The organism is Paenibacillus sp. UNC451MF (assembly GCF_000686845.1).
Taxonomy (GTDB): Bacteria; Bacillota; Bacilli; order Paenibacillales; family NBRC-103111; genus Paenibacillus_S.
Genome location: NZ_JMLS01000013.1, coordinates 115,343 through 173,013 on the forward strand (window position 1 = coordinate 115,343; position 57,671 = coordinate 173,013).

The 57,671-nt window shown below is 46.4% G+C and carries 50 protein-coding genes (1 of these 50 cut by a window edge); 27 read left to right on the forward strand and 23 right to left on the reverse strand.

Features of this window, described 5'->3' with window-relative positions:
• Window positions 1–1,121, forward strand: the 3' portion of a protein-coding gene (locus BP97_RS0115735; RefSeq protein ID WP_028549959.1) for a M16 family metallopeptidase. Its footprint begins 136 nt before the window's first position; only the last 1,121 of its 1,257 coding nucleotides appear in the window; its start codon lies off the left edge, out of view; the stop codon is at window positions 1,119–1,121.
• 62 nt (window positions 1,122–1,183) lie between these two features.
• Here the strand turns inward: BP97_RS0115735 and BP97_RS0115740 are convergent, their stop codons facing one another.
• On the reverse strand, window positions 1,184–3,223 hold the full coding sequence (locus BP97_RS0115740) for a peptidoglycan D,D-transpeptidase FtsI family protein (RefSeq protein ID WP_028549960.1): 2,040 nt from the start codon (window positions 3,221–3,223) through the stop codon (window positions 1,184–1,186).
• 34 nt (window positions 3,224–3,257) lie between these two features.
• Window positions 3,258–3,389, reverse strand: coding sequence for a hypothetical protein (locus BP97_RS41420; protein WP_269321912.1), 132 nt, complete (start codon window positions 3,387–3,389; stop codon window positions 3,258–3,260).
• 213 nt (window positions 3,390–3,602) lie between these two features.
• Here BP97_RS41420 and BP97_RS0115750 point away from each other — a divergent pair, with 213 nt between their 5' ends.
• The 6 genes from BP97_RS0115750 to BP97_RS0115775 all read left to right on the forward strand — a co-directional run bounded on the left by BP97_RS0115750 (window position 3,603) and on the right by BP97_RS0115775 (window position 12,311).
• Complete coding sequence (locus BP97_RS0115750; RefSeq protein ID WP_036745970.1) at window positions 3,603–4,178, forward strand: RNA polymerase sigma factor; 576 nt, start codon at window positions 3,603–3,605, stop codon at window positions 4,176–4,178.
• Window positions 4,175–5,719, forward strand: a complete 1,545-nt coding sequence (locus BP97_RS0115755) for an ABC transporter substrate-binding protein (RefSeq protein ID WP_028549962.1) — start codon at window positions 4,175–4,177, stop codon at window positions 5,717–5,719. The genes BP97_RS0115750 and BP97_RS0115755 overlap by 4 nt, the downstream gene beginning before the upstream one ends.
• A gap of 23 nt (window positions 5,720–5,742) precedes the next feature.
• Window positions 5,743–7,143: an ABC transporter substrate-binding protein gene (locus BP97_RS0115760; RefSeq protein ID WP_028549963.1), complete on the forward strand. Its 1,401-nt coding sequence runs from the start codon at window positions 5,743–5,745 to the stop codon at window positions 7,141–7,143.
• 103 nt (window positions 7,144–7,246) lie between these two features.
• A complete protein-coding gene (locus BP97_RS0115765) occupies window positions 7,247–9,163 on the forward strand; it encodes an FAD-dependent oxidoreductase (protein ID WP_028549964.1) in 1,917 nt (638 codons plus the stop codon).
• 473 nt (window positions 9,164–9,636) lie between these two features.
• Entirely contained in the window at window positions 9,637–11,331 is a 1,695-nt protein-coding gene (locus BP97_RS0115770; protein WP_028549965.1) for a glutamine--tRNA ligase/YqeY domain fusion protein, read from the forward strand.
• Window positions 11,332–11,552: 221 nt separating this feature from the next.
• Window positions 11,553–12,311, forward strand: a complete 759-nt coding sequence (locus tag BP97_RS0115775) for a hypothetical protein (RefSeq protein WP_028549966.1) — start codon at window positions 11,553–11,555, stop codon at window positions 12,309–12,311.
• Window positions 12,312–12,603: 292 nt separating this feature from the next.
• Here BP97_RS0115775 and BP97_RS36450 read toward each other — a convergent pair whose 3' ends face one another.
• Both BP97_RS36450 and BP97_RS0115785 read right to left on the reverse strand, forming a co-directional pair.
• Window positions 12,604–13,392 (reverse strand): phytanoyl-CoA dioxygenase family protein, encoded by a 789-nt coding sequence (locus BP97_RS36450; RefSeq protein ID WP_051620630.1) that lies wholly within the window; start codon window positions 13,390–13,392, stop codon window positions 12,604–12,606.
• Complete coding sequence (locus BP97_RS0115785) at window positions 13,385–13,675, reverse strand: hypothetical protein (RefSeq protein WP_036745972.1); 291 nt, start codon at window positions 13,673–13,675, stop codon at window positions 13,385–13,387. The genes BP97_RS36450 and BP97_RS0115785 overlap by 8 nt, the downstream gene beginning before the upstream one ends.
• A gap of 133 nt (window positions 13,676–13,808) precedes the next feature.
• Here BP97_RS0115785 and BP97_RS36455 point away from each other — a divergent pair, with 133 nt between their 5' ends.
• The 7 genes from BP97_RS36455 (at window position 13,809) to BP97_RS0115825 (ending at window position 22,681) form a co-directional block, all read left to right on the forward strand.
• Window positions 13,809–14,675, forward strand: a complete 867-nt coding sequence (locus tag BP97_RS36455) for a helix-turn-helix domain-containing protein (RefSeq protein ID WP_051620650.1) — start codon at window positions 13,809–13,811, stop codon at window positions 14,673–14,675.
• Window positions 14,676–14,748: 73 nt separating this feature from the next.
• Window positions 14,749–17,064, forward strand: coding sequence for a helix-turn-helix domain-containing protein (locus tag BP97_RS0115795; protein WP_028549968.1), 2,316 nt, complete (start codon window positions 14,749–14,751; stop codon window positions 17,062–17,064).
• Window positions 17,065–17,219: 155 nt separating this feature from the next.
• Entirely contained in the window at window positions 17,220–18,170 is a 951-nt protein-coding gene (locus tag BP97_RS0115800) for an ABC transporter permease (RefSeq protein ID WP_028549969.1), read from the forward strand.
• A gap of 174 nt (window positions 18,171–18,344) precedes the next feature.
• A complete protein-coding gene (locus BP97_RS0115810) occupies window positions 18,345–19,211 on the forward strand; it encodes a carbohydrate ABC transporter permease (protein WP_028549970.1) in 867 nt (288 codons plus the stop codon).
• Window positions 19,212–19,268: 57 nt separating this feature from the next.
• Window positions 19,269–20,801 (forward strand): extracellular solute-binding protein, encoded by a 1,533-nt coding sequence (locus BP97_RS36460; protein ID WP_051620631.1) that lies wholly within the window; start codon window positions 19,269–19,271, stop codon window positions 20,799–20,801.
• Between the two features lie 69 nt (window positions 20,802–20,870).
• Complete coding sequence (locus BP97_RS0115820; protein WP_028549971.1) at window positions 20,871–22,277, forward strand: sulfatase family protein; 1,407 nt, start codon at window positions 20,871–20,873, stop codon at window positions 22,275–22,277.
• Window positions 22,278–22,438: 161 nt separating this feature from the next.
• On the forward strand, window positions 22,439–22,681 hold the full coding sequence (locus BP97_RS0115825) for a hypothetical protein (protein ID WP_028549972.1): 243 nt from the start codon (window positions 22,439–22,441) through the stop codon (window positions 22,679–22,681).
• 185 nt (window positions 22,682–22,866) lie between these two features.
• On the opposite strand, the gene BP97_RS0115830 is transcribed toward BP97_RS0115825, so the two are convergent.
• A complete protein-coding gene (locus BP97_RS0115830) occupies window positions 22,867–23,724 on the reverse strand; it encodes an AraC family transcriptional regulator (protein ID WP_028549973.1) in 858 nt (285 codons plus the stop codon).
• Window positions 23,725–24,014: 290 nt separating this feature from the next.
• Here BP97_RS0115830 and BP97_RS0115835 point away from each other — a divergent pair, with 290 nt between their 5' ends.
• Together BP97_RS0115835 and BP97_RS0115840 are read left to right on the forward strand one after the other, a co-directional pair.
• Window positions 24,015–26,492: a glycoside hydrolase family 2 TIM barrel-domain containing protein gene (locus BP97_RS0115835; protein ID WP_028549974.1), complete on the forward strand. Its 2,478-nt coding sequence runs from the start codon at window positions 24,015–24,017 to the stop codon at window positions 26,490–26,492.
• 95 nt (window positions 26,493–26,587) lie between these two features.
• Window positions 26,588–27,742, forward strand: coding sequence for a glycoside hydrolase family 88 protein (locus BP97_RS0115840; RefSeq protein WP_028549975.1), 1,155 nt, complete (start codon window positions 26,588–26,590; stop codon window positions 27,740–27,742).
• A 79-nt stretch (window positions 27,743–27,821) separates the two neighbouring features.
• On the opposite strand, the gene BP97_RS38860 is transcribed toward BP97_RS0115840, so the two are convergent.
• A complete protein-coding gene (locus tag BP97_RS38860; RefSeq protein ID WP_051620632.1) occupies window positions 27,822–28,574 on the reverse strand; it encodes a helix-turn-helix transcriptional regulator in 753 nt (250 codons plus the stop codon).
• Between the two features lie 154 nt (window positions 28,575–28,728).
• Here BP97_RS38860 and BP97_RS0115850 point away from each other — a divergent pair, with 154 nt between their 5' ends.
• Genes BP97_RS0115850 through BP97_RS36470 form a run of 4 tightly spaced genes read left to right on the forward strand, consistent with a single transcriptional unit; the run spans window position 28,729 to window position 33,185 of the window.
• Complete coding sequence (locus BP97_RS0115850; RefSeq protein ID WP_036745974.1) at window positions 28,729–29,712, forward strand: hydroxyacid dehydrogenase; 984 nt, start codon at window positions 28,729–28,731, stop codon at window positions 29,710–29,712.
• 18 nt (window positions 29,713–29,730) lie between these two features.
• Complete coding sequence (locus BP97_RS0115855) at window positions 29,731–30,576, forward strand: sugar phosphate isomerase/epimerase family protein (RefSeq protein ID WP_028549977.1); 846 nt, start codon at window positions 29,731–29,733, stop codon at window positions 30,574–30,576.
• Window positions 30,577–30,579: 3 nt separating this feature from the next.
• Window positions 30,580–31,977, forward strand: a complete 1,398-nt coding sequence (locus BP97_RS0115860; RefSeq protein ID WP_051620633.1) for an enolase C-terminal domain-like protein — start codon at window positions 30,580–30,582, stop codon at window positions 31,975–31,977.
• A gap of 23 nt (window positions 31,978–32,000) precedes the next feature.
• A complete protein-coding gene (locus BP97_RS36470; RefSeq protein ID WP_051620634.1) occupies window positions 32,001–33,185 on the forward strand; it encodes a Gfo/Idh/MocA family protein in 1,185 nt (394 codons plus the stop codon).
• Between the two features lie 277 nt (window positions 33,186–33,462).
• On the opposite strand, the gene BP97_RS0115870 is transcribed toward BP97_RS36470, so the two are convergent.
• Entirely contained in the window at window positions 33,463–35,496 is a 2,034-nt protein-coding gene (locus tag BP97_RS0115870) for a penicillin-binding transpeptidase domain-containing protein (RefSeq protein ID WP_028549979.1), read from the reverse strand.
• A gap of 456 nt (window positions 35,497–35,952) precedes the next feature.
• Entirely contained in the window at window positions 35,953–36,906 is a 954-nt protein-coding gene (locus tag BP97_RS0115880; protein ID WP_231506317.1) for a helix-turn-helix domain-containing protein, read from the reverse strand.
• A gap of 186 nt (window positions 36,907–37,092) precedes the next feature.
• On the opposite strand from BP97_RS0115880, the gene BP97_RS0115885 reads away from it, so the two are divergent.
• Entirely contained in the window at window positions 37,093–37,833 is a 741-nt protein-coding gene (locus BP97_RS0115885) for a ThuA domain-containing protein (protein WP_028549982.1), read from the forward strand.
• A gap of 331 nt (window positions 37,834–38,164) precedes the next feature.
• Here the strand turns inward: BP97_RS0115885 and BP97_RS38865 are convergent, their stop codons facing one another.
• On the reverse strand, window positions 38,165–38,629 hold the full coding sequence (locus tag BP97_RS38865; RefSeq protein WP_156043228.1) for an aminotransferase: 465 nt from the start codon (window positions 38,627–38,629) through the stop codon (window positions 38,165–38,167).
• 291 nt (window positions 38,630–38,920) lie between these two features.
• Here BP97_RS38865 and BP97_RS0115895 point away from each other — a divergent pair, with 291 nt between their 5' ends.
• The 4 genes from BP97_RS0115895 to rlmD all read left to right on the forward strand — a co-directional run bounded on the left by BP97_RS0115895 (window position 38,921) and on the right by rlmD (window position 43,004).
• A complete protein-coding gene (locus BP97_RS0115895; protein WP_028549983.1) occupies window positions 38,921–39,211 on the forward strand; it encodes a YerC/YecD family TrpR-related protein in 291 nt (96 codons plus the stop codon).
• A 419-nt stretch (window positions 39,212–39,630) separates the two neighbouring features.
• Window positions 39,631–40,395: a sirohydrochlorin chelatase gene (locus BP97_RS0115900; RefSeq protein ID WP_028549984.1), complete on the forward strand. Its 765-nt coding sequence runs from the start codon at window positions 39,631–39,633 to the stop codon at window positions 40,393–40,395.
• Window positions 40,396–40,432: 37 nt separating this feature from the next.
• Entirely contained in the window at window positions 40,433–41,416 is a 984-nt protein-coding gene (locus tag BP97_RS36480) for a diacylglycerol kinase (protein ID WP_036745975.1), read from the forward strand.
• Window positions 41,397–43,004, forward strand: a complete 1,608-nt coding sequence (gene rlmD / locus BP97_RS0115910; protein ID WP_081824214.1) for a 23S rRNA (uracil(1939)-C(5))-methyltransferase RlmD — start codon at window positions 41,397–41,399, stop codon at window positions 43,002–43,004. The genes BP97_RS36480 and rlmD overlap by 20 nt, the downstream gene beginning before the upstream one ends.
• A 257-nt stretch (window positions 43,005–43,261) precedes the next feature.
• On the opposite strand, the gene BP97_RS40230 is transcribed toward rlmD, so the two are convergent.
• Genes BP97_RS40230 through BP97_RS0115925 form a run of 3 tightly spaced genes read right to left on the reverse strand, consistent with a single transcriptional unit; the run spans window position 43,262 to window position 44,957 of the window.
• Window positions 43,262–43,435 (reverse strand): hypothetical protein, encoded by a 174-nt coding sequence (locus BP97_RS40230; RefSeq protein WP_156043229.1) that lies wholly within the window; start codon window positions 43,433–43,435, stop codon window positions 43,262–43,264.
• Window positions 43,428–44,468, reverse strand: coding sequence for a hypothetical protein (locus BP97_RS0115920; RefSeq protein ID WP_028549986.1), 1,041 nt, complete (start codon window positions 44,466–44,468; stop codon window positions 43,428–43,430). The genes BP97_RS40230 and BP97_RS0115920 overlap by 8 nt, the downstream gene beginning before the upstream one ends.
• Before the next feature lie 30 nt (window positions 44,469–44,498).
• Window positions 44,499–44,957: a hypothetical protein gene (locus tag BP97_RS0115925; protein ID WP_028549987.1), complete on the reverse strand. Its 459-nt coding sequence runs from the start codon at window positions 44,955–44,957 to the stop codon at window positions 44,499–44,501.
• A 96-nt stretch (window positions 44,958–45,053) separates the two neighbouring features.
• Between BP97_RS0115925 and BP97_RS0115930 the strand changes: the two genes are divergently transcribed.
• Window positions 45,054–45,491 (forward strand): helix-turn-helix domain-containing protein, encoded by a 438-nt coding sequence (locus tag BP97_RS0115930; RefSeq protein ID WP_028549988.1) that lies wholly within the window; start codon window positions 45,054–45,056, stop codon window positions 45,489–45,491.
• Window positions 45,492–45,731: 240 nt separating this feature from the next.
• Here BP97_RS0115930 and BP97_RS0115935 read toward each other — a convergent pair whose 3' ends face one another.
• The 8 genes from BP97_RS0115935 to BP97_RS0115970 form a co-directional block, all read right to left on the reverse strand.
• A complete protein-coding gene (locus tag BP97_RS0115935; protein WP_028549989.1) occupies window positions 45,732–46,955 on the reverse strand; it encodes a site-specific integrase in 1,224 nt (407 codons plus the stop codon).
• A gap of 386 nt (window positions 46,956–47,341) precedes the next feature.
• On the reverse strand, window positions 47,342–47,527 hold the full coding sequence (locus tag BP97_RS0115940; RefSeq protein WP_028549990.1) for a helix-turn-helix domain-containing protein: 186 nt from the start codon (window positions 47,525–47,527) through the stop codon (window positions 47,342–47,344).
• Between the two features lie 114 nt (window positions 47,528–47,641).
• Complete coding sequence (locus BP97_RS0115945; RefSeq protein WP_028549991.1) at window positions 47,642–47,932, reverse strand: hypothetical protein; 291 nt, start codon at window positions 47,930–47,932, stop codon at window positions 47,642–47,644.
• A gap of 79 nt (window positions 47,933–48,011) precedes the next feature.
• Window positions 48,012–48,509: a tetratricopeptide repeat protein gene (locus BP97_RS0115950; protein ID WP_028549992.1), complete on the reverse strand. Its 498-nt coding sequence runs from the start codon at window positions 48,507–48,509 to the stop codon at window positions 48,012–48,014.
• Window positions 48,510–48,642: 133 nt separating this feature from the next.
• On the reverse strand, window positions 48,643–50,511 hold the full coding sequence (locus BP97_RS0115955; protein WP_156043231.1) for a hypothetical protein: 1,869 nt from the start codon (window positions 50,509–50,511) through the stop codon (window positions 48,643–48,645).
• Window positions 50,512–50,799: 288 nt separating this feature from the next.
• Complete coding sequence (locus tag BP97_RS0115960) at window positions 50,800–52,263, reverse strand: hypothetical protein (protein WP_028549994.1); 1,464 nt, start codon at window positions 52,261–52,263, stop codon at window positions 50,800–50,802.
• Window positions 52,242–53,000, reverse strand: coding sequence for a hypothetical protein (locus BP97_RS0115965; protein WP_028549995.1), 759 nt, complete (start codon window positions 52,998–53,000; stop codon window positions 52,242–52,244). The genes BP97_RS0115960 and BP97_RS0115965 overlap by 22 nt, the downstream gene beginning before the upstream one ends.
• Before the next feature lie 22 nt (window positions 53,001–53,022).
• Entirely contained in the window at window positions 53,023–53,211 is a 189-nt protein-coding gene (locus BP97_RS0115970; protein ID WP_028549996.1) for a helix-turn-helix domain-containing protein, read from the reverse strand.
• A 364-nt stretch (window positions 53,212–53,575) separates the two neighbouring features.
• Between BP97_RS0115970 and BP97_RS0115975 the strand changes: the two genes are divergently transcribed.
• Complete coding sequence (locus tag BP97_RS0115975; protein WP_028549997.1) at window positions 53,576–54,745, forward strand: phage/plasmid replication protein; 1,170 nt, start codon at window positions 53,576–53,578, stop codon at window positions 54,743–54,745.
• 88 nt (window positions 54,746–54,833) lie between these two features.
• Here BP97_RS0115975 and BP97_RS38870 read toward each other — a convergent pair whose 3' ends face one another.
• From BP97_RS38870 to BP97_RS0115995, 3 genes are all read right to left on the reverse strand, one after another.
• Window positions 54,834–56,132 carry a copper amine oxidase N-terminal domain-containing protein gene (locus BP97_RS38870; protein WP_051620636.1) on the reverse strand — a complete coding sequence of 433 codons (1,299 nt, stop codon included), beginning with the start codon at window positions 56,130–56,132 and terminating at the stop codon, window positions 54,834–54,836.
• 238 nt (window positions 56,133–56,370) lie between these two features.
• A complete protein-coding gene (locus BP97_RS0115990) occupies window positions 56,371–56,952 on the reverse strand; it encodes a hypothetical protein (protein WP_028549998.1) in 582 nt (193 codons plus the stop codon).
• Between the two features lie 180 nt (window positions 56,953–57,132).
• Window positions 57,133–57,465: a helix-turn-helix domain-containing protein gene (locus BP97_RS0115995; protein ID WP_028549999.1), complete on the reverse strand. Its 333-nt coding sequence runs from the start codon at window positions 57,463–57,465 to the stop codon at window positions 57,133–57,135.
• Between the last annotated feature and the right edge of the window lie 206 nt (window positions 57,466–57,671).

The following is a 57,671-nucleotide window of genomic DNA, read 5'->3' on the forward strand; positions in this document are numbered from 1 at the left end:
TTTTGGAGCATATGCTGTTTAAAGGAACGAAGTACCGCACGAAAGAACAGATAACGAACGATATCGAGAACTATGGCGGCCGAATGAACGCAGCTACTAGTGTAGACCGGACACGGTACTATGCATATGTTCCTTTTGATAAGTGGAAGGAGGGGGTGGAGCTGCTGACCGATATGGTGTTCCATTCCGTATTTCCGGAAGAGGAGCTCCAGCTTGAGAAGAAAGTCGTCATCGAGGAAATCAAGCGTGCTCACGATAATCCACGTGATTATGGGAGCCGCACGCTAATGCGTATGTTGAGGGCGATGCATCCGGAACGGGCGGGAATTCTGGGGACGGAAGAAACGCTCACGGCAATGACGAGAGAGGATCTCGTGGAGTATCATAAGCACTATTACCAAGCTAGCAATATCGTGCTGGTCGCGACGGGAAATGTTCAGCATGATGAGCTGGTTGAATATGCAAGCTCTTTGGACATTCCTGCTGCGGAGCCTTTCTCAGAAACGTTGGATAAGCTGCAGCCTTATCAGCTCGGGGGTCGAGTTATTCACGAATCAAGAGATATCCGGCAAGCCCATCTTCATTGGGGAATGTACGGTCCGAGCGCATACGATAACGATAAATATGCAGGGTATGTTACCATGCACCTTCTTGGCGGCGGTCATGGCTCCAGACTGAAACGCCGCATTAGGGGAGAGATGGGGCTAGCCTATGAAGTATGGGCAGCACTTAGTCCCATGGTTAACGAAGGCTTCATTACAGGATATGTCGGCACCGACCCGCTTCGACTTGAGGATGCCAAAGCAGTCATATTCGAAGAGGTCGAGCGTATGCATCGTGAACGAATTACGGATGAGGAATTGGAAAGAACCCAAAATGCGATTATTGGCAGGCATATGATCTCGCAGGATCAGGCTGAGTCCGTGAACAGCAGGCTGGCATCCGAGCAGCTATATCAAATCAATCCGGACCCGCATCACTTCGCTGCACAAATCCGCAGCGTGACGGCGGAGGCTGTCATGGCTTTTGCTCAGACCTACCTGCAGAAGGATCAAATGCTGTTCGTTCAGGTTAGCCGCGAGCAAGTGGCTAAGCAGGATAAGGACAACAAAGCAATGTAATTAAAAGAGCCGGATCCCAGCGGGATTCCGGCTTTTTCGGTCTTTTTATAAGAAGCTGCTTATTACTTCTTGGCTTTGCTGCTGCTGAGCCCGCCGATATATTGATCGTACGCCTCATAGATTTTGGCTGCGATCGGGGCGGCGCCGTACCGTCCGAATTTTCCTTCCGGGACGACGACCGCTACGGCAAGAACCGGATTGTCCGCCGGAGCGAAGGAGATAAGCACCGCATTATCGACGGTTCCACCAGGTACGGCCTGTGTGGACGTACCGGTTTTGCGAGCTACCGGATATGGCAGATCCTCAATGCCTGCAGCGCCGCTCTTCATCCCTTTAATTACGGTATCCCAGTAATTTTTCGGGTAATTGACCTCGTTTAAAACGACGGATTCGTATCCTTTAACAAGCTCGCCATCCGTCGTTGTGATCTTCTCGACGAACTGTGGCTGCATCCTCTTACCACGGTTAGCCAGCGTTGCGGCATATTGTGCTAACTGGAGCGTGGTGTACTTCTCATTTTGACCCCACGATGCATAGACCATAGCAGACTGCATGCTGCTTGTCTTTGCGTTTTGGAAGAAATCGTTGGAGCCCGCAATTTCATTGGGCAAATTACTTCCGGTTTTTACGCCTAAGCCGAACTCCGCCAAATGCTCTGCCCATACATCGAGCACCTTGGATTTCTCACCGCCATATTTGTTCCAGAGCGGGATTCCAACCATAGCCGACATGTACGTATTGGATGAATTCAAAATCGCCGTTGTCGGATTCAGCGCACCGTAGGCATGGCCGTCTGAATTTCGGATTGTGGCATTATTTCCAACTCCGAAGGAGAACGATCCTGAGTCGCTGTAGGTGGAATAAGGGGTAATAACGCCTTCTCTCATTCCGATAAGGATCGTCAGGGGCTTGATGACGGAACCCATGAATACGAGTGAAGATGGATGCTTATTCCGCTCCTGGGCTGGAAAATCCGGGTATGACGTCGTAATGGTGCCATTATTGACGAATGGCATGATTTGATTGTAGACCTCGTTGCTGCTGATACCGCCGGTCCACAGATTCGTATCGTAGTCCGGCATGCTGGCCATGGCAATTACCTTACCGGTCTGAACCTCCATCGCTACTGCGTAGCCTGAGCGCGCATAAGGAGCATAGGCGAACTCTCCTGCTGCCGAACGGTTCCTAAGAAAGCTTAAATGATCGGTAATCGCCTTCTGCGTCGCGAGCTGGATGTCCTTGTCTAAGGTCAAATAAAGGTTATGGCCTTTTTCCGGGCTCACGATAGTGGCGGGGCCGATGATTTTTTCGGCTGCATTGACAGGGTAAGTCTTGCTGCCTTTTTTGCCGCGAAGCTCCTCCTGGTACATCAGCTCCAGACCATCGAAGCCGACGTCCTCCACGTCCAAATATTCATCGGTTTTGCTCCGATAATAGGCCAGACCGGATTGAGGATTTCTCGCAGCGTTGAACCGTTTCATATAGCCGACCAGTTGGGCGGCAATTCTCTGATTATCATAGAGGCGGATGCTGTCCTCCAATATTTCAATTCCTTTTAACTCATCCCGGTGTTCCAGCAGAAAGGCGATTTCATTGTTGGATAAATCGGCTTTGATCCGTCTTGGAATCGAGTAGTAGCTCGGTTCTTTCGTTTTGTTCTTATTCATGTCAAAGCCGACATCCATCAGCTTCAATATTTCGGCGGCAGGCAGCACCTTGGCATCCTGCTTACCGTAATCAGCGAATATCGTTTCCAGCTTTTTGGCCAGCTCGATGATCTCGTCCCTATCCGTTGCGCGGCCTTCCACTCGATAGTAGAGAGATTGCATAGACCGGGATTGGGCGATGGCATACCCCGCACGGTCGAATATGGAACCACGGATGGGAGCGATCGGGCTTTCGCTGTGGGAAATCATATTTTCGACTTCCTTGAAATATTTCCCCTCTACAAACTGCAAGATGGCTAAACGAATAATCAGAACGCTAAACAGGGAAAACGTTACAAAAAAGAATAAATTCAACCGAATCGAAAAGTGTCTCCGTTTCCGGATATCCTGCTTTTCGGTCTGATCGTCCGTATATCGAAAAAAACCGCTACCCACTAGTTTCCCACTCCCCAGACCAATATCCCGTAAATTAGCGCTGCATAATCCAAATGATTCCTATCCACAGCAGGATCGCCGCCAAAAAGCCTGTCATTACGTATACAGAGGCTAATCGCCAGTCGAATCGCTGACGTGATTTATCTTGTAACAGACGTATACTCATCTTGCATTCTCCTTTACTCAACCATAGTTTACCATGCCGATAGGCAGCTGTGTTGAGAGGTTTTCCACACAATTCAAATTTTTTCGAGCCTGTGAAGGCAAAAGGTAAAAGAGTTGAGTTCCACCTCCCAATAAGACGAATTAAACGAGGGAAAAGTTACGTGTTGTACCCATATGAAGAAAATATTTCCGGATAAAGGGAACCTTCCGGCAAATGGTTCGTCCAATTGTTGGTGAGGTGAACAGGGTGGCCTTTGAATATTTGAAATCACTTTCCGGCGGGATGGATAAAAACATTATTTTAGAAGAAATCATGCTCGCGCATGGAGAAGATGTATGGAACTATGCTTTTTTCATGACACGTAAAAAAGAGCTGGCTGATGATATCACACAAGAAGTGTTCGTAAAGGTGTATGAACGGTTGTATTCCTTCCGGGGAGAGGCGTCCGTGAAGACTTGGCTGCTTACCATTACGCGCAATATGGTAAAGGACCACTGGCGTTCCGCCTGGATCCGCAAGGTTATTCCCTTTGGCCTTCAGACCAAGGACAGCAGCAGTCCTTCAGCCGAGGCGGAAGCGCTGAGTATGCTGGTAGAGGAAGAAGTATGGCAGGTTGTGCTGGAGCTGCCCCGCAAGCTGCGGGAGGTGCTGCTGCTTCATGCGCATCATCAGTTAACCCATACGGAGATAGCCGGGTTATTGTCTTTATCGGAAGGAACGGTCAAATCCAGGCTGTTCCGGGCAAGAGCGAAAGTGAGCGGTTTGTTGAATAAGGAGGGCAAGCCATGAAACAGATGGAACCGGAGCAATGGGAGAAACGATTGGCAGGCTCACCCTTAAGGCTGGGCGAGGGGGGCTTTTCCAAAGATTTGATGAGGAAGATTAAGGAGCGTGTCGAGATGGAGGGGAATCCGAGAAGCCGGCGCTGGCTTAAGCTGAGTCCGGTACTTTTGGTGTGTGTGCTGTTGGCCTTTGCTATGACGAAGCAGGAGGAGCTCGGAGTCATGCTTGCACAGCTGTCGAAGCCGACTAACCCGATAGCACTAACACCAATGGATAAAGAGAAGGAAATGACACTGAAGGTCGCTTACTTTCATGAAAATACATTTTCCATGCGCTATGGCAAAGCTTACACCATCCGCTATCCCAACGTGGAAGTGAAGATCGTTCCTGTCGACACGAATTGGTGGAATCAAGGAGATTACAAAGAGAAAATGATTGAGCTGATGGATAAGGAAAATCCGGATGTCATATACATGTCCCCGGAGCTGTACGGCGAGTTCGCCAAGGAGGGCAGGCTGTACCCGCTTGATGCGGTCATGAAGCAGGATAACTACGATCTGCAGAACTTGTACGCTGGAGTAACAGATACGCTTCGTAAACTTGGAGACGGCAAGCTGTATGGACTTACCCCGGAATACGAGATGAATGGACTGTACTATAACAAAGATTTATTCGACAAATACGGCGTTCCGTACCCTAAGGAGAAAATGAGCTGGGAAGAGCTTCTGCAGCTGGCGGCACGTTTCCCGGCGGACGGCAAAGGAGAGGACCGTATCTACGGGCTTATGCCGTACTACTACAGTGATGCTTCTGAGCTGGCGATGCAAATCGGAAAGACGAACGGAATGAGCCTGATCGGTTCGGATGGCAAGCAGGCAACGGTGAACACGGAAGCCTGGAAGAAAGTATGGGGCATGGCAATTGACGGCTTTCAGAAAGGGTATGTCTACCAGAGGGAGCCTATGCCTCAACGCAGCATGATGATGGATGAGGTGTACAAAAGAAATCCGTTCATTACAGGCAAGGCAGCGATGGCGCTCTCGGGTTTCTCATTAAGCACGGATCTGAAGATGGCCTCCACCAAGTACAGCCTGCCTTTTTTCAAATGGGATATTGTAAGCGAGCCTGTCAATCCGGCCAGGCCGGACGAGACATCCTCTTTATTTATCGGGTCGGTGTACGCGATCAATGCAAAATCGGAGCATCTCCGACCTGCTTGGGAGATGGTGAAGCTGATCAACAGCTTGGAAATTGCCAAGAAGCTGGATAAGACGTTTAGTGGCGGTTTATCGGTAAGAGTGAAGGAATTGAAGCCTGCGGATGAACATAATTATGCACCATTTTATAGTATGAAGCCTGCAGAGCAGCCGGATTCCTCGGTGCATCCACGCTTGCTGCGCAAGTTCAACGAGGCATTTGGTCCGATTGCCGTTCAAAAAACGAGCTCCGTCGTTGAGGGCAGGACGAAGCTGGACGAAGTGCTTAGACAGCTGCAGGAAGACGCGCAAAAAGCATTGTTCAACGCGATGCTCGACAGCCGTAATTAATGGAGCGAAAGAGAGAGGATTGTATGAACATCCCCAATAGCGAACGAACGGTTACAGAATTTCGACGGAAGAAGTACGGGTTTTCATTGCTGGCTTTGGCTGCAGGATTGGTGCTTTTATTAAACGGATGCGATCAATCGGGGAGTGCCGCAGCCCCCCAACCTAAAGGCAGCCTTCGTATCGCTATGAGCAGCGAAGATTATTTCCAATACGAGTATGCGGACTATTTTACTGCCAAATTTCCCGAGCTGGATGTGCAGGTTGTGTCTACTCAAGATTTATATGGACCGGGTAAAAACTACATGAAGGAGTACATAAAGCTGATTGACGAGCAAAAGCCGGATCTGCTAATCACAAGCACGTTTGAGTACGACAAGCTGATTCAAGCGGGCAAGCTGTATGATCTGTCACCGCTTATCACGAAGGATCAGTTTGATTTGCACAATCTGCTTCCGGCGGCCGTTGATTACTTGCAGCTGAAAGGACAAGGGAAGCTGTACGGCTTGGCGCCAAGCTTCTCGAGCTCCGTCTTGTTTTATAACAAAGATGTATTCGATAAGCTCCATATCGCTTATCCGAAGGATCAGATGACTTGGGAAGAGCTGATCCGTCTGGCGCAGCGCTTTCAGGGAGAAGGAAGCAAGGATGAGCGGATTTACGGCTTCCATATGGGCTTTATGAAGTCTCCGCTGGATTTGGTCTCTTATATCGGGCAGGCGGAGGGTCTTGCGTTCATTGATCCTGCTGGAAAAAATCTTATGATGAATACGGACGCTTGGAAACGTATATACGGGCTTGTTATCGACGGCTACAAAAGCGGGGTACTTCAATGGACTTATACGCCCGATAAACGGCGTTACGATAAGGAGGATGTGGAGCGGGAGGATATGTTCGGTGCGGGCAGGGCCGCCATGACGATCGGGCATATAGGGCAGATCAACAGTCTCAAGCAGAGAGGGGCTTCATTTGCGTGGGATATGGTTGGCGCACCTTCGTCTAATCCTGGACGCAGCAGTAATCCGAACTTTTATATCCTTCCGATTTACAGCATTAACGCTCAAGCCGAGAATGTATCCTCTGCATGGGAGGTAGTTAAATATTTCAACGGCCGGGAGGCTGCCAAAATCGCATCGAAAACATCGATGGAATTGCCGGTACGTAAGGAATTCGCCAAAGAGATCGATGGGCATAGCCTGGAGCCGTTTTATAACGTGAAATACAATGAGAACGTGCAATCAGGATATAACGAGAACATTCCCCTCTCATTCACCGAGCAGCTTCAGGTGATTATGGAAAAACAGATGGAAGCGATGCTGCAGAGCGGAGTGTCTGTAGAAGCAGGGCTGCAGCAGATCCAGGAGCAGGGACAGCAGGCATTAGATAAAGCCTATGCGGAAGAGAGGGTGAAGTCAGGAGCTGACTAGTGAATAGAATTGTAGGATTTGAATGGTATTGAATTTATAAAAAGGTTCCTGTTACAATATATGGAATTGAACTCATTTCTTTAGGGTAACAGGAGTTGAAGTTGTGAAGCTAAAAAGGATGCGGGTAGGGTTAGGTGTCATTATTTTTATAGCTATGATGGGGGGGACATTAGGGTGGTTTGCATGGAAAAAGCATGATGCAGCAGGGACCAATCCACAGCAGCCATTAATGAAGGTGGAATCGGTTGCTCAGGTGAAGGAACGTTACGATGCGATAGTCATAGGAACGGATCCGGAAGGGATTACGGCCGCCGTTTCGGCAGCACGCAACGGGCTTAAGGTGCTTTTGGTAGATGGACGGGACCGTGAGATTCTCGGTGGACTTATGACCCTAGGCTGGTTAAATACATTGGATTTGAATTATGCTCCCCAGCAGCCTGCTATCCCGGGAAAGCATAACTTTTTGAACAAAGGAATTTTTCAGGAATGGTATGACCAGATAGAGGGAACCTCATTTGATACGCATACGGCTGCCAATGTGTTTTATAAGATGGTGCGCAGCGAGCCGAATATCGACCTTCTGATGAAGGCCAAAGAAATAAAACCCTTGGTTCAGGCCGGTAGGGCGGGGAATGAAATCGCTGGCGTGACTATCGTGAGCTCCAATAACACAAGCCACAGTGTGTATGCTAAGACTGTCATTGATGCCACGCAGGACGGGGATATTGCCGCCATGGCGGGAGCGCCGTTCACGACGGGGAGACAGGATATCGCTGATCCGGACTCTCAGATGGCTGTCACGCTGGTGTTCAAGCTGGGCGGGATTACGCCTAAGGTGTGGGAGTCGTTCGGCAAGCATCCGAATACCGGCAGTGACAAGATGAGTGCATGGGGCTTCCCCGAAATGAAAGAGTATGTGTCCACGAATAAAGAGCGGGTACGTATGAGAGGCCTTAATATAGGGAGGCAGAACGACAACACCATATTGATTAATGCGATGCAAATTTTCGGGGTGGACCCGCTGAATCCTGAATCCGTTCGAGAGGGCATAGAAATCGGCAAGAAAGAAGCGGAGCATGTCGTCTCCTACATGAAAAACAATTTCAGTGAGTTCAAACAGGTGGAGCTGCTAGGTACCGCACCCGAGCTATACGTCAGAGAAACGAGGCATATGCAAGGGGAATACCGTTTGTCGATGGCCGATTTAATGGAGAACAGGGATTATTGGGACGCCATAGCCTATGGTTCCTACGAAGTCGATATTCAGAGCACCCATTATAAAGATCCCGGCTCGGTTATGATGAAGCCGAAGCAATACGGGGTTCCTTTCCGCTCCCTTGTTCCGCTTAAGGTGGACGGATTGCTTGTCGTCGGAAGGGCCGCCAGTTTCGATTCTTTGCCTCATGGAAGCGCTCGCGTTATACCCCTCGGCATGGCAACCGGGGAAGCAGCTGGAGCAGCCGCCAAAATAGCAATAGACCAAGGGATGACATTCAGGCAGCTATCACAATCCAAAGACGGAATAGCTGCATTAAGGGACAAGCTGATTCAGCAAAAAGTGGAACTTATGTTGTATTCATTCGACAAGCCAGCATATACACTGCATAAGTCATACCGGGGGCTGAAAGCCGCAGTGAGCATGGCGGTCACGTTAGGGGGATATGATAATACAAATTGGGACTTGGAAGGCAAGTCCAATCCGCAGCGCTTTGTTTCCCACATGGCTAATGTGCGAAAGGTGCATCCGGCGCAATTCCAGGGCGAGGCGACCTTGGCTATCCGGCACATGCCAAATCCGGCTGCGCTGCCATTGACGCTCGATCAGGCTGCTTTAACCCTCGCAACGGCAACTGGTTTAAAGAGCACGAGGGAAGAGGCGGTGGCTGATCTGGTGCAGCGTGGATGGCTTAAGATGGATACAGTGAAGCAGATTTCCGATCCGGATCAGCTTACGAATGGTGAATCCTATATGTTAATTCGTGATGTGGTTGAGAATGCCGTCGGAGTGAAGTACGAATGAATTGGAATTGAAATGAATAGGCTGATATGAAGCATCAACCATTCCATATGCCATTTGACAAACCGGAATAGATGATGTAAATTGTTCAATAATTCAAAATAAACCGACTATGACGAGAAGAGTAAGTAAAACCATTCTTTTACAGAGAGCCCCGGCAGCTGAAAGGGGGCAAGGAATATTTTACCGAAACAAGCCTCTGAGTCTCATACCGATCCTTGCATGTATAAGCCATGTAAGCGGGAGGCTATGACAGGAGCTCCTGTTACAGAGCTAGGGTATCGCGATTCTCTTACAACAAGGATTGGCCGTACCTGATAAGATCAGCATGGCGACATGCTGATGAACTGGGGTGGCAACGCGAATCGTACTCTCGCCCCCAAGATGAATCATTCTTGGGGGTGGGAGTTTTTTGTTTTTCTAGAGTCACTAGCGTGAAGCGAGCTATTGCATGATAGATAGGGAGGTTGTAACCCATGGAGAATACGAAAATTTTAACTAATAAAGATAAACCGATGCATTTTTTGGAAGCTATGATTGCCCAGGAGCTTGCGCTGCAGGAGCCGGATCTGAGGGGGGTATGCACCCGATTTCCGCCTGAACCAAACGGTTATTTGCACATCGGCAATGCGTATGCCATTAATATTAATTACTCGATAGCCCGGAAATTCGGTGGAAAGTTTCACCTTCGTCTGGATGATACGAATCCTCTGAAGGAGGATATGGAATACGTAAATGCCATCATTGAGGATATGAAGTGGCTTCAATTTGATCCCGAGCACCTTGTTTTTTATGGCTCAGATTATTCCGACCAGCTGTATGATTATGCAGTTCAATTAATTAAAAACGGTCGAGCCTATGTTTGCGACTTAAGTGCAGATGAAGTCCATGACTATCGGGGTACTTTGACGGAGCCGGGCAAAGAAAGTCCATACAGAAACCGCACTGTAGAGGAAAATCTCGATTTATTCTCGAGAATGAAGCAGGGAGAATTTCCGACGGGAGCGCGGGTCCTCAGAGCCAAAATCGATATGGCTTCGCCGAATATGAATATGAGAGATCCTGTGCTGTACCGGATTATCCACGCGCACCATTATCGAACGGGAAATAGATGGTGCATGTATCCGATGTACGATTATGCCCATCCATTGCAGGATGCAATCGAAGGGATCACTCACTCTTTTTGCTCGATGGAATTTAAAGACCACCGTCCTTTGTATGAATGGGTTCTTAATTCATTGAACATCCAACCTGCGCCTAAGCAAAGAGAATTCGGAAGATTGAATATACGCGGAATGGTAACGAGCAAACGATATCTAAGAGAACTTGTGTCAGGAGGCTTCATAGAGGGCTGGGACGATCCAAGATTGCCAACGGTTAAAGGACTTCGACGCAGGGGATATACCCCGGAGAGCATCCATCGTTTTCTGGATGAGATCGGTGTATCAAAGACCTGGAGCACAGTAGATATTTCCCTGCTGGATCATTTTTTGCGGGATCATTTGAAGACGACGGTTCCGTGCGTTATGGCTGTTCTGAAGCCGTTGAAGGTCACTATAACGAACTACCCGGAAGGGCAGGTTGAATGGCTGACGATCCCGAACAATCCGGAAAATGCGGAGCTTGGAGAGAGGAAGGTGCCTTTCTCACGAGTGGTGTATATTGAACGGGAGGATTTCATGGAGAATCCCGTCAAAGGCTTTCAAAAGCTGGCTCCGGGCCAGGAAGTCAGACTTAAGGGCGCTTATTATTTACGCTGTGAAACGATTATGAAAGATCCGGTGACAGGAGAGATTACCGAGCTGCACTGCACCTATGATCCATTGACCAAAAGCGGCACCGGCTTCACGGACAGGAAGGTGAAAGGAACGATTCATTGGGTGTCGGAGGAACATGCCGTGAAAGCCGGCGTTAGACTGTACGATAAGCTGCTGCTGGATGAGGATGCTTTACAGAATGAGGAAGCGGGCTGGGAGGATAAAATAAATCCAGATTCCTATGCCGAGCTGGCAGATTGCTTGTTGGAGCCATTTTTGTCCCAAGCGCCGTCGGAAAGCCGGTATCAATTTATGCGGCACGGATATTTTTGTGTAGATTCCAAGCACTCCTCGGCGGATCGATTGGTTTTTAATCGTATCGTTTCTTTGAAGGATGGATGGAAGAAGAAATAAAGCTATGTAATTTAAATATGATTCAGACAGTACTGAAAATATTTATTAAAGAAGCAGGCTCCTTTATATGAGGGGTCGCTTTTTTTACATTCGTGCGCACCTGGATATTTCGTTATATTATGGAAATGAATGCTCAGGTAGGAAAATGGAATAAAACTGTCGAATAAACTAACGGTAGACATATCAAGTCACATCCCAATTTCGTAAATAGGAGAATCGTCTTGCAAAAGCTAGCATCATTTTTATTGGATATCGTCGGTTTGTTCTTTCAAGGACTTATATTTATAGCGGCAATAGGATGCGCTTATGGCTTACTGATCGACTGGTCGATGCATGAGCGATTCCTGAATTCGTTTCATGCAAGCAGCGATATTATCAGTTATGGGCTTCAACAACTAGCTGAAGAAGGCGCCCTCCCCATGGCCATTACAGTGGGATTGGTTATCGTAGGCTTGATCGGGTGTTATTTGATCGGAATTATCATTTCCTATTTTGGTAAATGGTTGTTAGAGCAGGGGCCTCTCCAAAGGAACCGTGCAATTTGCTTTAAGGAGAATACGGTGGTACTGGAAGCCGTCAAATTAAAGCTTTATGATGAATTTCATGTAACCTTGCGGGAAATAAGAATAAAAATGGGTTGGGCTCCATTCTACCGGTGGGCTTCGCATTTGTCTTCTATTAGGGGCTGGAAAACGCCGCTGCTTCTGTACAAGCTTCGCTGCAGCACGTATCGTTCTTTGACAGGCATTTTTGTAGTGGCAGTCTGCTTCGTCATTATGCTTCAGCTGCTTAATCTAGTCTTGTCCTACTTCTATACGGTTAACATGCATTGGACGATGTTCGTGGTGCTCTGTATCGGGTTTTTGGCTGCAGCTTATGTATCCAAGCGATTCTATGAGGAGGATTACCTCCGTACGGGCAATGAGTCGGTTATGATCTTGAATTCGTATTTTACCTCCTCTGAGGGAAAAGAGGAGTAATTCCTACAAGCTCCTACACTAAAAAGGACACATCTGTTGAGGGTGTGTCCTGAAATGTGGAGAAACCCGGCTATTTAGACAATGCAAAGGGTGGTAGGTGGGGTATCTCCTGTAGGAGCGCAAGCGTCCGCCTTTGTTATCGGGAAATCTCCTCTATAAAGTTAATTCCAATTTTCCCGATAACAACAGCGGCTGGAAGGGGATACCCCACCGGCGCACCGTGATACATTTCTGAGTTTTCAGGGTTTCTACATAGGAAAAGGACACACCCGCAAAAGGATGTGTCCTTTTCCTATATTCCCATTCGAGTCAATACGCCCTCGAACGAAGTATCTACCTTGTTATCGCCGCACAGATAGCGCCAGAACTTGGCGAGCTGGATTTGATTCACACGCGCTTCATCGCCGCACCAAGGATGGTATGCTTTGCGGAATACCTCACGCACTTCCGGGCTATCGTATCCATCGGTATTGAACAGCGCCCGTTGTTCTTGTCCCGGACGCAAGCGAAGCTTGAATACGTAGCGGGTTTGATCGGTGAAATTCGGCTGAGCGCAGTGCCAAATACCGTGATGCAGAAAACCGATCGTTCCGGCCTTAGAAACCATCCGCTTTTGGCCGATAATATTTTTATGGCGTCCGATGCTGCCGTTGCTTACCTTGCGCAGGTGGGAGCCTGGCAGAACAAGCGTGGGTCCCATTTCATCGGGTGCATCATGGGAGAAGTAGAAGGCTTGAATATCGAAGCCGAACTCGCGCGTATCGATAACGGAGTCGGCATGGTAGGTTTGACCCTTCAGATGCTTGGCGCGGACGATGTGCATGAAGGAGTGATCGTAGATTGGAGCCGTTCCGACAAAGCTTTGAAGGGCTCCCTTCACCTGCGGCAGCTCAAAAATTTCACGAATCACTTTGGAGTCATTCCAATAGCGTCCTCCAGGCCCTGTATATTCACGTTGCTCTTTGTAAGCGGCATCATTTAATTCCTTTGGAACGAGCTCGTCGAGCTTCAAAAAGCCGTTGACGGCAAAATCAGCCATTTGCGCTGCAGTCAGCAGATGCTTTTTTTCTACGCTACTCATCGATCGTCACCTTTCTTTCCAGAACATATTCGTAAGGCAGGTGCCCGAGCTCATGCTCGAAGCCAGTCCGGAATATCGGCGGCGCCGGAAGCTGAATAACATTCCAGCCGTCGCGCATGGCATCCAGCACGGAGCCGTACATCGGTTCGTTCGAATCGCCTGTATTCATTTGCAGTTGGCCTTTGGGGATCGTGCTGTCGTATAATGCCCAAGCTACGGTGCGGGATTCGAGGTCGGGATCGCTTAAGTGCAAAATCAATATTTGCTGACGAGTCACACTCATTTTTGAGTTCATCCTCCTTAGTCGTACAATGCTTACATACATATTCTAGTATGCAAAAGGGGCTTAGGGGATGTATGATAGTAGCAAACATTTGCACAATCCTAATGCTTTTTTGGTTGAGTGGGAGGCTAACATGGATCAAGACAAATTGCAGCTGCAGCTAATGCGAAGCTACTTGGAAAATACTCAGATTACGCTGCAAATGGCGCACTATACGAAGGTAGGTACGAACTGGCGGGTATCGAACATGATGACGGACGTCAACCGCTTGTACTATATACGTGAAGGTGGCGGATGGATTCATATCCGCGGCAAGGATTATTATCCTGAGCCTGGCCAGCTGTACCTGCTGCCTGCAGGCATGAAGCTGTCTTACGCTCCTGAGAACGACAATCTGCTTGGCAAGTATTGGTGCCACTTCTCGGCAACGGTGGGGGATGTGAACCTGTTTCAAATGCTGGATTTGCCCCATTGGATCATGGTAAAAGACGAGCCGATGCTTGAGAGGCAGTTCCAGCAGCTGCTGGGACTGCACACGGATAGCTCTGTTACGGCACCGCTACGCATTAAATCGATCCTATTCGAAATTATATCCGAATACATCGAGCAGTCGGAGACTCAGCTGCACTTGGCAGCTACCTCCAGTACATCGAAGATTAACATCGTTCTGTCTTATATTGAGCGCCATTTGGCCGAGCCGATAACGGTGGAGGAATTGGCGAAGCTGGTTCATTTTCATCCGAACTATTTCATGCACTATTTCAAATCGATGATGGGGCTCTCTCCGATAGTTTATATCAACAAAAAACGACTTGAGAAGGCACGCCGAATGCTCGCCACAACGGACTTATCTATTTCCGCCGTAGCGGACAACATCGGAATGGAGCTGTACTATTTTTCCCGCATTTTCAAGAAGCAGTCCGGTCTTTCCCCTTCGGAATACCGCAAAGCGTCAGGCAAAGCCATTATTGCAGAAGAAGAGGTGCTGGAGCAGTCGTGAGGGACGGACTTGAGCACTATGAACGACTATAAGTCATAACTCTTTGAACTGGACAAGTTAGGGGGAACATATCTTGAAGCGGACCGTATTTATTCGCCTGCTGCTTCACTTAACGATTGCGATGGTTCTAATCACACTGATTGCGGGTACGCTCGTTTATCGGTATACGAATTCTATGCTGAAAGAAGAGGTTCTCGGCACCAACACGGAGTTGCTTGCCCAGACGAGGAAGATTGTCGAGCAGGCGCTCGGGGAAGTGCAGCAAATGGCCAGCTCTTTGGCACTAAATACCGACGTCCAGAAATCCGTATGGCTGCCATGGAATTTGGAGGAGGAATACCGCTTTTTGAAAAATACGAGCGATCTGTTCTCCGACCGGATCAATTCCTCCAACTATTTGCACTCCATCTATTTATTCAGCGCGATCAATCAGAAGCTGATATCTAGCTCTGGAATTACGGATGTTCCGCAATTTGCTTACAATGCAGGCTTGCAGAAGTTTCTTGAAAGCCGCAGCATATCGTCCTGGGAGGCGGCAAGTCAAGTCTCGGGATCCGGCTCGGATAACGTCATCTCCTTTTACTTCAGCGTACCGATTCAATATGTGCAGAAAAAAGGCGCTCTGCTCATTAATCTGAAGGAAGATGTACTGTACAATGCTGTGGTCAACACCAATAAGCGGAAGCTCGGCAACGTGGCCATATTGGATTCGGATGGCAAGGTGCTCTCCTATAAGGATAAATCGATGCTTCTGTCACGCTTTGATCAGGCGGATATTCAGCGTATCCAGCGGGAGAAGGAAGGCTACTTTGTTGAAGAGGTTAATGGAGTGCCGACCTTGGTTTCGTATATGACCTCCTCCTCTAACGGATGGATTTACTTGACTCTCAATCCTTATGATGAAGTGTTCAAACGCTCCAAGGATGTCATTCATTTTACACTGCTCCTTTCGCTTGTTGTGCTTGCCATAGGCCTCCTGCTGATGGTGATCGTATCGAGGAACTATTACTTACCGGTCAAAAAGATGGTGCAGTCCATTACGACTAACATGGAAAAGCCGCTTCCTCAGGTCATGTACAGGGATGAATTCGGCTTTATCCGGGACTCGATCAATCAGCTGTTCCATCAGAACGAAGAGTTCAAGACCAAGTTTCGCGGGCAAGAGCTGATATTGCAGGATCACGTGCTGGTGAATCTGTTATCCGGCAAAGCGGCTGACGATGAAGAAATGCTGCGTCAATTTGAATATTACCGGTTAAACCTGGAGCCGGAGCAATTTATCGTGATGATATTGCGCATACATCTGGACCAAGCCATAGTACCGGAGAGCGAGGAACAGGTTCGCAACCTGATTCATTTTCAAATACGCACGATAGGCGAGGAGCAGCTGGCAGCTTACGGCAAAGGGGTCTATGTTAGCCAGTTCCACAAGCACGATGTCGTCATAATGAATGCCGATCAATGGACAGATCATAATGAAGCCTTCGCGAAGGCTAAGGAGCTTGCATTCCGAATGATGACTACGGTGTCCTCGCAGATGGAGAATGTAGTGATAACAGTCGGAATAGGAGGCAGGTACAAGAAAATATCTGAAATCTCGCTATCTTACAACGAAGCCTTGGAAGCGTTATCTTATGAGCAAATTGCTGGTAAAGGCAGTGTTTTATCGATCCACGATCTGCAGGTCAACCGCGCGAACCGCAACCGGTTTATCGCTTACCGCAATCAGGTGGATAAAATAATCGGTGATCTCAAAACCGGCAATTTGGATAAGGCGATTCAGATGAAGGACCAAATAATCGAACAGCTGCATACCGATACGCAATTCGGCTTTTCTTACAAACGGATGATTTTGACGCATCTTCTGAACTGTCTGGTGTCAGTCAGAGTGGAGCTTGTGCAAAAAGACGGTGAGCCGGATGAAGAGGAGCATCGCTGGTACTCGGATTTCTCCAAGCTGCACAATCTGGAGGAAAGCAGCACTTGGCTCGGTCGCGTCATGGAGAAAATGGCAGAAGAGCTTCAGGATAAACGTGAAAATAAAAATGTGGAGGTCATCGAAAAGCTGGTCGCCTACATACGCGTTCATTTCCGGGAACCGATCGGACTGCAGACGCTGGCGGATCTTGTTTTTATGAACAGCAACTACGTATCCAAAATGTTCAAGGAAGTGACCGGACAAACGTTTATTGACTTTTTAACGGAAATCCGGTTTGAGGAAGCATGTCGTTTACTTCAAAACACGGACAAGAACATTAATGAAATTGCCGAGCTGACCGGCTTCGGGCAGAAGCAGAATGTGATCCGCACGTTTAAAAAAATGACGGGTCTTACCCCGACAGAATACAGAAACCGCGGTGTAATGGACCGTTTGAACGGTGAAAAGTGAAGAATTGAACCTTATCTGAACAATTGATACCTAATGAATCAGAAGAATAGAAACCGTTTTCATAAATTGAATCTTGAGGGTGCTTCCTCTACCTTTTACGATGAAAGTGTATCCCGAACGGGACAGCGCAGACTAGAAAAGGGGGAGGATTTTTTATGGCACTGCCTGCGACGAAGCCGAGTACCCAAGTATGGGTACAAAAGCAGACGCTTTGGAAGCGCATTCTCGCTTACCGATATTTGTACATCATGCTGCTGCCAGCGATAGCTTATTACAGCGTCTTTCATTACTATCCCATGTATGGTGCGCTCATCGCATTCAAGCAGTTCAGCATTACCAAAGGCATTATGGGAAGCCCTTGGGTTGGATTGAAGCATTTTGAGTATTTATTTGGGCTGGATAAGTTTTGGCAGGTGTTTTGGAACACCATCATCATCAGCCTGTATCGGCTTGTCTTCGGTTTTCCTCTGCCGCTGATTATGGCGGTATTGTTGAACGAAGCAGGCAGACTGGTTTTTAAAAAGACAGTTCAGACGATCGTATACCTTCCGCATTTTATTTCCTGGGTTATTATGGGCGGATTGCTAATCAGCCTCCTGTCCACGGATAGCGGTGTCGTCAATAACGTGATTCGTTCATTAGGAGGCGAGCCGGTAGGTTTTTTAACCGACGAAAACTATTTCCGCAGCACCCTGGTATGGTCGATGATATGGAAGGAATTCGGATGGAACACGATCATTTATATGGCAGCGCTTGCAGGAGTGAATCCACAGCTTTACGAAGCTGCAGTGATGGACGGGGCGAATCGTTGGAGACGCATTTGGCACATTACGCTGCCTTCCATTCGCAGTACGATTATCATCTTGCTGATTCTCCGTATCGGTGGTTTGATGGAGGCTGGATTCGAGCAAATCTTTGTCTTGTATCATCCCGGCGTCTATAACTCGGCAGACATCATCGACACCTATGTATACCGCATCGGTTTGACCGAGGGACGGTTCAGTATAGCAGCAGCGTTAGGCTTGTTCAAGTCGGCTATTAACTTCGTGCTGCTTGTTACGGCCAATCGGCTTTCCCGCATGATGGGTGAGCAGGGGATTTACTAGACTGAGCAGACCTCTCGCGGGGAGGTTATCAGCAGAGTAGGTATAGCAAATGCTTATGAAGACAGCTTTCCTTCAGAAAGCTCAGCAAATGCTTACGAAGACAGCTTTCCTTCAGAAAGCTCAGCAAATGCTTACGAAGACAGCTTTCCTTCAGAAAGCTCTAAGGAGGATCATATGACGCACACCGGTTTCGGCAGCAAGCTGTTCGACGGGTTGAATTATACACTTTTGACGCTAATTGCGGTCATTACCTTATATCCGTTCTGGGATTCCTTGATCGTGTCGATCACGCCCTTGAACGAAAGCATCGCGAGCAGCATTCACTTGTATCCGAAGACAATCACGCTGGAGGCTTATCAATATTTATGGAAGCTGGACCAGCTGTGGACCTCATATAAGGTCAGCATTCTCATCACTGTGCTCGGAACGGTCATCAGCATGTTAGCAACGACATTGGCCGCATACGCGCTATCTAAAAAGGATTTGCCCGGGGGCAGGGTCATCATGTTCGCTATCGTCTTCACGATGATGTTCAGCGGCGGCATTATTCCCAATTATCTTGTAGTGAAGCAGCTCGGGATGCTTAACTCCGTCTGGGCGATGATGATTCCAGCGGCGATTCAAACGTATAACCTTATCATTATGCGAAGCTTTTTCGTATCGATTCCGGAGAGCCTGGAGGAGTCGGCCAAAATAGACGGCTGCAACGATTTCGGCATTTTGATGAGAATTGTCATTCCTTTATCGATGCCTGCGCTGGCCACGATCTCGTTGTTTTATGCGGTATCCAAATGGAATGAGTTTTTCACGGCGGTCATGTACATTACGAACAAGGACTACTGGCCGCTGCAGCTGTTTCTTCGGTCGATGCTGATCGATAATGAAGCCTCTTTTCAATCGGGCGGGGACAGTCCCTTCTTGCTAGGTCAATCGATAAAAATGGCAACGATCATGATCTCCACCATACCGGTGATGATGATATATCCGTTTTTTCAACGATATTTCGTTCAAGGCGTCACGCTAGGTGCAGTTAAAGAATAGAGGCTCTTAAGTAACGAAAGCATTCAATGAAGTTCTAAATAAGGGGAGGACAAAGATATGAACGTTTGGAAAAAAGGGATGCTTCTCGCGCTTTCGGCTGCGCTTCCGCTTTCGGCGGTGGCATGCAGCAGTGGGAATACGGAAACGAAGGCAGGTGGCGACAATAGCAGCGGCGATAAACCGACGAAGATCGTGTTCCTGACGACAGGTGACAATGCGGCGATGGGAATCAAGCCGGGAGACCGAATCGTTGCCGAGATCAACAAACGGTTGAACATCGATTTGGAGGTCAAGTTTGTTCCCGAGAACGGCTATGAAAAAATTAACGTGGCCATGGCAACAGGGGATTTGCCTGACGTAGTCACGATTAATTATCCTTCTCCTTCCTTGAATCAATGGATCGACGAGGGGCTGCTGCTTCCGCTTAACGATTATTTATCCGTGATGCCGACGGTGAAGGATAAGCTGGAGAAGAACCTGAAATGGACCGCCGTAAACGGTAAGTATTACGGTTATCCATTCATTGAAGAGCGGGCCAATGCAACGATGGCATTTCGTGCCGATTGGTTGAATACCCTGGGAATTAAACCGCCTCAGACATTGGATGAGTTTTATCAGGCGTTGAAGGATGTTACAACCAAAGATCCGGACAAAAACGGCAAGAACGACACGTACGGCTTGACCGCTCAAAAAAATACCGGCTTTAACACATCGTTTAACTTTGTATTTTATGCCTACGGTATGCCGCATGGCGATTGGGTTCTCGATAGCAGCGGCAAGGTGGCTCCGATCTTTGAGCATCCAGCGTTTAAGCAGGGGGTTCAATACTTGAGAAAGCTTTGGGATGAGAAGCTGATCGATCCGGAGTTTTTACTTAATGACGCACAGCAGCGTGAACAAAAGTTTTACCAAGGAAAAGTCGGGTTCATGGCCGCTCCTTTATTCCGTCATGTCAGCCGTCTTGAAACAAGCCTGCAGAAGATCAATCCGGAAGGAAAGCTGGGTTATTCGTCACCTCCAGCGGGTCCAGACGGTAAACGTGGCATGAATAGCGCACCCAAGAACGGTTTGTTCACAGCGGTAACGAAAAATGCCAAAAATCCCGAAAAGGCAGCTAAATTCATCGAGTTCATGCTGTCCAAGGAAGGCCGCAGCTTACTTGAGCTAGGCATTGAAGGAGTGCATTATACAAAGCAAGGCGATAAAATGGTATATAACGAGGAAGAGCGGGCTAAAGACGGATTTGCTTCCAACGGCTGGTCGCATCCTTTGGCCTGGGGCAGCGTAGTGTGGCCTTTGACGGAAAATTACTTGCCGCAAACGGAACCGCAAGCTGACCGTGCGAAAGAGTCCGTTGATATTGCTACCAAAAATATGGTGCCTAATCTGATCAATACGACGACACCGGAGGAAGTAGAAATGAGCGGCGTACTGGGTGAACTGATGAACCAGTACTATCTTGAAATGATTACCGGCAAGCGGGAAATCGATTCGGGTATAGACGAGCTATCCAAGAAGTGGAGAGATCAGGGCGGCAGCAAAGTATTGGATGCCGTTAACAAAGCATACCAAGCGCAAGGCAAAAAATAGCAAGACGACAGAGGGATGTTGGAAAACAGCCCTCTGTATCTATTTTGGATTACAAAGGAGTGTTCCCTCATGGATCAATCGACTCAAGCAAGAAGTGGTCAGCCGAATATCGTGTTCATTCTCACGGACGACCAAGGCCCTTGGGCTTTAGGCTGTGCAGGCAATTCCGAAATTAAGACGCCGCATCTAGATCGCCTTGCGGCAAGTGGTATGCGGTTCTCTAATTTTTTCTGTACGTCTCCGGTTTGCTCGCCTGCTCGAGCATCACTTCTCACAGGCCGCATTCCTTCGCAGCATGGCGTCCATGATTGGATTCGAGGAGGCAATGTTGGGGAGCGGACCATTCAATATTTGGAGGGCCAGACAGGCTACACGGAAATATTGGCTGAGAACGGCTACGTCTGCGGATTAAGCGGCAAATGGCATCTAGGGGACAGTATCGTTCCACAGAAAGGATTTACCCACTGGTACGTTCACCAGACCGGGGGCAGCGCATACTACGATGCCCCTATGATCAGGGACGGTGTATGCATCGAAGAGCCGGGATATTTGACGGATGTCATTACCGAGGATGCGCTGCAGTTTCTTGAAGAGAGGGACGGAAGCAGTCCTTTTTATTTGAGCGTACATTACACGGCGCCACACAGTCCTTGGATCGACAGTCATCCGAAGGAATATCTGGATTTATACGAGGACTGCGCATTTGAGAGCTGTCCTCAGGAGCCCAAGCATCCATGGTCAATTAAAACCGCCCCATGGTCGGATGATCAAACCGAAAACTTGAAAGGCTATTTTGCAGCTGTAACGGCCATGGACCACAATGTAGGGCGTATTATCGACAAGCTGGACCAGCTGGGCCTACGCGAGCAGACGTTGATTTGCTTCATGAGCGATAACGGATTCAACTGCGGCCATCACGGCATCTGGGGCAAGGGGAATGGCACATTCCCGCAAAACATGTTTGATACGTCGGTCAAAGTTCCGGCTATTTTCAGTCAGCCTGGGCGTATACCGCAAGGTAAGGTTTGTGACGAGCTTGTCAGCGGCTATGATTTCATGCCGACTTTGCTGGCGTATGTTGGCCTTGATCATCCGGAAGCCGCAGGCCTGCCGGGCAGCAGCTTTTTACCGTCACTGCTTGGGGAAGAAGGAGCCGGGCGCGAGGATGTCGTCATTTTCGACGAATACGGGCCTGTACGTATGATTCGGACTCGGGAGTGGAAATATGTCCACCGGTACCCCTACGGACCGCATGAGCTGTACAATCTGACGAATGATCCCGACGAGCGGATCAATCTTATCGACGCGCCGGAAGCACAGGAGCAGCGCACTGCGATGAAGGCGAGGCTGGAACAGTGGTTCCTCCGCTATGTAGATCCAGGAAGAGATGGTACGAAGGAAGGGGTTACCGGCTTCGGACAGCTGGAGCTTGCCGGACCTGCAGGAGAGGGACGGGTCACTTACCAAGAGGGGTAATGGCTTACCGAATTTGCAGTCTAAGTAAGGGTGTGCGTGGGCAGACAGGTCCCCGTGTATTTGCAAACCGGAAAAAATAAGTGTAATCAGCTGCACCATCGGGTAAATTAGAAGTAAGCTTAGATCGAATGGAAGGCTGAAAGCTGAAGGAGGACCTGTCGATGGATGCAAAAGAATGGGAAGAGCAGCTCGCGCGCAAGCTGACTGAAGGAGAAATGGATGCCGAGGATACGGAAGAAGCGGCCCGCAAGCGGCTGCCGATAAAGACGGAGATCCGGATACAGGCACAGATTGATCCTGTGGTACAAGAAACCAAGCTGTATCGTCAGATGGCGGACGAAGTCGATGGCCGATATGACCGGTGGGCAAAGGAAGAAACAGCGGACAATAACAACAAAGAGTAAAAGTCTTTGAAGAATAAAAGGCTAGCATCGTAGAAACACGGTGCTGGCTTATTTTTTTGTCATTTTTAATTTTTTTTGGATAAGATTGTTTGGTTTTAGGCTGCTGCATCGCAGACATGCAAGCAGAGCCCTGGTTCCGGGCAGTTGATCTGCCGTCAACCGGGGCTTCTGAGATTTATGGAGATTTAGTCGAAGGAACGCTTGTAGCGATAAGGGCTTAAGCCCACATGCTTTTTAAATAGCTGGCAAAAATAAGGGAAATTGCTTAACCCGATCGATTGACCGACCTCTTGGACGGTCAAATCGCTTGTTTTCAGCAGCCAGCAAGCTTGACGGATGCGCCGGGCCGTCAAGTATTCCGTAATGCTGGTACCGGCTGTTTGACGAAACACGGCGGAGATATGATTCGGCGACAAGTGAACGGCTTTGGCCAAGTTTTCCAAATGGAATTCCTCCATGTAGTGGTCTTCGATCCACTCCATAACCTGCTCCGCACTGGTCGATTTGGTTCTGACGGGCCTCGCTGCTTCTTCGGGATTCCAATATCCTTTCAGTTCATGCAGCAGCGATACAAGGAACAGCATTTGTTCTTCCAGCAGCTCCTCCGCTGATGCTTTCTCGATCCGTTTGCGGTACAAATGGAGCAGCTGAACCATCTGCTGCTGAGGCAGCTCAGAGAACACCTGATAGGCAATGGGGTCCTTCCACAGCCAACGAAAGAACGATTGTAACGACGAGAATGGAGCAAGATAGCGATCAAGCTCTGTCGGTTCAAATACGAACAACGAACGAATATATGGCGTTGCTTCGCTGATCTTCATTTGAATGCGGTGCAGCTGAAACGGACGGAAGTAGACGAGACTGCCAGGAGCAAGCCTCATGATCTGTTGATTCACAATGACACTGCCGTGTCCTTCATGCACATATAAGAGCTCCATCCCTTGATGAGCATGGAAAATTTCAACGAATTCGTGAGTGCGATCTAAGGTAAAAGAAAGCTTAACCGGATGTCGATTCAGGTTCATATAGTTCATTATTTTCATCGGTTCTGTCACCTCGGTCGGTTAACCGTAATATAACAACATTTTATCATAAACACACCAAACATTGGACGAGCATTTTTTGTTAAGCTTATTTTATAAATTAATAGGAATGACGATCCCTCATTTAACTGAGGGTGAACTGTCATCTTTTGGCGATTTCGCTGCTTTGCTTGCCCAACTGTTTGGCTGCAGGATTGCACGAAAAACGCTAGCTAAGAAAGACCTCGGCAAGAGGCTCTTCCGACTTACACAGCATGTGAAACTACTATGACCAACGGAGTGTGAATAGATTGATCAAGCGCAGATTAATTGAGCAATGGGAACATCACCGTGGAAGTCTGGGCGGACCTTGGGAAGTATGGCGCCAAGACAAACTGCAAAATCATTACAATGTGCCGTGGCATGGAGTAGAGCTGCCGCATTCGTATAACGGCTTGGACGTATTGGATCCTGACGGCAAATATTATCAAGGGCAGGGCTGGTACCGCAACAAGCTGGAAGTGAACAACCCTTATCCTCAAGGGAGAACACTGCTTCACTTTGAAGGAGCGGGTCAGCGTACGGATGTGTACGTTTACACTAATAAAGTAGGCTCCCATTTGGGCGGCTATGACGAATTTACAGTGGATATTACAGAAGCTGTTGCACAAGCTCGTGAAATCGAGCGCTACAATGGACTGATTCCGGTAGCCGTCGCTTGCGACAACAGCCGCGAATTGGAGACGATTCCGTCCGATGCGAGTGACTTTAACCTGTACGGTGGGATTTATCGGTATTTGAATCTGGTTTACGTGCCAGCTGTTTCTTTGGAACGAGTGCATGTAGAGCCGCAGCTGTCACAGGATCATGGAAGCTGCCGCGTAGCGGTTCGCGCTGCTCTGTATAATCCTCAAAGCCTGCAAGAGGATGTTACCTTGAAGGTCAGCATCAAAAATCGCGAAGGTCAAGAGCTGGCGCAATTCCAGCTTCGTGAGAAGCCATGGACGGGAATGAAGGAGCTTGCCGTAACCCAACTGGCGAACCCGACGCTTTGGACGACAGACGAGCCTTACTTGTACAGCTGCACGGTTGAATTGGAAAGTGCATACGGCCGTACGGAACAAGTCGAGCGCTTCGGAGCGCGCAGCTTCGAATTCGTGAAGAGCGGACCGTTCAAGTTGAACGGCGAGCGTTTGCTTCTGCGCGGTACGCATCGTCATGAGGATCACGCGGGCGTAGGTCCGGCAATGACGGAAGAGATGATTCGTACAGAGATGCACCTGATCAAGGACATGGGAGCGAATTTCATTCGTCTCGGTCACTATCAGCAATCCCGCATCGTCCTCGAGTTGTGCGACGAGCTTGGAATTTTGGTATGGGAAGAAATTCCTTGGTGCCGTGGAGGACTTGGTGGAGAGCAGTATCGCCAGCAATGCCGTGATATGCTGACTGCCATGATCGAGCAGCATTACAACCATCCTTCGGTTATCCTATGGGGACTCGGCAACGAGAACGACTGGGAGTGCGACTTCGATTACTTCGATCAAGAGGAAATCCGCAAGTTCATGAAGGAGCTTCATGACTTGTCACACAAGCTGGATCCAAGCCGTTTGACGGCCATCCGCCGCTGCGAGTTTTGTAAAGATATTATCGACGTGTACTCGCCTTCGATTTGGGCAGGCTGGTACCGCGGTATTTACACGGACTATGAAGATAGCTCCCGTCAAGCGTTTGAGAATGTTGACTCCTTCTTCCATATGGAGTGGGGCGCGGATAACCTGGCAACCCGTCATGTGGAGAAAACGTACACAGGCTTTGAGTTCATCAAGGGCGGCGATGGAGATACTGACGAGCGTGATGGTGATTACCTGCTAACTGGCGGTGAGCCGCGCGTATCCCGTGACGGAGACTGGTCGGAGACGTACTTCTGCGAAATGATCGACTGGTATTTGAAGTCCCAGGAGAAGATGGAGTGGCTGACAGGCGCAGCGCAATGGGCGTTCAAAGATTTTGCAACGCCGGTTCGTCCGGATTCGCCGATTCCTTACTTGAACATGAAAGGGATCATCGAACGCGACTTTACAAAAAAAGAAGCCTACTACGTCTATCAATCGTACTGGACAAGCAAGCCGATGGCACGCATTTATGGTCACACGATGCCGGTACGTTGGGGAGCGGCGGATGAGCTGAAAAGCATCAAAGTATACTCCAACTGTACGGAAGCGGAGCTGTTCCTAAACGGAGTAAGTCTTGGAGTGAAGCAGCGCGATTCGCAAAACTTCCCTGCAGCAGGCTTGCGTTGGGATACGGTGCTTAAGCCTGGTATGAACCAGGTGAAAGTAGTAGCGACCAAAGATGGCGTTACCGTAACCGACGAGCTGTCGTTTGAATATCAAACGGAGGCTTGGGGCCAACCTGTTGAACTGAAGCTGAACGCTCAGAAGCAGCAAGACGGCAACATTCTCGTTGAAGCGGTAGCTTATGACGCTAATGGCGTCCGCTGCCTCGATGCATTGAACTTCGTTCGCTTCGGCTTAACCGGCGACGGCAAGCTGATCGACCGTCAAGGTACGGTGCGCGGCTCCAGCTTGATTCAGCTGACGAACGGACGCGCACGCATTGTGTTTGATCCTGTTGGTGCAGCAGCTGCAAGCGTACCGGTTACTGGTTTCGTTTCGGCAGGAGGCCCCGCTGCGGCTATTGCGGCGAACGGAACGGCAACACGCGAACCGGTTTCTATAGTAAGTGTAGCAAGCGCCGGCTTACCAACTGTATTTTTAACGGTCTAGAAGGCAGGACAGAGCCAGGGATGTGCAGGAGCACAACCTGTCTCCTGTCAGCCCCTTAGAATAGAAGCAGTCCAATCTAAAGGAGGAAAAATAAAATGACTACATTGGATACTAGCAAATTGAAGCAAGCAACGAATCTGCAAGAAGCGCTTCCGCATATCTGGGAGGCTTTGCAGCATAAAGTAGACCGTATGATTACCCAAATCGGTGACAAGTCCCCTCACGTAGCTCCTGCCGACACAGGTATCTACGATGATTTGCGCCATGACTGGTGGACATCAGGCTTTTGGCCGGGCATTTTGTGGATTATGCACGAGATGACAGGCAAAGAGCATTACAAAAATGCTGCATGGGTATGGGACGAAAAGCTCGAGCAAAAATCCGTCCAACAAAATAATTTCCATCACGACGTAGGCTTCCAATACTTGCCTACAGCTGTAATTAAATATAAGCTGACAGGCGACGAAGACGGCAAACGCCGCGGGCTATTGGCAGCGAACTTCCTGGCAGGACGTTTCAATATTGCAGGTAACTTCTTGCGTGCATGGAATCAGGAAAAAATCGGCTGGTCGATCGTAGACTCCTCCATGAACTTGTCCATCTTGTTCTGGGCAGCTGAAGAGATTAAAGATCCTCGCTTCAGCCATATCGGTAAAGCACACGCGGATACCGTTGTGAACCATTTCATCCGCGAGGATGGTTCCGTGAACCATATCGTCAGCTTCAACCCGGAGACCGGTGAATTCATCGAGTCCCTTGGCGGCCAAGGCGCAGGCCCTCACTCTTCATGGAGCCGTGGCGCAGCTTGGGCGCTGCACGGTATGGCGAACACTTATCGCTATACTGGCGATAAGAAATATTTGCGCGCAGCACAGCGCGTAGCACATTACTTCTTGTCCATGCTGCCGGAAGATCATGTGGCACATTGGGATTTCCGCGCGGCAGATTCTTTGGCCGACGAGCCTCGCGACACTTCGGCTGCATCCTGCGCCGCTTCAGGCTTGCTTGAGCTGGCTGATGCATTGCCAGGCGTTGAAGGTATCGCTTACCGTGATGCGGCAGAGCGTATTCTGCTCTCGTTGACGCAAAACTACGCTACTTGGGATCGTCCTGAGCATGAAGCGATTCTGCTTGAAGGTACAGGCAACAAGCCGGCTGGACAGAACATCAATGTCTCCCTGATCTACGGAGACTACTACTATGTTGAAGCTATCGCCAAGCTGCTTGGCTGGAAAAACCGCATTTTCTAATCGATTCGGCGAGTGCCGAAATCGATGTTAAACAGCTCCTTCCCGCGTATGCGGGAAGGAGCTTTTCTAATTAAACACATTATTTCTTGGCTCTATATTGTCGTGGATTCATTCCCGTCGTTCGTTTAAAAAATCGCGAAAAGGTAAAAATATCCTTAAAACCTAGCTCCTCCGTGATATAAGATATATTGAATTCGCTATATCGCAGCATCTCCTTGGCTTTTTCCAGCCGAACTCTATCAATGAATGATTTCAAATTTTCCCCGGTCAGCTGCTTGAACAGCTTCGATACATGACTTCTAGTATAAGATAATTGATGGGCAATCTCATCTATGCTGATAGGTCTGCCGTTTCGCTCCCTCACCATATCTGTAACTGTACGAACAAGCTGAGTAGGCTCATCCTCCGTTTTGCAAAAATCCTCCGAGTTGATAAACATAAACAGAGATTCGAGCATCCCTTCAACGAAAGTTTTTTCATAGGGTCTGAGGATCGTTCCAGTAATCGTAGCTAGAAGCGACGCCGTAAATTTCTCGGTGAAGAGCGAGTTCTGAATGACGCCGCCCCATTGCTTATTATCAATCAAGCTGCGTTCGAACTTCAATGTAATCCACGCAGCTCCCGGAACATCATATATAAATTCATGCCCCTGATGAGGAGGAATCAACAGCATATCTCCTGCATTTAGAACCTCGTTCTCTGTCTCCAGCAGCGTATAAGTAATATGCCCCCGTGTGACAATTTCCAGCTGCCAGAACAAATGAGAGTGCAAAGACACCTTTCCGTAGTCATGTTTTTCGCCCTTAAACAAAATGAGCAGATTAGAGTTCATTCGCTCCATGCCTCCCCTCTACGAAATATCTCTTATTTACAATATCAATCATCACACAAAACGACAAGTAATGATTCGATTTTGCCATTCGTCCCTACTTAGCAAGGTGTTATATTAGCTATGTAAAATAATGACGGAGAGGCGTGAATGGATCATGACCAAATTAGGAGTGTTAATGCCTGTTAGTATGCAAAAAGCTATATTTTCGGAAGCCAGCCGCAAAGAGCTTGAATCGATCACACAAGTGCAATGGAATCCAACCGATGTACAGTTTAACGATGAAGAAGCAGCTGCATTTTTGCAGGATTGCGAAGTGTCTGTTGGATCCTGGAGAACACCTAAACCTTCGAAAGCCATATTAGACGCGTGTCCTTCTCTCAAACTGTGGGAGCATGCCGCCGGATCTGTCAAAGGCTTTTTTACTGACGATTTGCAAGGTAAGGATATTATGATCGCTTCCTGCGCCCCGGCCATCGGGAAGACCGTTGCTGAAATGGTGCTTGGTGAAATGATCATTGGATTGCGCAGAGTGATTCCGAATGCCCAAACGAACCAAACCGAGTTCAGACAACCCGTACCCAATAAATTGTACTTGGCAGCTGCCACTATCGGAATCATTGGTGCTTCCCAGGTAGGGCGGTACTTCCTGCAGCTCGTACGTCCCTTCGGCCCACAGGTGCTGCTCTACGATCCATTTATAACGCATGAAGCCGCAGCAGAGCTCGGAGCAACGAAGGTCGATTCGTTAGTAGAGCTGTGTAAGCAATGTGATGCTATCACGATGCACACGCCAATGACGGACAGCACGCGTCACATGATGGGCGCTAACGAATTCCAAGCAATGAAAGACGATGCCATTTTTATCAATTCCTCTCGCGGAGGCTGCATCGATGAGAAAGCATTGATTGCTGAGCTGGAGAAAGGACGTCTGTTTGCTTTTCTTGATGTATCCGATCCTGAACCTGCAGAGATGAGCAATCCGATCCGCACGCTGCCTAATTGCATCTATACTTCCCACTTGGCTGGTGGCCAAAGCTACCATATCGGTAATCAGGTCGTTGAAGACGTAAAGGCTTATTTGAATGGTTCCAAACCGAAAATGGTCGTTACTTGGGATATGCTGGATCGTTTGGCATAGCCGTTGGAGGAAAAATAGATGAATTCCATGCTATATACACTTTTCCCTAAGTTTTTCCAAAGCTACGATGTGAACCAGCTTGCTGCCGTTGCACGCGATAGCGGATTCGATGCGGTTGATTTGGTCGTTCGCGACGGATATTGGGTAACCCCAGAACGATTTGCAGAAGAAGCTCCAGCCTTTGTGCAGGCCATGCAGCGCAGCAACGTGAAGGTGGAGTTCGCAACAACCGGCTTCTCACCGGAAATGCTCGCTCAAGATGATACGCCTTTGAGGGTCATGTCCGATATTGGCATCCGCAGTTTTCGCATGTCGTACTTTTCGTATGATGAGCACGAGCACTTGTTTACTCAAATGGAAAAGGCACGGGCCTCCATGCATCAAATGGCTGAGTTATGCGCGAAATACAACATCAAAGCGGTCTATCAAATTCACCACGGGGATCGTATGCTCATTCACCATGCGTATGCTGCTCTATCTCTGGTGGAAGGACTGCCATCGGAATATGTAGGCATTATGCCGGACCCAGGCAACCAGTTTCATGAAGGAACGGATAACTGGAGAAGGGCAATAGGGACGTTAGGAAGCTATCTAGCTGGTATGGGGATGAAGGATGCCCAGTACGTATTCAATCCAGATAACAAGACCGCTCCGAGCAAAGGCTGGAGCAAACAATGGACACCTTGTCAGAACGGTGTGACGAATTGGCATGTCATCGCGAAGGCACTGCACGAAGTGAAGTTCCAGGGAGTGCTCAATTTCCAGCCTTTCTACCATAGCAGCGATTTGGAGCTACTTATTCCTGCTCTGCAAGCAGAGGTTGCCTACATCAAGAAAATCATGAATGAGGCGGGGGTAAGCTGAGCCATGAAGCCGTATGATATAGCTATAACGGGATTGCAGTTGTATGAGCTTCCTGTACAGACCCGTGTTCCTTTGAAGTTCGGAGCGGAGGTGCTCACTACTGTAACCTGCGCGAGAGTATGCATTCAGACAGAAAATCGCCGTGGCGAACGTGCCGAAGGCTGGGGGGAAACACCGTTAAGTGTGCAGTGGGTGTGGCCGAGCTCACTCAGCTATGAAGTGCGCGAGCAGGCGTTGAAGAGCATTTGCCGGCTCATCGCCGAAGACCTATCCCAGTGGAAGGAGCAGGGGCATCCGTTTGAGCTAGGTTCGTTGTATCAGAAGCAGCGGCTGCCTGGAGTGGTAGATGCTTTTAACGCAAGCTCCGGTTTATCAGAACCCGTACCCTACTTGGCGGCGCTCGTCTGCTTCTCCCTGTTTGACATTGCGCTTCATGATGCTTATGGACAAACAAATCGAGTCAACACCTATGAGACCTACAACAGCACCTATATGAACGACGATCTGTCCGCTTATTTGGAGCCTGCAGCTGGGTCATCCGTTAGCTTTGAGGGATTATACCCGGAGAGTTTTTTCAGCATTCCTTCCCAAAAGGAACTGGTCACTTGGCATTTGGTTGGCGGCAAAGATCTGCTGTACCGGGATGAATTGACCGGAGACGAACTCGATGACGGCTATCCTTATACGTTGGAGGATTGGATTGAACGCGACGGCTTGCAATGCTTGAAAGTCAAGCTGACAGGCAACGATACGGCCTGGGATTACACACGGCTTGTCCAGGTGGGTGAAATTGCTTTAGCAGGGCAAGTTGTATGGTTGACCGCCGACTTCAATTGCCAAGTGACCGATTGCAGTTATGTGAACGAGATATTGGATCGTTTAATGCAAGAGCACCCGGACATCTATAAAGCGATATTGTATATTGAACAGCCGTTCCCTTATGATTTAGAGGAGCATCAGCTCGATGTCCGCAGTGTCAGTGCCAGAAAACCATTGTTCATGGACGAAAGCGCTCATGACTGGGAGCTGGTTAAGCTGGGGAGGGAGCTTGGGTGGACCGGCGTTGCGCTCAAAACGTGCAAAACGCAAACAGGAGCTTTGCTTAGCTTATGCTGGGCCAAGGCTCATGGTATGACGCTGATGGTCCAAGATTTAACGAATCCGATGCTGGCGCAAATCCCTCATTTGCTGCTAGCCTATCATGCAGGTACAATTATGGGAGTGGAAACGAACGGGATGCAATTTTACCCAGAAGCCTCTCATTACGAAGCCCTGTTTCACCCGGGATTGTATCAGAGGCAAAAAGGTAAAGTGCAGCTAGGCAGTCTAACAGGTTACGGATTCGGCTATCAAGTCGAGCAAATCGCCAGACCTCTCCCGAAGCCCACTGTATGCTACTAGACAGCGGAAAGGCGGTGTAGCCGATGGAAGGAAACGCTAAGGTGAACATCGGAATTATTGGAATGGGCAATATGGGCAAGCTTTATTACGAGCAGTTGTCTCATATGGAACATTGTCGGGTTGTTTCCATTTGGAGCCAAAAGGAAGAAAAAGTAAGTAAACTAGCCGCCGAATACGGTGTACAGGGTTTTACCGATTATATCGAGATGCTCGATGCCGGCAATTTGGATGCGGTTATCGTAGCTACTCCCCATTATCAGCATACAACGGTAACCATCGAGGCGCTGCGCAGAAACATTCACGTTCTCGTGGAAAAACCGGTAGCGGCCCATGTGAATGACGCTCAGCGTATGATTGCAGTCTATGAGGAGCAAAAAAAGCTTACGCCGGATCTGGTGTTCGCTGCGATATATCAACAGCGCACAACACCTCAATGGCAGTATATCCAACAGGTGGTGCAGGACGGCAAGCTCGGGAAATTAATGAGGTTTGCTTGGTTTAACACAAACTGGTTCCGTCCTCAGGCCTATTTCAATGTGGGCAATTGGCGGGGAACATGGAAAGGTGAGGGCGGCGGGGTGCTGTTAAATCAGTGCGCGCACAATCTGGATATGATGTGGTGGCTGTTTGGACTCCCCCAAGCTATTACTGCTACAGCTTCCTTCGGGAAGTACCATGATATTGAAGTCGAGGACGAAGTGCATGCTATTCTCGAATACCCAGGGGGCTTGATGGGGAGCTTCATTGCCTCTACGTCGGAGTGTCCGGGCACAGATCGATTGGAGATTGTCGGTGAGTACGGAAAGCTTGTGTATGAGCATAAAAAAGTGACGTTATACCAAAACACCGAATCTGCGCTCGACTATATCCAGCATGCCAAGCAAGCATTTGGTACTGTAAAGCATGATGTAGCGGAGATCGCATGGGATAACTGCACTGGACCGGGCCATGAGCGTATTTTGGCGGATTTCCTCCAAGCTATCGCAGAAAAGCGGGAGCCCTTGGTTCCCGCGGCAGAAGGGCTGAACTCGCTCATGATCATCAATGGAATGGTGCTGTCCTCCATACGCGAGAGCAAGGTGCGTCTGCCATTAGACGGCAATGAGTATGACCAGGAGTTGCAGAAGCTTATTCAGAATTCTACTTACCGAAAACCGGACTCGAACCATGATCATGTAACGGTGGATGTGAAGGATTCGTTTCGGTAGTGGGTGATATAAAGAAGAAACGGCTTTTAGGCCGTTTAAGTGTCGAGAACCAGTAAAACTCGAAATATTGCAATCAATACTTCGGTGGGGTATGCCCCTCCAGCCGCTGTTGAAACCCGTGAATTCGATTAGAAATTATAGGTATATTCACGGGTTTCAAAGGCGGACGTAAACTCTTCCGGAGCATACCCCACCTGCTTATATTGCAAATTTCTCGAAGTAACAGGTTCCTAGACAGACGAAGAAACGGCTCTAATCAGCCGTTTCTTCTTTTATATTATGAGGTTTTAATATAGGACTTAAATAAGGTCTTTATTTTCTCGCTCAAATAATGGCTTCCACCGCGCTCTTGAACTTGCTCCACCATCAGGGCAACCAACAGTTGAGGGTTGTCAGTGTTGAAGGCGACGAACCAGCCGTTCTCTTGTCCGGCGACGTCTTTTTTCTGCTTCAACTCGGCGGTACCGGTTTTACCTGCCAGTCTCGTGCCTTTGATCATCGCGGCATGGCCTGTACCGGCCGGATTTTCGATCACCTCAACCATTTTATCGGTCACGGTTTTAACGACATCCGGATCAAGCAATCCGCTTTTCCAAGGTTCAGGCTTCGCTCCTTCACTCAAGATCAAGCTTGGCTTCAGCATCGTCCCATTGTTCGTAAACACGGTGTAGGTCGTTGCTACATGAAGCGAATTCATGACGACCTCCCCCTGACCATAGCCGGAGTCGGCTAATTGAATGTCGTTCTTCATCTTCGGTGTGTTGGAGAGCGATGAAGCATCGAACGCAAGAGGGAGGGGGAGTTTTTCCCCGAAGCCGAACTTGCTTGCATCCTGCATAAATTTTTGCTCGCCCATCTCAAGCGCCACCTGAGCGAAGTAGATGTTGTCCGAATACATCATCGCTTTGGACAAATCGACCGCGCTTTGGGATACCGATACCCGGGATACGTAATAATTACCCCATGAGGAGTCCTTCTTCCAAGTCTTTCCGACAATTTCTTTCGTCGCATTCGGATCAAGAGCATGCTCCTGCAATGCGATGGCTGCCGTAATAGGCTTAAAAGCGGAACCTGGTGCATACGCTCGGGCAAAACGGTTCAGCAGCGGCTTATTAGGATCATCCGTCCAAGATTTCCATTGCTCGGCGGTTACCCCGCTAATGAATAAGTTAGGATTATATGACGGAGCGCTAACTAGGGCTAGCACTTCACCTGTCATAGGATGGAGGGCGGCGCCAGACCCGGAATCTTTGGCGAGCTGACGATACAAGTCAGACTGAAGCGCCGAATCGATCGTCAGCTTTACGTCCTCACCATTCACCGCTTCACGGCTTGCTAGAGTGGCTTTTTCTTTGCCATCCGCATCGACGATATAAATACGGCCTCCGTCTTTTCCACGCAGCGTGGATTCCAAGGAAAGCTCCAGTCCGGTCTTGCCGATCCAGTCATCGGCTGTATACCCTTTATCCTTGTACTTGGAGAGCTCCTCTGCGCTTAATTTGCCTATGTAACCAACCAAGTGTGCAGCGGCATCTTCCAGAGGATATGAGCGCACTTTCTTAGTTCGATAAGTTACGCCTGGGATCGTCGTAAGAGCTTCGAGCCGTTGATCTCCTTTGGGAACGATAGTCACTGGAACGAAGAAATCCGGTTTTACCCATGTGGCTTTAAGCAGATTTTGAATCGTTTTTGGGTCCAGCTTCAGCAGGTCGGCCAGCTTTTGAACCGATTCGTCTGTAGATTCCGGCAGCTTCTTAGGGATAATTCCAAGCTCCAGCTTGTCTTCATTGATAGCCAATCCGAAGCCTTGGCGGTCCAAAATTTCTCCACGCTCAGCTTTCGTATCCTCAACTCTGACTTTATCCTTGTCTCCCAATTTGGGATGAATATAGGTGGAGTCCCATTGAACTCTCCAATTCACATCTTCTTTGACTACAAGCGCGTTCTGATCATATGAAATAGGTCCATAAGTGCTGTTCAGATTCACATGCAGCTTGTAAGTCTTTTTATCTTTGACTTTTCGGGAATCATCCTGTTCTACAGGCTGCCATTGAATGGAAAAGTCACTCGTCCCGATACCTTCATAGATCGATTTATGACGGGTGACGAACGTAATCGCGTCGATTTTTTGTTTGGATTCTGTAGATAGCCATTCATACATGGCTTCGTATTGCTGTTGCTGCCACGCGTTCGTGAACGATTGCATCGCTTCATCCGGATTCGGTTCATTTCCTTTGCAACCTGCCAGAGCGATCAAAACGCAGGTCAGCGCAAATAAGCGGCCCCATGCCGCGATTCGATTTTTTTTCATACTTCACCATTCCCTTGCATTTCCGTTACCTTCTTATTGTATAGATAAATTTGGCAAGGATGAATGGCTGCACTCTGATAATCCCCTCATAGCCGACTGATACGCAGACATAACAAAGAAGGGGATACGTTCCCATTCCAGATGAAGAGAAACCATAGAAGTTTCAGAATTGTACACGGTACTCCGGTGGGTATCCTCCTCTAGCAAGGCTTACGAAGCAGTCATGGCTACGCAAAGCGAGTCTGTCGAGAAAGTTGTTGCTTTGGGAAATATGCTGTATAGGTAGGTGGGTTATGCCTCGCATGAGTTTACGTCCGCCTTTGAAATCCGTGAATATATCACTAATTCTAATCAAATTCACGGGTTTCAAAAGCGGCTGGGGGTATATCCCACTGGAGTATACTAACAATATTTCAAGTTTTAGAGGCCTCTCATCCATCTGATGAGGAAGTCCCCTTACATGATATGAGCTGCTTGCTCAATCGAGCTATCGCCCCGCATCCGCTGCTTGAACTCCTTGGGGGAGCACTGGTTGTGGCGCTTGAACAGCTTGTAAAATTGGGCCATGTTCGGAATGCCGACTGCATCACCGATTTCAATAATGCTCACATCCCGGGTGAGAAGGAGCCGCTCGGCTTTTTTAATCCGTTTATAATTCACGTAGTCAACAAACGACATGCCCATGACCTTTTTGAAATATTTAATGAAATAGTGATAGCTCAAGTTGAGGACGGCGCACGCCTGCTCGATAGCGATCTTTTCACCTAAGTGGGCATCCACATAGTCCAAGGCGGGTTGAAGCCTCATCAGCTCAGCGTTATCGGCTCCTTGCAGCAAATCCCGGCTGTCGTGACGAAGCAGCAGCAGGAGCAGCCTGCGGATGGAAGCGCTTATCGCGAGCTCGTAGCCTTTGGCCTTGTCCTGGGTTTCATGGTAAATGTCCATAATGAGGTCAAATGCTTGTCGCTGCACATCCGGCTTCTCTCGAAAAATATAGTTCAACTGCCCGAGAGGTCGTCGTACCTCGCTAAAATAAGATAAGTAAGGCATCGTGCTTTCGTCAAAATGCTGAGATAAATCGAACTGGCATACAATATAGCTGAGCGGCATTGGAAGCTCTTTCCTCGTCCTGTGAAGCTGTGAGGACCCAAATAAATGGACATCGCCCGTCTGCAGCAGTCTTGTATCATGCTTCGTCTGAATGCCTAATCCGCCTTCGGTTAGAATGAGAAACTCGACTTCTTTATGGTAATGCCACTTATATACTTTCGGAATGGATATGGTAGTTCCCGGACTTTCGATCTGCCATATTTTCAGGCGAAGCAATGGATTCTGGTAGTCGACGAGCTCATTAAATATAACGGTTTCCGTATCGTCCCATTTCGTCATGCGCTGGCCGTAAACCCCCATTCCCATAAAAAGGAAGACTCTATTGCATAATATAGAACAACGATTTCATAAGAGTAGTATAGCATGTTTGGAAAGGACATGGCACATTTGCATATAGATGCGGCAATATTGAGAATATCTTTTTACGGTGGGCATCTTATATAATCAAGGTAACAAAAAGACATAACTATGGAGGTATTAGGTCCCATGAGTCAAAAGCTGCGAGTTACGGTCTGGAATGAATTCCGTCATGAAAAAGAAAACGAGAAGGTTCGTTCCGTTTATCCAAACGGCATCCATCAAGCTATTGGTGAGGGTTTAGGAGCTGAAGTGGAAGTATCTTATGCCACATTGGATGAGCCGGAGCATGGGCTGACCGAGGAAAAGCTGAACAATACGGATGTTCTTATTTGGTGGGGACATAAAGCGCATGGTGCGGTTGAGGATGCTATCGTAGAACGCGTCCAAAAGCGGGTGCTGCATGGCATGGGCTTGATCGTCCTGCATTCAGGCCATTTCTCCAAAATTTTCAAAAAGCTGATGGGTACCTCCTGCGACCTGAAATGGCGCGAAGCCGATGAAAAGGAACGTATTTGGGTTGTAGCTCCAAGCCATCCGATCGTGGAAGGCATTGGACAATATATCGAGCTGGAAGCGGAAGAAATGTATGGTGAGCACTTTGATATTCCAGAGCCGGATGAGCTGATTATGGTCAGCTGGTTTGAAGGCGGGGAAGTATTCCGCAGCGGTTGCACGTTCCACCGTGGTCAAGGGAAAATCTTTTATTTCCGTCCGGGTCATGAAACGTACCCTACTTACTACAATGAGCAAGTGCGCCGTGTGATCCGCAATGCAGCTCAATGGGTGGCTCCATCGACACGCGAGTATCCGGTTTACGGCAACCATAAGCCGTTAGAGCCGATAAAAGCAAAAGTACAGCAGGGGTAAGTCAGCGTATGCTGAAGAATCTTTGAGGATGCTATGCCAACTAGAATCTACTCACTAAAATAACAAGTCCGGTCGGAGATTTAGTCGCTCTTGGCCGGGCTTTTTTACAGTTCTGTAGGACACGCCTGAAGTGAGTTGTGGCGATGAATACAGATTAGCAGGGTGGAAATGAAGCCGATAAGCCCCAAAATACGGCTGAAGCCAGGTATATAGAGACATTTTGGCAAATAACCGTTTATATCGGGCTATATTTGGTTAAACAGATAAAAGAGCCGCCCGGCATTCGGTGCAGCTCTTTTTTCATCATGGATAAGCTCGTTATGGTACGGCTTTATCTGGGAGTGCGCCGTTTGACCCGAGTCTTTTGCACAGGACGGTTTTTGCGTCTGCGGCGTTTCCTGCGTTTGGGCGATGCGTCCAGACTATCTCCATCTTTCTTTTTTCCAAGATTACCCATCAGCACCTTGACTAGCGGGGCCACTTGTTGTACGCTTTGCACCATGCGCTGTACTTTGGTCATCGTGTCCACAATGCCTTCGATACCGCCGAGACGATCGATAATTTGCTTGATTTGTCCGAGGTTGAAGTTGCTGCTGCCACCGCCTGATCCGCCAAACAGAGACGTTATTCCGCCTCCGCCGGAGGGATTCGCGGGGACAGGAGACTGCGCATAGCTGTTGATTTCCATGCCTGGATACTGAACGGGGTATTGTCCTCCTTCAAAGAGAGAACCCGATTGATTAAAGCTTCGCATCGGCGCCCCTTGGTTTCCGATAGTTGGTTTTTGATAACTCACGGGTTTCACGATCCTTTGTTTTGGATTTCTAATCACGAAATGCCGATCTGGTTGATTGTATGAGATGACACAACCGATTGGGCATAGACGTTTTACCTAATTTAGTCTATGTCATAGGCAAATGGATGGATTGGACTCCTGTCACGGGTTTACCATGTTTTCGAGATTTTACCTCATTACCGCATAAAAATAGTAACGAATTGCTAATCTAAAGGGAGGATTTCCTCCGTTGGTGTCGAATAGATTGACTGTAGGAATGTTAGCAGACCATCATAGGGGTTGAACGAAAAGATGCAATTAAAAAAGTTAAATGATAAAGCGATCGATCAACTGTTCGAAGCGGTCCTGACGCTTAAAGATATTGAAGAATGCTACGTGTTTTTTGATGATTTGTGTACGGTGAACGAAATTCAATCCTTGTCCCAGCGTTTGGAAGTTGCCCGAATGCTGCGCAAAGGCAACACATATAACCAGATCGAAGCGGAAACCGGTGCCAGCACGGCTACGATTTCTCGCGTCAAGCGTTGCTTGAACTACGGGAACGATGGTTATAAAATGACGCTGGAGCGTCTCGGACGCTAGCGAATGCGTAAGCTTGGTCGCAATCCTTCCCGATCGTAAGATGGGAGGGATTTTCTTCGTGTACAAAAAGCCGCACTGCCGGGCTTTGCAAAATGCCGCCAAAGCATGTTTTGGCGATGAATCCATGCGAGAAAAGTCCAGTTTGTGGACAAAGTGAGCATCATCCCAGTCTGTCCGCTGATTAGACAAAGTTGCCGTCCAAAGAGGCAACGGATGCGGCGGGAGTGTGCTATAATAGGACAAAGCTGTGTAATACTGGATGGAAGGACACCGTTGCGCCTTCTTTTTTACCAGATAGGGAATGTAAAGCTCAATAAAAAAACTTTCCTATTAGCGATAAAAACTTCCGCCAAACGCGGTCGCTCATCTAGGTTTGGACGTCGATAGACGTTTTTCTCACGCGGGGGAGAGGATATTCGGTGGTAAAATACGGCATATTAGTCATAAGTCACGGTTCCCGCAGCGAAGAATGGGTTCGTCTAGTGGATGAGGCAGTCAATGCGATGCAGGTGCCGGAACATGTTCCGGTATATTCTTCTTTTCTCGAAATTGTGGAGAAACGGCTTATCCAGGACGGGATTACTTATCTGGAAGCTCAAGGGGTGACGGACATCATAGTCGTGCCGTTATTCGTTTCTTCAGGTAGTACGCATATCGACGAAATCAGCTATGCACTAGGAGTGAAGCCGGAGCCTGTGCTTCCGACAGATATGCTTCCTTTTGCAGTGAAGGCTAAAGTGCATTTCACATCACCGATCGATGATGATCCGGATATAGCAGCCATCCTATATGAAAAAATGAAGCCGCTGTCAGTTGATCCGACCCGGGAAATCGTTCTGTTGGTTGGACACGGCAGTGTAGAACAGGGGTTTTATGAGCCCTGGCTCGGAGGTATGCAGAAGCTGGCACAGCGCATTCAAGCGATGGGCGGCTTCGATGAAGTGGGTACGGCCATGCTGCTGCCTGACCAGATTCAGAGTAAGCTGACCGAGTGGAGCGAGTGTAAACCGCATCATACCGTGCTGGTAGCTCCGCTGTTTCTTAGCGAAGGGTACTTCACGAACGAGGTGATTCCTTCTCGTATGCAAGGCTATACATATAAATACAATGGGAGATCGCTGTTGCCGCATCCGCTGCTGACGCGATGGATGGAACGGCAGGCAGCTTCTTACTTGGAGTGGTAACCATGCAGCAAATCGAGGCGAACGGGTGAATATAGGAATGACCAAACGTGCAAGACTGATATATAATCCAACTTCCGGTAGGGAAGAAATGAGAAGGCGGCTGCCTGAGATCTTACAGCGGCTGGAACGCGGCGGCTTGGAGACGTCCACACACGCCACGATAGGCGAGGGAGACGCTACATTGGCAGCGGCAGACGCTATCGAACGCGGCTTTGACGTCATCATTGCGGCAGGCGGCGATGGCACACTGTACGAAGTAATCAACGGTATGGCGGAAAAGCAGTATCGCCCTCCTCTCGGTATTTTACCGCTAGGGACGACGAACGACTTTGCCCGGGCGCTTAATATTCCGCGCAGCTGGGAAGGTGCAGTCGATGTCATTCTCCAGCAGCATACGAAGGTCATCGACGTCGGCAAAATGAATCAGCGCTACTTCATCAACATTGCCGGCGGAGGCTCTATGACAGAGCTGACCTATGAGGTACCGAGCAAGCTGAAGACGATGATCGGCCAGCTGGCCTACTATATGAAAGGGCTGGAGAAGCTTCCGCGGCTTCGCCCAATCGAGCTGTACATTCGGACGGATGAAACGGAGTTCCATGAGGAAGTCATGCTGTTCCTCATTTCGAACAGTAATTCCGTTGGAGGCTTCGAGCGCTTAGCGCCGGACGCTTCCCTTAACGACGGACTGTTCGATGTCCTGATCCTGAAGAAGTGTAACCTCGCGGAATTCATCCGCGTTGTAACGTTGGCGCTCCGAGGCGAGCACTTGGGCGACCCGAATATTATTTATCTTCAAACACGCAGCATTCAAGTGACCTCTCCAGACTATGTGCAGATCAATCTGGATGGCGAATTCGGCGGCACCCTGCCGTGTATCTTCACGAACTTGCCGTCTCACCTGCACATCTTCGTAGACGAAAGCGGTCAATCGGTATATAAAACAAATCCTTTGCAGCAAATCAAGCTGCCATGGAAAATGAAATCTGGAGTGGACGGAAATGAGCACGAAGAGCAATAACGGAAGTAGAAGGCCGCAAGGTAAGGGACGTCAGCAGGGCGGAGCGAGGGAACAAGGTGGTTATCGTACTTCAGGGAGAAGAGCGGTTAGTCCTGCACCAGATCTGAGCGGCCTGCCTGTGGTGAAGAATGAAGAATATGAAGCCGATATTGTCGGCATCGGGCACGAGGGAGAAGGGGTAGGCCGTGTGAACGGCTTTACCCTTTTTATTAAGGGAGCGCTGCCGGGCGAGCGGGTGCTCGTCAAGGTGATGAAGCTGAAGAAGCAGTACGGCTACGCCAAGCTGCTGCGCATCTTGAAGCCAAGCCCAGACCGTATCGAAGCACCCTGTCCGATCTACAGCCAATGCGGCGGCTGTCAGCTGCAGCATCTGAGCTACGAGGCGCAGCTCCGCTTCAAGCGGCAGCTGGTGGTGGACAACCTGGAGCGGATTGGCAAGCTGAAGGTTGCTGGAAGTGACGACATGTTCAAGGAGCAGAGCGTAGAGAATGGGTGGGTGGATAACGAAGACACCGAGGATAAGGGAATCCTCGTTCATCCGACGCTGGGCATGGCTGAACCTTGGCGTTACCGCAACAAGGCGCAGGTGCCTATCGGCTTCGAGGCGGCTTCCGCCGACAGAGAGGGTGGCCTGGTCGGGGGCTTCTACGCCCAAGGCAGCCACCGGATCATCGATATGGATGCGTGCCTCATTCAGCAGGAGAACAATGACCTCGTCGTAGCCGAGGTCAAACGCATCGCCCGTGAGCTCGGCATCCGAGCTTATAATGAGGAGAACCACAAAGGCTTGCTGCGCCACGTCGTGGCGCGTTATGGCTTCAATACGGGCGACATTATGGTCGTCCTCATCACGAACGGCGAGAGCCTGCCGCACGTGGACGAGCTTGTCGGCCTGCTTCGCCAAGCAATCCCTGGCATCAAAAGCATCTGCCAGAACATCAACAAAGAGCGGACCAACGTCATCTTCGGCGACAAGACGAAAGTGCTCTGGGGCGACGATGTGATCTACGATACCATCGGAGACATCCGATTCGCGATCTCCGCACGATCGTTCTATCAAGTGAACCCCGTACAGACTGAGGTGCTGTACGGGAAGGCACTGGACTTCGCCGGCTTGAGCGGCGAAGAGACCGTGATCGATGCCTACTGCGGAATCGGCACGATCTCGCTGTTCTTGGCGCAGCGCGCGCGCCAAGTGTACGGCGTCGAGATCGTCGGCGAAGCGATCGACGATGCTCGGCGCAATGCCCAACTGAACGGCATCCGCAACGTTCAGTTCGAGACCGGCGCGGCCGAGGTGGTCATCCCCGAATGGCGTAGGCAGGGCATCGCCCCCGACGTCATCGTGGTTGACCCGCCGCGCAAAGGCTGCGACGCCGCGCTGCTCGACACGATCCTCGAGATGCGTCCATCTCGAGTGGTGTACGTGTCGTGCAATCCCTCGACTCTGGCGAGGGACTTGCAGGTGCTCGCGGCGGGCGGCTATTCCACCGTCGAGGTTCAGCCGGTGGATATGTTTCCGCATACGACACACGTTGAAAACGTCGCGTTGCTTCTGAAGACTGATACAGATGCTAAAACTCATTGATATATAAGGGTTAATTGGTTGATACAGTGTGTTCGGAGCTAGTATAACAGAGGCGTTTTTGATGGGTTGCCGTAAAATTGCCGTAAAACTGCAGGCATTGGTGTAATAACAGAGCATAAAGAAAAGGAAAAGACGCTGGGATGAGGATTATTCCAACGTCTTTTTGTCTGCTTGCTTGGCATCAAATGTGAACAGACTCAACTTATCGGCAACGGCTTGGTTGGTGTCTTATGACAAAATCCCCCAATATTTAAAACTTATTTTTTGCGGTTCTTTAATACCATTTTAACTATTTTATAAATAATAGGGGCTGCAGCCACTATTATTGCTCCAATCTTTCCAGAATCATTTCCCACTTTAGTTTTACAGTAACTACATTTACCTGTTAATCCTTTTTCAAGTGGTCTTCCACATTTTGAACATCTATTCATTGATAAAAACTCCTTGAGATAGAAGTGAATGTCCTTTAATATTTAATGCCAATGTTTTTTTATTCTGAAATTCGATCTCGTCAATTTTTTCTTTCATTATTGCTAGTGCTTTATCTGGATTCTTGTACCATATTCTATCAGTAGGAAGATCAGCCCTATAAGGAATGTATTCAGATAATTTATTACATATAGCAGCGTAGCGAAGTAGGTTCGTTTGAAAAGGTTCAAATGATTTTTTAAGAGATCGATACTCTTCCAGCTCTTCGTAAGATAATGACAGATAATACGTTGAACTAACAATCGCCTCAATAATTTCTTGTATTTCCTTATATAACGAATTATTCTTTGTGGTTCTGTTCTTCTGAATTAATGCTTCCCAATATATTTTAAGGCTAGTATCCGGTAAGTCTTCAACAAGACGGAGTTTACTTTCAAGAGAAAGCATTAATTGTCTCCTTCCCTCATTTAATCTACTCACCGTCATTTGTAATAATGCTTTTCTGTTTTCTTTGTTTTCTGCTAATATAGCTTGATTATACGTGTCCTCAGCTCCTTTAATTATCCCTAAACGATCTGTACGTTGGCCGTCAAGGATGTCTAGTACATTTTCACGTATCGCTTCAAGCTCATTAAGTATATTTGAAAGAGAAGATTGGATAGCAACCTTACTCATATCGCAATATTGCTCTGGTTGTATCTCTTCTAATCTTATTTGACAAAGAATTTTTCCCTTACTATCCGTTACAGAAGGTAACAACCGTCCAAGGTCATCTGATTTAAGTTTTGCTGTTCCGTCTGTAATTTTTGTAAGTATGTCAGGAGGGATAATGATTTTATAGAGTTCATTTGCACTTATTTCTTTTTTTATTTCCATAAATGAAGGAACTCCATTCAAAGCTCGTATAAATTTTTCGACCTTTTGATCATATCTGGTGTTGCTACTTACTTTAGATTCAGTAAGTAAATTGCTATCCTTCACAGAGATTTTATTCAATGATTTATTAATATTTAGTAGATCCACGCTATTATTCATAAGGATAGAATCCTCCTCGTTAGGGCACGTTTATTTGTGTTTACTTCCTTTGATCAATTGGGTGGCCATTAATCCTAGAGCAGTCCCTGCAATTGTAACTCCTTTAATTATCTTTCTTTTTCGGTCCTCTTTCTTCTTCTCACTTTCTTCAATTTTGTTTGTAATATGATTTATTTGTTCAATGACAGATTTTCGTTCTTCCAATGTTAAAACTTCCTTCGAAAGAGCAGTTTGCAAACGATTTAGAGAATCTATTATATCGACACTCTTTTTGTTCTTCGCTTTCCTCCGTTCATTAAGTTCTGAAATAATTTCTTTAAACGTTGCGGTAAACGCAGGAATATTACTGATAATCTCCTCATTAATTTTTTTTTCTAAAAAAGGATATGAAGCAAGATATTGCTTGACTTTAGTCTTTGTAGCGAGTTCCATCCAATCCTGAATATCAAAAAGTCTTTTTACCGTTTCGGTAGTTATTTTATTTACCATTTATTCACTGCTCCTCTTTATCAACCCTTAATATTAATATAAACTGAGAATGATATAGATTGGTTTACTAAATGTAAACTCGTTGGAGGAAGTTGGATGGAAAGAAGGGGCATTGACTCAAATTCTACTACAAAACGATTAGGTATAGATGATCTAAAGTCATGGTTAAGTGGGAAACGAGGTCGAATTGAATCAATTGCATTTCATCGCTTTCTTCAGAAAGAAATAGCTAAACGAGATATTTCAGGTGCTGAAATACTCAAAAAATCAAATTTAAATAAGAATACATACTATGCAATTTTACGTGGGGAAAGAAAACCATCACGAAATAAAGTAATTCAGTTAGCATTTGGATTGGGTTTTAATCCAGAAGAAACTGATGATTTATTGTGGAGAGCTGGGTATGCTTACCTAGATAATGTAAACAGTTTTCGAGATACAATTATTAGGACATGCCTAGAAAATAACCACAATATTGATGTCACGGAGAGTTTGCTACAGGAATTTGAGGAGGAACTATTTGTAAATGATTAGTTGGACGACATTATATTCCTTTTCTTGTCTCGATACGTATCAAAAATGTCGTATTGCTTGTAAGGGTTGGGATAGATACTAAAATCCATTGATACATAAGCGTTCATAGACTGATACAGTGTTTGTGGAATTGGTGAAACAGAGGCACTTTCGAAGAGTTGCCGTAAATCTGCCGCAAAGTTACGTGTAAAAGCAGAATAACATAGCATAAAAGCAAGGAAAAAGACGCTGGGAGAAACATTACCCCAACGTCTTTTTATCTGCTTGCTTCGCATCTATTGGGAACAGATTTTCGAACTTATCGGCTGCGGCTTGATCGGCGGAACGGAGGGCATGTCCGTATATGTTCATTGTGGTTGTGATGCTGCCGTGTCCAAGCCGCTCAGAAATAACTTTTGCATGAACTCCTTGATTAATCAGCTGCGTTGCCGATGCATGGCGAAGGTCGTGGAAACGCGTATACCGGAAATCGTTTTTCTTTACGAATTGCCGAAACCACTGGTAAGGGCTTTCGTGGTGAAAAGCTAAACCGTCCTCATGGGCGAATACAAAAAAGTATTCACCGCCCTGCCACGCGTCACCAATTTTATTCCGCTCCTTAACCCGGTAAGCGTAATAATCTCGCAAATCCTCCAGTACTGGGCGGGGGAGCGCAATTTTTCGTTTGGAGTTTTTTGTCTTAGGTTCCTTCACGATGACTTCGCCTTTCAAAGAAATAGCAATGCTTTGCTGTACATCGATAACGCCATTCTTCCAGTCGATATGCTTCCACTCTAGCCCAAGCAATTCACCGCGCCGCATCCCTGTGGTTAAAGCCAGCGTTATCATCATTCGCCAATGGAGTGGCTCTTTCTGAAGGGCTTGTAACATGGCTTTTATCTCTTCTTCATCGTACGGGATAATCTCCTTATATGTTACTTTTGGCTTTTTCACTTCCGCTGCTGGATTTTCTTTTATAACTTTCCACTCAACCGCGCGAGAGAAGATGTTTTTTAATATCCTGTGATTCATTTGGATTGTTCCAGACGATAAAATGCCGACCTTATTGTCTTTGCGGCTTCCCTCTTTCCCTAACGAGTCGAGAAAATCTACAATGTGCAATGGCTTTATATGATCGAGTTGCAAATTTCCGAATGCAGGCAATATGTGAGTATTCAGATTCACCATATATGTGTAGAGGGTCTTTCGTTCAAGCTGCTTGTCCGCATATTTCTCTTTCCATAACTCCACAAATTGGCTAAATGTTAGCTTTGCGGGTGCTATGTAGCTCCCCGCTTCGACTTCTTCTTTGAATTTAAGCCATTCTTGTTCCAAGTGCATTTCTAGACGCTTGGGCGCTCGTAAGATGCGCTCGTCTTCTACCACGACTGTTTTTGTGCGCCGGGTGTATTTGCCGTCCACACCGCGTCCAAGGCTGATGGTAAGTTCCCATGAGTTACTGCCGCGTTGACGATAGTTTGCCATTATGCTTCACTCCTGTTTTCATCGAATAATGAAATGATGGCATCCCGCTCCTGCCGCAATGTCTCAATGCGGGTCATAACGATTTCCTGTTCTCTAGTAGTCATGTACCGTCCGTTAAAGGTGAGTTCCTTAGCCAGTGAAATATGTTCCTTGGTAAATTCGGCAAGCCGTTCGCCAAATTCGGATTTACAGGCAACCGAAGAGCTTATTAATGTAATTCATCTTCGATTTTCCTCCTAGCGCAGCAATGTTTGGTAGATCATGGAGCTGATAGTTATTTCGGAATTTCGGTAATATATGGATTAATAACACAAGTGGCAAGCGTCCGATCCGCTTGCCGCTTGAGGAGTTCAACAAGTATTGGGAATGGGGTCTAAAAATAAACATTAAGCCTGTTTAAATTCCGAGAAGCCACCAGCCAACCATTTTTCAAGAGTCGGTCGATACAGTAAAATTCGACTCCGTGCCTTCGTATGCGGCAGTTGCCCGGCTGCACACATATTATAAATCGTAGTAGTAGATAAACCCGTTATTTTAGCGGCATCTTTAACCGACAAGGTGATTTTCTCCATTTCGATACCTCCGTTATTAGTAGTGTTATAAATAAAGAAAAATTCACTGATTGATTCAGCCTGATGGTCACAAATAACCTTTAAGGAAATGGGCAGGTACCCTGCCCATTTCCTTCAGCGGTTATGTTTACTTAATATTTCTCTGTCCATCGCAAGGTGGTAACGATCGCGAGAGACCCATCCCAACTCCATCTTGATATCAATTTTTTCCATTGCCGCATCTTCTTCGGGGATGAGTATCTTGCTGCTCTCTTTTAAGGAAGACTCGAATATACGATGATTATTCGCAAAAGCGAGTCGTACTTTCTGATCTAAAGCATCGTAATCAATAGGATAATTAAAGTATTCGATTATCTCGCGGTACCAAGCCTTAACAATCTCTTCTAATGTGATAGTATTCTTCAAATCCTTCTTTCGCCTCTTTCATATAATGTGCTTTCAGATGAATAATATATATTTGATCAATTTAGTTAGACGGTAGCAGTTAATCCGCCTTTTCTTCTAGGTTCCAGAACTGCTTGTTTGCATCGGGATGTCCCATTGCACTTGCAATTTTGAAGTGCTTCGTTGCTTTTTTAACATTTTTTTTGAACACTCTGCCGGACGAATAATGCGTTCCTAGTGAAAAATGAGCATCTACAAGTCCGCCCTCCGCGGCCGTTTTCAATAGCTTTTTCCCTTTTTTTTGAGTTTGTTCATCCTCCAAGTAACGCTCGGCTAATTTAAATTGGGCTAAAGGGAAATTCCCGCATTCATCTAGCCATTTCATTGCTTTTTTAATATCGTCTTCACGATCATTCGTGATCCCCCGAAAGTAACATTCAGCTAACCAGACGGCTGCCCAAAGGTTTCCTTCCTCGGCTTCATCGCGCAACCGTTCGAGTGATTTACGATCAGCCGCGTTGCAATAGAAGGTATAGGCTACAACGATTTGCTCGTGAATAGAAGGTGAGCTTTTCTTGTAAACGTGAATTTGACTCATATACTTTCCTCTTTTCTGGTTTATTGGGGTACTATCCCGGATATATTGGGTACGATAATGTCTCGATCTGTCTGCGTTCTAGCTAACTTGCCAAGATGCCAAGGTAATGTGAATTATCAAGTAAGCAAGGAAACTATTCTTCTTCATCCCACCATCGAAAGGCATCTAGATCCAGTCGAATAACACTTACCCTCTGGCCATTCACTTTAATACGAACCGTTTTTGTGCCGTCCTTATTGTTATCCGGCTTTAATATTCCGCGCATAAATAAGCGGTCGATTAACGATCTTTTGGATACTGGAAATTCGATTCCTAGCCTGCCATAAAAGCTTCGCACTTCACTGTAGGCCAAATCAGGAAGAAGATAGAGATTGCTAAAATCTCGGTATCCTATCAGTGATTTGATCCCGGGGGCGTCTATAATTTTATTTTGTCTTCCTTCAACCGTAATCTCTGGAATATGAGCTCGATTAGAGGTTATGAGCTGGGCAAGTGCATGGATAAACATATCTACTTCGTTGTTTCTCTTCAGATACAGGTTTTGATCTTGTATCCATTGCAGAAGCATGGATCTGTTCTCATCCATTCTAAGATCGAAATCGTGCAGCGTAAGGAATCCTACCTGTAATCCATAATTCATATAGGCGTTAAAAGAAGCATCTAACCATGATGCCGTTGTAATAAGACGGCCGTGTGAATCAGGATGCGCATTAGTAAAAAAATCTTTGCTGCTTAAAAATGCTTGCTTTAAGTGATCTACATGCTTTTCGAAATTTTCCGTAATTGCTTGTAAGTAGAATCTTATCGCTGTCGGAAAGTAGGTCCGGTTTCCTTGAGCGGCAGTTAGTCTTTCAAGGTTAATGTCTTCTTTTCGGATTGGGATCATAAAACATCTAGCCAAGGAGGAGAGGCTTTTAAACACATTATCCTCAGCCGTTATCGCCGCTAACCCACCGGGCTTCATATGTACCGTTTTGTTTTTAGACTCCATTTTTTGACGACCTACAGAATCTCCATATGCCCTAACGATGTTTTCCAGCTTTTTCTCCGTTTCATGCCTCTCAGCGGAACTGATTGATGGTGCAATATCATCGATCAGGGTTACTGTATCGCGCATGTTTACCATCATTTGTTCCATAGCTGGTCCAGTCGCTTTAAAATTGATTGGAACGGCATCGGCGTATTGCTCGTACATATTGAAAAATAACTTAGATATGCTTGTTTTGCGACTGCCGCTTTCACCAAACAGATAATATACAAAGTCCGGTTTATATCTCCAGTCTTTAAAAACAGAGGTCATTAAACTTAGAAGCATAAAAGAAAGGGCGGTATTACTTATTTCTATAGGCGCGATTGGAAGCATGGTGTTGAGAACAAATTTAAACGCATTTTTTTCCGAAATATCGGTGGTCTTTAAATGAAACTCCTTGAGCGAATCATCGATAACAACATGATCTGCGTTATGTTCCCCAATAATATTAGTACCTGTGATATATTTGCTTTGCCCGTTCGAATCCTTAATCCAACCTAGGCTACAATACTCGTCAACATAGGGGACGAACTCGTTGATGCGGTAAATAATGTCCTGAATATATTGTGCTGCATTCGAAATGATGGGGGATATCCATACTTTGAACCCCCATTTTTCACGAATCCATTTCATGGATGAAAATTCTGCTGGACTTAAAATGACCGGTTCCAACAAAACCATATTCCTAATGCCCATTATGTGGATTTTGCGACTTATCCCACTGGATCGATGCTGACGAATTTCCCCACAGGGTAGAAAAAGAGTATCGGTCAACGATTGAAACTTTCTGTTGTCACCCTCACCTACTGCGATTTCGATCCCTTGCCGGCTAAATCGGTACTCAGGATGACTTCCATGAAGGCAATCCGTAAGGATTTCAATAGCATCCGATTCCCATAGAGAGGAGGGATCAAGTCGCCAACGTGCAAACAGGTCGAAATAATTTTTACGTATTAAACTTAGATGGCTCACTATGACATCACATCCCAAATCAATATTTTTATAAGGTTGTCAAAGAGTTAGGAGTTAGATTCTAGCAAGACTACCTATTTATCATGCCGTTGATTGTTGTCCTTGTGCTGACATCTGCATTCCCTCCTTTTCGCATTTGGTATTTCTGATTCTACTGGATTCACGAGTCTGCGATTAATAACCATTTACACGCCATTTTTTTGGTGCCTAAAATGACAATAGCCTCTTGGCTGGAACAATAAAAAACCCAAGTCAGCACGAAACTGGACTTGGGTTTAGGTATGATTTTTAATTTTTCATTGCATTCCGAACTTTATCTAAGCTGCGTAAGAATGAATCCGAATTTATTACCTTATGAAAGGCAGGATTAATTTCATTTTCGCAATGTTCGACAAGGTTTTTGGAAATTATGTTGGCATTGAAAATTCCATTGAGCAAGGGCTCGCTACGAAATTCTTCGGACAGTGGAATGTGGGCAATACTAGTTTCTGTATTTATCCACGACTGGGCATGTTTCTTAGACACAGGCAATTGAGTCTTAAACTGTAACGACTTCAATTTAATCTTGTATATGATCGGAGCGAATAAATCGAAAATTTCTTGTTGTTTCCACGAAAGCTGATCGTCATCGTCAGTAGTGGGAAAAGAGAAGTCATCGAAAGGTACGTTTATAGGATAGACCTGCTTTAATAAATAGTACGTATACATTTCCATGAGCGGAAATGTAAATTGCGATAGCATATAAAGGCTTTTCGTCATGTCTCGGATGACTTCGGTCTGCCGATATTCGCTATATTCCTTCAAGAGGCGGTCACCTAAGATAGCTTTTACATCGTATTGGTTCCGCCAAATGGTTTTATTTTTTTCCCTGCTAGATTGAACAGTTCCTTTATTTTCATATTGAACTTGTTGAAAGTAATGGTTGGCAAACTCAAACAAGTTGGGAGCAAAGGATTCGTTATACGTTAGAAGGACTTTTATATACTCGTTCCTGGAAAATACATTGGGGAGCAATCCAAATAAAACCATTAGTTTAATGAAATCAATGTTTTGGATTGGGGAGCCTCCTACATACGCTGTGATATGCTTTAACAGATTAAAGTTATAATTTGACTCAATCAGATATTGCGAAACAGTACCGCTGAATCCTTCGGCTACTGATTCGTTTAATATCGTAACGAGATTATGAACGTTTTTGTAGTTAGCAGATTTCTGCGAATACAAAGGATTGACCGTTCTGGACTTGATCGTTCGGGCAAAAAGGTTCTCTTGGAACGAAGGGAACAGAAATGGATCTGAACGTTTATCACCTGTTTTTTTGGATGGTTTGAAGTAGTTATCCCCATAACATGTGTTTATTTCCGATAATTGTAAATAGTGTTTCCCCTCATCCGTGTACTGTCCCTGATCCTTCATTAAATGATATAAACTAACGCTATCGTCAGCACCTAACTTGTTCTCGAAGTCCATTCTCATCCGGATAGTTAGGTGCAGGTGTTCCGTTGCGCTCTTTCGAAAGAATGTCAACTTGTCTTGGTGCATGAATGCTTCCAGCACCTGAGATGGGACAAATGGGAGACACTCGTAATAAACGAAGTCAACGATTTGGCTAATCGTTGGGTTTTTAAGCATCCCCATTTCTTTATCAGCTGTAAAGTCAGTTAAACCTAGCAGGTCGATTAGTTCTTTGATTTGATCAACATCGAATATCTTAAAACCGTAAATAATGATCACTCCTTCTTGCCGGCCCATAACTTTATTTCCTGAGCGACTTCAGGAGTTAATACTTTATGGGCAATTCCTATGCGAATGGTTTCTTCTATCCATTGAGAACCTTCCGTATAAGCTCTAATATAATTCAAATCGGCGTATGCTTGGTCGATTTCATTTTGCGCAAAGTAATACAGTGCTCGGTAAATATAACTATGTGGGCCAATCCCGGGAACGTGTTCGTACGATTCGAAGTAATCTCGCGCTTCATTCGCAGCACCCAATTTATATCGAATAAAGAAAACTGCAGCCCGCAGATCCGGTATTTGCCGAAGATAAGAGTATATAGTGGGTTTTTCGGTAAGTTCAATGACTTGCAAATAGTCGTAATCAACATCGGATTCATCTTTGCTGTTTAATAATTGAATCAGGGCAACCAAGTCTGCCAATGGCTGCTTATCAACTGCAGCTTTTTTTAATGAATAAGCGGAGCATACAATTCTTACGAGGTAGTCGCTCTCTGAATAATCCCCACGGGTTAATTTTTCTCTGGCCTGCACGTACGATCCCAAACTTTTTCGGAATAAACCGACTCTGTTTTCGACTTGTTTCTTTATCCTATCGATATTGTCATTGGAAATTAACTCATCCCGGTATTGCTCTTCTAATTTAAGAATCTCTCGAATTATTACCTCGCCATCTAGCGGGGCCATACCATTCAAACGGTCGAAGAAACTTTTGATATGGTGATCTGTAAATAATTTTGGGTAATCGTTCATGTATTAATCACATTCGATCCTCTCAGTGTTTCTTCGTACTCTTTCTAATAATATAGTCCGTGACAGCACTTCGCTGTATACGATGAGAATTCTTAACCTTGAATGACTCGATTTCTCCGGAATTAATCAAGTCGTATGCGGAATTCATACCGATTTTTAGGAGTTCCGCTAATTCTGGAACAGTTAAGATTTCATTGTAATCATCATACATACTTTTCACCTTCCATGCATTGGTTTTTTTATTTTACTGTTGATTAAATCACATTATATATCGTTAATTTACATTGTATTACTTTATTATCTTCGTAACAGTTTATTAAAAATAAGCATGAAAGGACAGTAAATAGGCAGATTAGCAATGTTACTCTTATTCAAGTGGATTAAAATCACAAACCAGGAAGGAGTTCGAAGCCATGTTCTAATGGGAGTGGCAGATATATATGTATATATGATTACTATATTAACTATAAAAACTTTTGACATTATTCAACACATTTCTGTGTAGTATGGACCTTGTTTCAAAATATAAAAATGTGGAAATTAAAAATTCAAAATCAAGAAAAGGAAGTGGCACTATGTTCCATACAGTTTTATTATTCCAAAGCATTGATGCATTTGATTATACTAATTTGAAGGCCTGTTTGTCAGAGCTATCAAAAGAGAAGAATTCCAGACATTTTACTAATCCCAATCATACCAACGAGCGTATTTATGAGCTATATAAAGAACATGGAATTATTATAATACTGAGGTGTGCAAGGAAACCAATTAGAGTGCAATCCAATAATATCCAGGGGATTAACCAGGACAGCCAAGGGGTCAATTATCATGCAATTGAAATACGGTTAAACCCAAAGGTGCTTATACAAGCAAATGAGTATGTAAAGGTTGCTAGGGCAAGTGATTTTGTTGAGATTTGTGATCAATTCAAAAGAGTTCTGAAGCCTCTACAGAAGGCATTTGAAACGCATCCGAGTAAAAATATATACCGCTTTAACAAAATAGACGAATACCAAGTCAAAAGAATCGATTATTGTATTAACATACGATCGATTAATCATAAAGAGTACATTGAACTGATTAGGAGAGCAGAAATACCTGCCCGCTTTTCCCCTGTAACTAATTTAGATAAAAGATCGGGGAGGGAGGTGGCTTATAAGAATAGCTTCTATATTCAGACCCAGAATCATTCTGTCGTCGTAAATTTTTATAATAAAGAGTACCAAATGCAAACCGAGTTTGAAAGTTTTGAACGGCTAAAAGATGCAAGTAATATTATTCGTCTTGAAATCCAATGCCAAAACGGAAAGACGAATAGTTTGAAACAAAAGTTCAAATGGAAATACCGAGACTTTATGAATTTTGCAAATGACGATATTGCCAGAGAAATGATCTATTATTACTACGAGAAAACAGTTGGATTTGAGGACTATTTTACATTGGATGAAGCCAAGAGGCGAGTAAAATCCTGTGATAATTACCGCAAAAAGACTATAGACAAAATGATCGAGATCCTTGAGCTGGTGAATCAGAAGCGTTCAATATATCAGGCTTTGTTATCGTATAGTGATAACTTGGAAGACAAGGATAGTGTAGCGGAGTTTAATTCCATTATAAAAAAAATTAGAAAAAGCTGCATAAACCCTGTCACCATTCCGGTAAATTGGGGATACGATCATATCCCCAATTTAGTTAATGAAATGGATAAAGAGTTTACGCAGCTATTGAGAGTTGTTATTAATTAATTGTTACAGTAGTAAAGTGCAATATCTATAATCTATATAAACAACACAGGGGAGCCATTTTCAACTTCCCTATAGTATAGATTGGTCATCAATTACCGACTGTAACTGTCTTAGCCTCAACCCATTGTTCGGTCAGCCACTTGATTCCGAACAATGCGGCGGTTTCATTTTCCTTGCCTTTTTCTACAACGAAGCTGGCATGATTCCAGTAAACAAGCACTTTAGTTCCGCTTATTTTCTTGACAATTCCGTCGAATGTGCCTGAACCGACAGTATCCCCGACATGTATCATTTTTCCGTAATAATCCAATGGTTCATAGTCATTATATTGAACCTTCTCGTGTTTCTGTTGATTTTCCTTCACCACATCTTCAAGCGTTTTCCGATTATCCTCTTTCTTCTGAACGGCATCAAGCATGGTAATCTTATAATCAAAACTGAATAAGTCAGTTGCACTCTCCTCAGCACCGCCATAATAAATTAACACCATTTGAGAATCTCCGTCCCAGCGAATTGTCGCTCCGAGGTTCTCGGTAACAAATCGAACAGGAGTCATGGTTCTTCCGTTGATGATGGTCGGTGCAACTGCTAATTCTTTCTTCGTACCATTTACAGATGCAGTCTTTTGATCAATCCAAAGCTCGATTGTATCATCACCGAGACTGATTGTAACTTTCTGTTCGCTACCAGTCCACTTCGTAGTTCCGCCTAATCTATCGATAATCGGTGCAATAGGAAGCAGGGTACTGTCGCTGCGGATAACGGGAGTGACGTTATGGTCGTTATCGTCGAAGTTCTTTCCGTCATCCTCAGTCAATAACCAAGGACTGTTGATCTTCATTGCGAGTTTGACGGGATTAATATGTTGCTTTAAGCCCGATGTATCTTCTTTGTACATACTGAATTCCAAAGTGCCGTCAACATATTTCGTACTGAATGTATTGCCATAAGGAGCATTCGCCAAGATTTTGCTAATAAAGCTCAAAGGAACATAGACACCTAGAGTGGGATCGTCCAGATAACGTGCCGGTTTCTCAAGTTGATAAGTATTTCCGGTGGCATTTATACACGCACCTGACTCATCTACCTCGTATTCCTGAACGTCTGTCTGGCCTTCTGTAATTTTGAAACATTGCCCTTGAAATGTGATATATGAGTATATCGGTTTTCCGCGAGTATTAGTGGTTTCTGTCCCGCTAAGATCAAGAAACTTGAGGATTTCAGCAATTGAAAAAATCAGTACACCGTCTTCCGTTATTGGCGTATGCACAACACCTTCTTTTTGTCCGACAATTTTTATTCCAATCTCTTTTGCTGCGAATACAGCCTGTGAGACGCTAAACATTAGCATGATAGAAATACCGAGTACTATTAGTTTCTTGAGCATAGTGGTTATCCTCATTTCATTAATGGTTATATTTAATCTATTTTTCTAAAGACTTACTAAAGCGGCGTAACGGCCCAACCAATAAAGGTAGAGAGGATAATCTTATAAACGATGTAGTTTGAAATGGTTGTAAATACCGTGACGTTTTTTTGCAGTTTGCAAATGAAAGACCAGCCAAAGGGGATGCTTAGTACTACATAAATAGCGATCACTCAGGTTACCTCCAATCCTTGTAAACTCAATTTGAACCTTTAGCGGATGATGAATCAGGCTCTGATAATGACGCCGCCGCTTCATCGACCAATTGTTTAATAATCGGAACGGCCGTAAATGCGAAGGAATACTCAGTAACTCCAGGATTATGCCGCTTTTTTACGAGGTTCTTTTTGGTTAGTTTCGAAATAATGGAGTAGGTTTGTTTTTTCTGATCAATGTGAATTTTATGGGCTGTCATGTTCTTGAAAATAAATCGTATCCCCCATACTCCTTGTTCCAGTTTAAAATCAGGATGAAAGGATATAGACGATAAATGCTCGTATAGTTGGACATCTGTTACAGGATGGGGAAGAGGATAGTCCTTAAAATTCAATTTCATAAGCTTGAATCCTGAAATGCCTTGCAGCGTAAGATATGCCGCTACCCAACCTATTACAATTCCGAATAGAATCCCGACCGGACCTCCGAAAGCTAGCGCAATTGCTCCTAGTAAAATGAGGATAAGATATAACTTCTTGAAGGATTTCATTGGGGTTTCAAGTTGAATAGAAGATTGAGCAGATTCGCTATTAGCAGTGCTTGATTTAATAGATTGGGCTTTCATAGATGGCTCCTTTAATTGAATTTTTTTCGACTGATTGTTATTAATGCAGTAATATTGATGTAATTTTGAAATGGGCTACAATGAATCCGCAGTAATCTCCACCCTTAAATGTGGCTTTAGCAGTACCAATTTAGGAATATTTGCTGTCGTCATTCGATATTTGTTTTCCCTCCTGTTTGACTATAATTGCGGTTTGTTTTTTTCATCCTTTAGAATTCTGAGCATATAGCGTTTAATATCTTCAGGGGTAAGAATAGCCAAGAATTGTTGATTTTGGCTGCGGCTGTCGCTTGTTTTGGGAGAATCCGATGATGAAAATAAGTCAGTAATGCTAATCTCCAAGGCAGCTGCAATTTTTTCTAAAGTCCTTACGGTAGGATTCTTCTCGCCTCGCTCAATTTGTCCAATATAAGATGTATTCATGTTAGACAGTAAAGCGAGCTGTTCTTGGCTTAGTCCACTTTTTTGTCGGATTAATCGAATATTATCACCAATAAGTTCTATATTTTTCAATCTCCTCACCCCATATAAAACGATATTGCAATTTCCAAATACACTCAATATGATAAAACCGTTAAATAAATGGATATAACCATCAAATAGTGCCAGTAGCATTTTTTTGATGATTGCCTCACTACTCAATAGCATAGAAAGGTATTATAAAAGGAAATATTCTTTTGAAGAATGCTGTTTTTCATTATCTATGAACCTGCGTCACT

Coding starts and splice junctions, on each gene's coding strand:
- BP97_RS0115785 (WP_036745972.1), bottom strand. CDS start 13,675: ATGAGTGTGACTCGTCAGCAAATATTGATTTTGCACTTAAGCGATCCC.
- BP97_RS0115860 (WP_051620633.1), top strand. CDS start 30,580: ATGAAGCCGTATGATATAGCTATAACGGGATTGCAGTTGTATGAGCTT.
- BP97_RS0115830 (WP_028549973.1), bottom strand. CDS start 23,724: ATGAAAATAATGAACTATATGAACCTGAATCGACATCCGGTTAAGCTT.
- BP97_RS0115925 (WP_028549987.1), bottom strand. CDS start 44,957: ATGGTAAATAAAATAACTACCGAAACGGTAAAAAGACTTTTTGATATT.
- BP97_RS36470 (WP_051620634.1), top strand. CDS start 32,001: ATGGAAGGAAACGCTAAGGTGAACATCGGAATTATTGGAATGGGCAAT.
- BP97_RS0115850 (WP_036745974.1), top strand. CDS start 28,729: ATGACCAAATTAGGAGTGTTAATGCCTGTTAGTATGCAAAAAGCTATA.
- BP97_RS0115895 (WP_028549983.1), top strand. CDS start 38,921: ATGCAATTAAAAAAGTTAAATGATAAAGCGATCGATCAACTGTTCGAA.
- BP97_RS0115825 (WP_028549972.1), top strand. CDS start 22,439: ATGGATGCAAAAGAATGGGAAGAGCAGCTCGCGCGCAAGCTGACTGAA.
- BP97_RS0115770 (WP_028549965.1), top strand. CDS start 9,637: ATGGAGAATACGAAAATTTTAACTAATAAAGATAAACCGATGCATTTT.
- BP97_RS0115755 (WP_028549962.1), top strand. CDS start 4,175: ATGAAACAGATGGAACCGGAGCAATGGGAGAAACGATTGGCAGGCTCA.
- BP97_RS0115855 (WP_028549977.1), top strand. CDS start 29,731: ATGAATTCCATGCTATATACACTTTTCCCTAAGTTTTTCCAAAGCTAC.
- BP97_RS0115990 (WP_028549998.1), bottom strand. CDS start 56,952: ATGAAAGCCCAATCTATTAAATCAAGCACTGCTAATAGCGAATCTGCT.
- BP97_RS0115930 (WP_028549988.1), top strand. CDS start 45,054: ATGGAAAGAAGGGGCATTGACTCAAATTCTACTACAAAACGATTAGGT.
- BP97_RS0115880 (WP_231506317.1), bottom strand. CDS start 36,906: ATGGGGGTTTACGGCCAGCGCATGACGAAATGGGACGATACGGAAACC.
- BP97_RS0115935 (WP_028549989.1), bottom strand. CDS start 46,955: ATGGCAAACTATCGTCAACGCGGCAGTAACTCATGGGAACTTACCATC.
- BP97_RS0115800 (WP_028549969.1), top strand. CDS start 17,220: ATGGCACTGCCTGCGACGAAGCCGAGTACCCAAGTATGGGTACAAAAG.
- BP97_RS36480 (WP_036745975.1), top strand. CDS start 40,433: ATGACCAAACGTGCAAGACTGATATATAATCCAACTTCCGGTAGGGAA.
- BP97_RS36450 (WP_051620630.1), bottom strand. CDS start 13,392: ATGAGTAGCGTAGAAAAAAAGCATCTGCTGACTGCAGCGCAAATGGCT.
- BP97_RS0115870 (WP_028549979.1), bottom strand. CDS start 35,496: ATGAAAAAAAATCGAATCGCGGCATGGGGCCGCTTATTTGCGCTGACC.
- BP97_RS40230 (WP_156043229.1), bottom strand. CDS start 43,435: ATGAATAGATGTTCAAAATGTGGAAGACCACTTGAAAAAGGATTAACA.
- BP97_RS36460 (WP_051620631.1), top strand. CDS start 19,269: ATGAACGTTTGGAAAAAAGGGATGCTTCTCGCGCTTTCGGCTGCGCTT.
- BP97_RS0115820 (WP_028549971.1), top strand. CDS start 20,871: ATGGATCAATCGACTCAAGCAAGAAGTGGTCAGCCGAATATCGTGTTC.
- BP97_RS0115885 (WP_028549982.1), top strand. CDS start 37,093: ATGAGTCAAAAGCTGCGAGTTACGGTCTGGAATGAATTCCGTCATGAA.
- BP97_RS0115940 (WP_028549990.1), bottom strand. CDS start 47,527: ATGGAGAAAATCACCTTGTCGGTTAAAGATGCCGCTAAAATAACGGGT.
- BP97_RS38870 (WP_051620636.1), bottom strand. CDS start 56,132: ATGCTCAAGAAACTAATAGTACTCGGTATTTCTATCATGCTAATGTTT.
- BP97_RS0115970 (WP_028549996.1), bottom strand. CDS start 53,211: ATGTATGATGATTACAATGAAATCTTAACTGTTCCAGAATTAGCGGAA.
- BP97_RS0115810 (WP_028549970.1), top strand. CDS start 18,345: ATGACGCACACCGGTTTCGGCAGCAAGCTGTTCGACGGGTTGAATTAT.
- BP97_RS0115975 (WP_028549997.1), top strand. CDS start 53,576: ATGTTCCATACAGTTTTATTATTCCAAAGCATTGATGCATTTGATTAT.
- BP97_RS41420 (WP_269321912.1), bottom strand. CDS start 3,389: ATGAGTATACGTCTGTTACAAGATAAATCACGTCAGCGATTCGACTGG.
- BP97_RS0115750 (WP_036745970.1), top strand. CDS start 3,603: ATGGTTCGTCCAATTGTTGGTGAGGTGAACAGGGTGGCCTTTGAATAT.
- BP97_RS0115950 (WP_028549992.1), bottom strand. CDS start 48,509: ATGAGTCAAATTCACGTTTACAAGAAAAGCTCACCTTCTATTCACGAG.
- BP97_RS0115760 (WP_028549963.1), top strand. CDS start 5,743: ATGAACATCCCCAATAGCGAACGAACGGTTACAGAATTTCGACGGAAG.
- BP97_RS0115965 (WP_028549995.1), bottom strand. CDS start 53,000: ATGAACGATTACCCAAAATTATTTACAGATCACCATATCAAAAGTTTC.
- BP97_RS36455 (WP_051620650.1), top strand. CDS start 13,809: ATGGATCAAGACAAATTGCAGCTGCAGCTAATGCGAAGCTACTTGGAA.
- rlmD (WP_081824214.1), top strand. CDS start 41,397: ATGAGCACGAAGAGCAATAACGGAAGTAGAAGGCCGCAAGGTAAGGGA.
- BP97_RS0115840 (WP_028549975.1), top strand. CDS start 26,588: ATGACTACATTGGATACTAGCAAATTGAAGCAAGCAACGAATCTGCAA.
- BP97_RS0115920 (WP_028549986.1), bottom strand. CDS start 44,468: ATGAATAATAGCGTGGATCTACTAAATATTAATAAATCATTGAATAAA.
- BP97_RS38860 (WP_051620632.1), bottom strand. CDS start 28,574: ATGAACTCTAATCTGCTCATTTTGTTTAAGGGCGAAAAACATGACTAC.
- BP97_RS0115960 (WP_028549994.1), bottom strand. CDS start 52,263: ATGGGCCGGCAAGAAGGAGTGATCATTATTTACGGTTTTAAGATATTC.